Genomic DNA, 56,581 nt, shown 5'->3' with positions numbered 1-56,581 from the left:
CACCCGGAACGCCTCTGGGTGTACGTCGAGGTGGCCCGGGACCACCGCCGGGCCGGCATTGGCTCGACGCTGCTGGCCATGCTCCGGCACGAGGCCCAGCAGTCGCCCTCCGGCGTGACCCGGCTGCGGACCAAGGTTGAACCCGGCACCCCCGGCGCCGGCTTCGCCGAGGCCGCCGGCCTGACACCCATCCAGCGGTCCCGCCTGGTGGTGGTCGAACCCGGCGCCCTGAAGCTGCCCGTCTTCGGCGACGGCTCCGAGGCCGCGGCTTCCGAGCGGGTTGAGGACCTGGCCACCGGCTCGGTGGAACTGAGCGACGTCGTGGGCCGGTACTACACTGCCGTCCACCACTGGGACACCCCGGGGGAGCTCAGCGTCGCCACGGTTCAGCGGCTGTTCCTCGACGACCTGACGGGGGCCCGCGGGGCGATCGTGCTGCGCGCGCCCAAGGCCAGTGCCTTCGGTGCCGGCGTCCCGGCCAGCAGGAAGGGAAAGCTGCAGGCCTTCGCCGTCAGCTACGCCCAGGGCGCGCTGGAGACGGGTGCACTGGAGGCGGGCACCCCCGACGCCGGCGCGGCCGGGGCCGAGCCCTCGGACGTGTTCCTGGGCCACGACCCGGAGCTCTCCGCCGAGGACGCCCGGGCCGCGGTCCGGGATCTGCTGGCGCTGATCGCCTACCAGTACCCCGTGCTGTTGGAATTGGATGACTCCATGGAGGCGTTGACCGCCGTCGTCGAACCCCTGCTGGAGGCAGGCACCGCCCGGCTGGCCGAGGCGGACACGCTGGTCCTCTCCGACCCGGCCTAAGCCGCCTTAAAACACACTGACCCGCAGCTGTTGTCATGATGACAACGGCTGCGGGTCAGTTGGGTTAAGGGCTACTTACCCGCTACTTTCCCGAAGGAATTACCGGCGGGACGAAGTCGAAGGTCATGCCCAGCAGCCAGACCAGCAGGAGCACCACCGGGAGGTGGAAGAGGAACTGCAGGAAGGTGAAGCCCACCAGGTCCCGGGCCCGCAGCTTCAGCACCGCGAGCAACGGCAGCATGAAGAACGGGTTGACCAGGTTGGGCAGCGCCTCGGCGATGTTGTAGATCTGCACCGTCCAGCCCAGGTTCATTTGCACGTCCGTGGCGGACTGCATCACGTACGGGGCCTCCACCAGCCACTTGCCGCCGCCGGAAGGGACCAGCAGGCCCAGCACCGCGGTGTAGAGGGCAATGACGACGGCGAACCCGCCGCCGCTGCCGATCTGGGCGAAGAATTCGGCCAGATGTCCGGAGATGGTCATGCCGCCGGCACCGGTGGCCTTGGTCAGGATCGCGGCCATCGCGGCGTAGAGCGGGAACTGGACCAGGATGCCGGCGGTGGCCGGGACGGCCTTGGTGACTGCCTGCAGGAAGTTCCGCGGCGTGCCGTGCAGCACCAGGCCCAGGATGAGGAAGACCAGCAGGTAGCCGTTGAGGCTGCTGACCACGGACAGGAACGGCTTGGTCAGGAACTGGGAGACCAGCCAACCCAAAGTCAGGAGCCCGGCCAGGATCGGCAGGATCCGGCTGTATTCGAGCCATTCACCCGGCCGGGACCGGGGCGCCGGCTCGGTCGGGGCGTCGTCGAGGTCCACGCCCAGGTCCTGCGCGGTGCGGATCGAGCCGCCCTGCGGGGCGGAGAAGTGCGCGATCACGGTGGTCAGCAGCATCAGGATGGCCAGGGTCAGCAGCGACTGCCAGGTGAAGATGGTGGTGCCGAAGTCCAGGACGCCGGTGATCTTCAGCAGCGCCGGCGGCAGCGAGGCCGGGGTGGCCTGCAGCTGGGCGGCGGAGGAGGACAGTCCGAGGGCCCAGACGGCGCCGAGGCCCATGAACGCGGCCGCGCCGAGGGCCCGGTAGTCGACGGTGAGGTCCTTGCGGCGGGCGATGGCGCGGGCTAGCAGGCCGCCGAAGATCAGGCTCAGGCCCCAGTTGAGGAAGGACACGGACATGGACATCAGGGCCACGAAGCTGACGGCGGTGCGCGCGGTGGCCGGGACCATGGCCAGGCGGTTGATCAGGCGCGCCACCGGAGGGGACGTTGCCACGACGTAGCCGGTGAGGACCACCATGGCCATCTGCAGGGTGAAGGCGGTCAGGTCCCAGAAGCCGTTGCCGAAGGAGTCGGCGATCGACTGCGGGGAGGCGCCGATGGCGAGAGCGGCAAGGGCGATGATGATGACCCCGGCGAGGGCGAAGATGTAGGCGTCCGGGAACCACTTCTCCGTCCAGGCGGCCATCCGTTGGGCGATCCGGGCGAGACCGCGTTCCTCGCCGATAGTGCTTGTGGTCAGGGCTGTGTTTGCCACCGGGGGTATACCTCTCCATTGAGTGCGTTTTTCTACCCGATGGAGTTTAGCCAGCGCCCCGCCCCGGCCCGGGTTCATCGGCGCGTGTTGGCCCGGCCCAGGCTCTCAGGCGGGCGGCGGAGCGCCGAGCGGTCGGTCTGCGGCGGTCAGCGGCGGAGAAGCTCAGCGGCGGAGCCCAGTGGCGGAGCTCAGCGGCGGCGGGCGCGGGCGCGGCGGGGACCCTCGGCCTCGTCCAGCCGGCGCCGCTGTTCCTCCGTGGGAGCGCCGCCGCCGTGGTCGGCAGGCATCCACCAGGCCCCGGGCGCAGGGCGGAGCGGAAAGTCGGCCATGGCGACGTCGATCCCGTCCTGGAGTGTCGTCCGCAGCGCCTCGGTGGCGGCGGCGACGTCGACCCCCGGCCCGGGAGCGAGGGGTTCGCCCACATGGACCCGCACGGGGGCGCGCCAGGCCCGCAGCGGCGAGAAGCCGTGGTGCCGGGTCATGATCCGGTGCGCGCCCCAGACCGAGACCGGGATGATGGGGACACCCGCCTCGGCGGCCATCCGCACCGCGCCGGTCTTGCATTCGCGGACCTTGAAGCTGCGGCTGACGCCGGCCTCGGGCAGGATCGCCACGTACTCGCCGGCGCGGAGTTTCTGCACGGCGGCGTCGTAGGCGTGTGAGCCGGTCTCGTAGCCGACGATGACGTGCCCGGCGGCGCTCACGGCGGGGCCGGCGAACCAGTGGTCAGCCGCGCCCTGGGTGATGAGGAAGCGCATCTGCGCCCTGTTGCGGGCCCAGAGCAGCAGTTCGGCGGCGGCGAAGTCCAGGTACCCGAAGTGGGTGATCGCGACGACGGCCCCGGAGCCGGGAACCGGGGTGCGGGAGGCGGTGCCGCGGTGGTCCGGGGCCGGCAGGTGCTCCTGGCCCGTGACGATGATCCGGATCTGGAACAACCAGCGCAGGGCCTGCCCGGTGCGCACGATCGAGCGGTAGAAGCGGTCGTTAGGCGCCGGACGCCAGTGCGGGAACCGTCCCATTATTGCCCCCTACCCGTGCCCGTGCCCGTTGCGGCGCGGCGGGTCCGCGGCGGCCACGGCAGGAAGCCCGAGGTCGCCTCGAGGTATTCCTTGTAGCCCGGCCGGCCGGCCATGGCCTTCTCGGTCAGCGGTTTGCCGGTCTTGCCGGCCAGGGTCCAGATCATCAGGGCGGGGGAGAGGACGGTGAGGATGCCCGGCCAGGAGTCCGCCGCCACCAGGAACAGGCCGGCCCAGACGGCCGCGTCACCGAAGTAGTTCGGGTGCCGGGTGTAGCGCCAGAGGCCGGTGTCCAAAACGGTCCCGCGCCGGGCGGGATCGGCCTTGAACTGCGCCAGCTGCCGGTCGCCGACGGTTTCGAAGACGAAGCCGACGGCCCACAGCAGAGCCCCGGCCAGCGCCAGCCAGCCCAGCGGAGCGGTGGCGAACATCCCCACCTGCAGCGTTAGGGAGACGAAGAAGAGCACGATGCCCTGGGGCAGGTAGACGCGGCGCAGGGCGTAGACATCCCGGGAGCCTGGCGCGCCGTCGAGCATGGCGGTGTAGCGCGGGTCCTCGTGCCCGCCGCGCGCCCGGACGCCGATGTGCGCTCCCAGCCGCAGGCCCCAGACTGCCACGAGCACCAGCAGCAGGAGGCGCCGGCCGCCGTCGCCGTGCCCGGCCGAGAGCAGCCAGGACACCGCCGCCACGACCACGAAGCCGGGCCCCCACACCACGTCCATCACCGAGTGCCGGCGCTGCCGGACGGCGACGGCGAAGGTCACGGCCAGCAGTGCCGCCACGGCCAGCGCGGCCCAGGGAAGGCTGGCCAGGAAGGCCTCCAGCGGGAAGTCCAGCGGCGGGAAAGCCCGCATTAGAGAACCACCGGCAGCGCAGCCGCGGCCGGCAGCACCTGGCGGAGCGCATCGGTTCCGGCAGGCCTGGCGCCGGTGCTGGCGGCAAAGGAGTCCAGGATGAAGCCGTTGGCCAGGGAGTTCCAGAGCCCCACCCGGCGGAACATGAAGTGCCCGGCGCCGGTGAGCGAGACGTAGTCGATCGAGGCGGCGATCCCCTCCGCGCGGCGGGCGTAGGCCAGGGAATTCACCGGGCTGGTCCAGCGGTCCTCGTCCCCGTGGACGATCAGGATGCGGCGGCCCGCCACGCGCTCCACCGGCGTCGCGTCGGTCAGCCAGGGGGCGAGGGCGACGACGGCGGCAACCTGCGGATCGTCGGCGACGCAGAGGGCCGTGAGGCCGCCCATGGAGTGGCCCAGCAGGAAGACCGGGACACCCGGGTGTTCGCGCGCGATCTGCGACAGGGCCCAGCGGGCGTCCTGCACGGGGGACATGTCCGGGCCGTTCCAGCCGCGGTACCGGTTCCGCATGGTCCAGACCGCCAGGCCATGCGGTCCGCCCTGGCTGCGCAGGGCCTGGGCGAAGGGCAGCATCCGGGCCGGGCTGAGGTGCCGGGCACGGACCTGGTCGAAGCTGTCCGCCCGTCCACCGTGCAGCACCAGTGCGACGCCGCGGGTCTGCCCCTCGGCGTCGGCGACGCTCAGCTCCGCCCGGGCCTCCGGGCCCGGGCCCGTGTGTTCGCGCTCGTCTGCAATTCGCCTGGCCACGATAGTGTCCTCCACCCTGCTTGTCCTGCCCATACCAACACCGGGCCCGCGGGCGAAGTTCCCGCACGCCGAGTTTATGTCCCACGGTGATTCGGAACCCGCCACGACGGGGATGGGTGCGCCGTGCCACCGTGCCCGGGAGGCATCGTTCTCCCCGTAGGATTTTCGGCATGGAGATCACCTGCTGATGGGCGCCGGACACTCGCACGCCCCGCACCCGGCCGACCCGCCGTCGCCCCGTGCCCTCGCCGCGCGCCGGAAAGCCAACTGGATCCTGGCCGCGGTCCTGGCGCCACTGACCGTCCTGACCATCGTGGCGATGATCCTCCTCTGGCCCTCGGGCAGCAAGGAAGGCCTCACTCTCGCCAGCCCCTACGCCGCCGCCCCCGGCGTCACCTTCGACACCGGGAAGATTCAGCGCGTCGTCACGGGCAACTGCATGGACACCACACAGGGTCAAACGCCAGCGCAGGGGCAGCAGCCGGCCCAGCAGGGCCAGCCCGCCGACGGGCAGTCCGCCCAGCCCCAAGCTCCGGGAACGGGCTCGCAGTGCACCTTCGCCTGGACGGAACCGGACCAGGGCGGCAACCCGGTCAAGGTGGTGATCAACCCCGACGTCGCCAAGTCCCACGGCGTCAAGGTCGGCGACAACATTCGCTACCTCAACCTCTCCCGGGTCCAGGGCGCCGACGCCGGCGGCTCCCCGGCGTTCGTCTTCGTCGACTTCGTCCGGACCCTGCCGATCATCCTGCTCGCGGTGCTCTACGCCGTCGTCGTGATCGCCGTCGCCCGCTGGCGCGGACTGCGGGCGCTCATCGGCCTCGTGGGTGCCTATGCGGTGCTGGTCTCCTTCATGCTGCCCGGCCTCGTGGAGGGCAAACCGCCGCTGCTGCTGGCCCTGGTCGGATCCACCGTGATCATGATCGGGGTGCTCTACTTCGCGCACGGGTTCACCGCCCGGACCTCGACGGCGCTGCTGGGCACCATCTTCGGCCTGGCGATCACCGCCGCGCTCGCAGCCTGGGCCACGGACGCGGCGAACCTGGCCGGCGTCGGGAACCACGACGCCGCCACGCTCGCCAACGTCTCGGACCACATCTCGATCTCCGGAATCATCCTCTGCGGGCTGATCATCTCCGGCCTCGGCGTCCTCAACGACGTCACCATCACCCAGTCCTCCGCCGTCTGGGAGCTCTGGGAACTGGCACCGGAGACCTCGGCACGGAAGCTCTTCGCCTCGGCCATGCGGATCGGCCGCGACCACATCGCCTCCACCGTCTACACCATCGCGTTCGCCTATGCGGGCGCGGCGCTGCCCATCCTGATCATCGTGATGCTCTACGAGCGCCCGCTGGGGGACGCACTGACCAGCGCCGAACTCTCCGAAGAGGTGGTCCGCACCCTGGTCGGGTCGATCGGGCTCGTCCTGGCGATCCCCGTGACCACCCTGATCGCCGTGCTGGTGGTCAAGGCCACCGGGCTCCGTTCGGGCGGGCCCGCGGCGCCGGTTGCAGGCAGTCCGGGACCCGCCGACAACCGGGACCCGCGCCCCGCCGCCGGCCGGGAACCGGCCCCGGCCGTCGACGCCGGTCCGGATGCCCCGCCGGAGAAGCGCCGGGGCCGGCGCGCGGCCCCGGTTTCCACATAGCGGGCACGGCGCGGCCTCGATTTGTCCGGCTTTGAGACAATGGAGGGGTGACTGTTGTAGCAACCCCTCCCGCCCCCAAGCTGGAACTGCCGCCCCTGAAGCTGGGCCCGATCACGGTGGACACGCCCGTGATCCTCGCCCCGATGGCAGGCATCACCAACTCCGCCTTCCGCAGGCTCTGCCGTGAATACGGCGGCGGCCTCTACGTCGCGGAGATGGTCACCTCCCGTGCCCTCGTCGAGCGCACCCCCGAATCGCTGCGCATCATCTCCCACGACGACGACGAAAAGGTCCGCTCCGTCCAGCTCTACGGCGTGGACCCGGTCACCGTCGGCGCGGCCGTGCGGATGCTCGTCGAGGAGGACCGCGCGGACCACATCGACCTCAACTTCGGCTGCCCGGTGCCCAAGGTGACCCGGCGCGGCGGCGGCTCCGCCCTGCCCTGGAAGATCGACCTGTTCACCTCGATCGTCCAGACCGCCGTCAAGGAAGCCTCCAAGGGCAACATCCCGCTGACCATCAAGATGCGCAAGGGCATCGACGATGACCACCTGACCTACCTCGACGCCGGCCGGATCGCCCGCGATTCGGGCGTCGCCGCCGTCGCCCTGCACGGGCGCACCGCCGCCCAGTTCTACTCCGGCCAGGCCGACTGGTCCGCCATCGCCCGGCTGCGCGAGGCCCTCCCGGACATCCCCGTCCTGGGCAACGGCGACATCTGGTCCGCGGAGGACGCCGTCCGCATGGTCCGGGAAACCGGCGTCGACGGCGTCGTCGTCGGCCGCGGGTGCCAGGGCCGGCCCTGGCTCTTCGGCGACCTGATGGCCGCCTTCGAGGGCAGCGACGTCCGGCACAAGCCGGGACTGCGGCAGGTCGCCGAGGGTATCTACCGGCACGCCGAACTGATGGTCGAGACCTTCGGTGACGAGGGGAAGGCCCTGCGCGAGATCCGCAAGCACATGGCCTGGTACCTCAAGGGCTACGTGGTGGGCAGCGACCTGCGCCACCGGCTGGCCCTCGTCACCAGCCTGGAGGTGCTCCGCGGCACCCTGGACGAGCTGGACCTCGACTCGCCCTACCCGGGCGTCGACGCCGAGGGGCCCCGCGGCCGCGCCGGCTCGCCGAAGAAACCCGCACTGCCCAAGGACTGGCTGCTGGACCGCCGCCTGAACGCGGAGCAGTCCCAGGAGATCGCCGCCGCCGAACTGGACGTCTCCGGTGGCTGAGACCCGGACCGCCGCCCCGGTGCTGGACGGCTACGTGGAGAGCGACACCGCCCGCTGGGTCGAGGAGCCGCCCAAGAGCACCTACCGGTCCGACTTCGAACGGGACCGCGCCCGGGTGCTGCACTCCTCGGCGCTGCGCCGGCTCGGCGCCAAGACCCAGGTGGTCGCCCCGGATACCGACGACTTCGTCCGAACCCGGCTCACGCACAGCCTCGAGGTCGCCCAAGTGGGCCGCGAACTGGGCCGCGCCCTGGGCTGCGATCCCGACGTCGTGGACACCGCATGCCTCAGCCACGACCTGGGACACCCGCCCTTCGGGCACAACGGCGAGTCCGCCCTGAACGAGGTGGCGCACGCGATCGGCGGCTTCGAGGGCAACGCCCAGACCCTGCGCCTGCTGACCCGGCTGGAACCGAAGGTCCTCGCCGCGGACGGCCGCCCGGCCGGGCTCAACCTCACCCGGGCCAGCCTCGACGCCGCCGCCAAGTACCCCTGGTCGGCGGAAAACGCGCCGGTCATCCACGGCCAGCGCACCAGCAAGTTCGGCGCCTACGAGGACGACCTGCCCATCTTCGACTGGATCCGCGAGGGCGCCCCGGAGCGGCGCTCCTGCCTCGAGGCCCAGGTCATGGACCTGGCCGACGACATCTCGTACTCGGTGCACGACGTCGAGGACGCGATCGTCGCGGGGCACTTCCAGCTGCGCTGGATGGACAATCCGGACCACCGCGCCCGCGTCGTCGGCTACGCCAAGCAGTGGTACCTGCCGCACAACGACCCGGCCGCGATCGACGCCGCCCTGGCCCGCCTCGAGGCCACCAGCGTGTGGGTCCGCGAGGCCGACGGCAGCCGCAAGTCCATGGCGGCCCTGAAGGACATGACCAGCCAGCTCATCGGCAGGTTCTGCCAGAGCGCCCTGGAGACCACCCGCGCCGTGTACGGGCCGGAGAACCTCACCCGCTACAACGCCGAACTGATTGTCCCGGACGAGACCGTGATGGAGATCGCGGTGATGAAGGGCCTGGCCACCACCTTCGTGATGACCACCGAACACCGGCAGCCGATCTACGAACGCCAGCGCGAGGTCCTGCACGCCCTGGTGACCGCGTTGAACGCCACCGGCGACCGGCACCTCGAGCCGATGTTCGCCGCGGACTGGCGCGCCGCCGGCGACGATGGCGCGCGGCTGCGGGTCGTCATCGACCAGGTGGCCTCGCTGACCGACGGCTCCGCGCTGGCTATGTATGAACGGCTGGTCGGCAGCCTACCGTCACTGTGGTGACAGGGGGAGTGACTAGGATGGCTCCGTGGCCGGCCTGATCAAACGCGAAGACATCGACGAGGTGCGCCAGCGCACCGACATCAAGGAAGTCGTCGACGGCTACGTCACGCTCAAGGGCGCCGGCCTCGGCTCCTATAAGGGCCTCTGCCCATTCCACGACGAGCGTTCCCCCTCCTTCACCGTCCGCCCCCAGGTGGGCCGGTACCACTGCTTCGGCTGCGGCGAGGACGGGGACGTGATCTCCTTCGTGCAGAAGCTGGACCACACCACCTTCCATGAGGCGGTCGAGAAGCTCGCCGCCCGGATCGGCTACGAGCTCCGCTACGAGGACGGCGGCTCCGGCCCTAACCGCGAGGAGATCGGCCGCCGCCAGCGGCTCCTTGACGCGCACAAGATCGCCGACGAATTCTTCCGCGCCCAGCTCCTGACCCCCGGCGCAGCCGAGGGCCGGAACTTCCTCTACGGCCGCGGCTTCGACCGGGCCGCCTCCGAGCAGTTCGGCGTGGGATATGCCCCGCAGGGCTGGGACTCGCTGCTCAAGCACCTCCGCGGCCGCGGCTTCACGGACGCGGAACTCAAACTCACCGGCATGTTCTCCGAGGGCAACCGGGGGATTTATGACCGGTTCCGCGGCCGGCTGATCTGGCCCATCCGCGACATCGCGGGGGACACCATCGGCTTCGGCGCCCGGAAGCTCTACGAGGACGACCAGGGCCCCAAGTACCTCAACACCCCGGAGACGGCGCTCTACAAGAAGTCTCATGTCCTCTACGGCATCGACCTGGCCAAGCGCACCATCGCCAAGGACCGGCAACTGGTGGTGGTGGAGGGGTACACCGACGTCATGGCCTGCCACTTGGCCGGTGTGACGACGGCGGTGGCCACCTGCGGCACCGCCTTCGGCACGGACCACATCAAGATCGCCCGCCGGCTGCTCTCCGACGACGGCAGCGGCGGCGAGGTCATCTTCACCTTCGACGGCGACGCCGCCGGCCAGAAGGCCGCCCTGCGCGCCTTCGAGGAGGACCAGCGGTTCGTCGCACAGACGTACGTGGCGGTCGAACCCACCGGGGCCGACCCCTGCGACCTGCGCCAGGCCAAAGGCGACGCCGCCGTGCGCGACCTGATCGGCACCCGCCGCCCGCTCTTCGAATTCGCCATCCGGGCCACCCTGCGCCGGCACAACCTGGACACCGTGGAGGGCCGGATCTCGGCGCTGCGCGAGTCCGCCCCCGTCGTGGCGCAGATCCGCGACGCCGGCATGCGCCCGGCCTACGCCCGCGAGCTCGCCGGCTGGCTCGGCATGCCCGTGGAGGACGTCAGCCGGGCCGTGGGCGCGGCCATGAAGCGCGGCACCCAGGGCGGTCCCGGTCAGCAGGGCGGCCGCGGGGGAGCGGGCCAGGGCAACGGCTTCGGTTCCATCGGTCAGCAGGGTGGGTACCAGCAGAACCAGCAGGGCTACCAGAATCAGGGTGGCTACCCTCAGCAGGGCCAGAACCCGGGTGCACCGGGGGTGGCGCCGCTGCCGCCGTCGGCCGCGCTGCCCGCGTTCAACCGTCCCGATCCCCGCGACCCCGTCGCGGCGATGGAACGGCAGGCGCTGGAAGTGGTGCTGCAGCAACCCTCGATGCTGGAGGGGACCACCTGGGAGCGCTTCTCCGAGGCGCGGTTCTCCACCCCGGCCTACCTCGCGATCCACGAGGCCATCCGCGCCACGGGCCTGGCCTCGGCCGCGGATCCGGCCCGCTGGGTCGCCGAGCTGCTGCAGGAGGTGCCGGAACCGCTCCGTCCGCTCGTCTCCGAGCTCTCGGTGGTGCCGTTGCCGGCCAGCACCGAGGACGCCGTGCAGCGCTACTGCCGGGACATCCTGGCCCGGCTGTTCGAACTGCAGATCACGCGGGTCAAGGCGGACAAAATGGGCCAGTTGCAGCGCCTCGACGCCGCCGCGAACCCGGAAGAGTTCCAGCGACTCAACCGCGAGCTGATGGAACTGGAGATGCAGCGGCGGTCCTTGCGCGCCGATTCCTGAGGCCTCGCCCCGCAACCGGGGCCCGGCGGCCGTCGATTTCGCTTCCGGGCCGCGGGTTTGCTAGGCTAGTACCCGCTTCATTCCTCCTTAGCTCAATTGGCAGAGCATTCGACTGTTAATCGAAGGGTTGCTGGTTCAAGTCCAGCAGGAGGAGCGCACAGTCCCCGTTCCGGTCCGCCGGAGCGGGGACTTTTTTATACCCGGCGGGGGTATCTGCCGAGGCGCCGGGGGCCGATTTCCTTAGCGGTAAAACCTTTGCTAATGTCATACCTGCTTCATTCCTCCTTAGCTCAATTGGCAGAGCATTCGACTGTTAATCGAAGGGTTGCTGGTTCAAGTCCAGCAGGAGGAGCGGACAGGCCCCGCGGCCGGCGAAAAGCCGCCGCGGGGCCTTTTTTGTGCGTTCAGACGAAGAACATCTCCACCTGCAGGAAGCGTTCCGCCTCGCCGACGGCGGCCCGGAAGGCCTCTTCCTCGGTGGGGGACTGCCGGGGTTCGCGGGGGTGCCATTCGTGGGCGCCGGAGTGGACCCGGGTGAACCCGCCGCGCGGCGGGGCGTAGAAGATGCCGAAGCGCTGCACCGGCCATTCCGGGGACGTCTCGGGAGCCACCAGCAGGGCGGCGTCGAAATCGGGGTTGTACCACTGCGCGATCGGCCGACGGCGGTCCTCGGTAAAGAGCCCTGCCGCGTAGAGCGCCGCCGATTGGGGGCTTGTCTGCGAACACAACCGCTCCCACCACAGAGGCAGGATGCCGTCATCGCACCGCTGCCACGTGGCCGGGAGGGGAGGGAGATCCTGCCGTTCGGGCACACCACAACCTTATCGCCCGCCGCCGGGCGGGAACAGGGCCGCGACCGGCCCCGAGGGGCAACCGGAGCGTCCTTCGAGGAGCGCCGGGTCAGTGGATCGAAGGTACCGTCCGCGGCCGGACCACGAGCCAGAGCGCGGCCGCCGCCAGCAGAATGCAGCCGGCCTGCACGGCGCCCATCGGCGTCGCCGACTCGACGCCCAGCCAGCCCACGACGGGGGAGATGATCCCGGCCATGAGGAAGGTCGCGGCACCCAGCAGGGACGCCGCCGTGCCGGCCTGGGCGCCGTGGTTGGCCAGCGCCAGGACCTGGACGCACGGGAAGGTAAAGCCGGCCCCCAGGATGTAGAACCACAGCGGCACCATCACGCCCCACAGCCCCAGGCCGGCCCGGTCGAAGACGACGATCAGCAGGGACATCAGGAACATCCAGGCCGTGGAGCAGGCCACGATCCACTGGGGCGGGACGCGCTTGATCAGCCGGGCGCTGGTCTGCACCCCGGCCACGATCCCCAAGGAGTTGATGCCGAAGAGCAGGCCGTACTGCTGGGCCGAGAAGCCGAAGACGTCCTGGAAGAGGAAGGGCGAGGCCGAGAGGTAGGTGAACAGGCCGCCGAAGTTCATGCCGCCCAGCAAAAGGGTGCCTACGAAGATGCGGTCCGCGAACAACACCCGGTAGCGCTGGCGCATCGTCATGCCCGAGGCGCCGCGCAGGTGCGCCGGCAGCGTCTCGCGGACCAGGAACAGCGCCGCGATGATCACGCAGCTGCCGTAACCGGCCAGGAACAGGAAGATGCCCGGCCACGCCGTCAGCAGGAGAAGCTGCGAGCCGATCACCGGCGCCAGGATCGGGGCCAGGCCGTTGACCAGTGCCATCCGGGAGAACATCCGCACCATGGCGTAGCCGCTGAACAGGTCGCGCACCATGGCCATGGCGACGACGCCGCCGCCCGCCGCGCCGATGCCCATGAGCACCCGGAACAGGCCGAGGGTCCCGATGTCCGTGGCCGACGCCGCCCCCAGGGACGCGCCGATGTGCAGGGCGGTGGCGAGGATCAGCGGCATCCGGCGGCCGAACCGGTCGCTGAGCGGTCCCACCACCAGCTGGCCGAGCGCGAAGCCCACGGTGGTACCGGTCAGGGTCAGCTGGACCGCCGCCTCGCTGACGCCGAGGCTGGCCTCCAGGGCCGGGAAGGCCGGCAGGTACAGGTCCACCGTGAAGGGTCCCAGTGCCGTCAGGGCGCCCAGCATGAGGATATAGAGAAGCTTGCGGCGGCGGGTCAGGGAATCGCCCGGATTGCTGGGTGTCTGCACAGAGGTCAATCCTAGGGCCGGGGCGGCGGCACGGACAGCGCCGCCGGCCGCCGCCGCCGGCACGACGCGCGGCACGACGCCGGGCACGACGCCGCGCAGGACGCGGCGCGCGTCGCCTAAACCCGACGCGCAGGCGCCCGCGCCTTCCGCTGGCCGCCGTCGGCGCCCCGAATGATAGTTTTGACACCTGGGCGTGCAATCAGCCGCGCAGGCCCGGGCATTTCAGCGGAAGCAGAACGACAGATGGCACCAGTTAGGCGGAACCGATGAGCGGACGGCACACCGGCAGGACCGGCGGGGGGCTGCGCCTTTCCGCGTTGCCCAAGACCTTGAAACTGATCTTTAAGCTGGCACCGCGGCAACTTAACGATGAGATTGCCTTCGCCAAGGCCGAACTCAAGCGCAAGGGCATCCAGCTCGGCATCGCGGCGGCCTTCGCCGTCGTCGCCCTGATTTTCGTCCTGCTGCTGGTCATCGGACTCGTCGTGGCGGCCATCATGGGCCTGGCCACGATCATGCCGGCCTGGCTCGCGGCCCTGCTGGTCTGCGCCCTGTTCCTGGTCATCGCCCTGATCGTGGGACTGATCGGCGTCAGCCGCTTCAAGAAGGCCATGCCGCTGGTCCCCGAGGAGACCATCCGCGGGCTGAAGTACGACCTCGGCATCGCCAAGGAGGGCTCCTCCTTCGACCCGGCCGTGCTGGACCCGAACACGCCGCAAGCCAAGGCCGCGAAGGCCGCCAAGGAAGCGGCCGCAGCCCGGGCGAAGGCGGAAAAGGAAGCGAAGAAGGCGGCCGAACAGCCCGACCTCGGCCCCGCCCCCTCCGAAGATGAGCTGCGCCGCCGGCTGGACCAGCGCCGCCGCCACCTCACCGGCGTCCGCGACGAACTCGGCGAGGAACTGGACCTCAAGGCCCAGGCGCAGATCCTCCTCGCCGCCGGCCAGCAGCGCGTCGAAGAGGGCAAGGAACTGGTCGACGACCGGATCGCCGCCCTCCGCGGCCCCTCCGCCACCACTCCCGGCGCCCGGCCCTCCACCGGCAGCTCCGGCTCGGCTCCGGCCGCGGACCTGGCCAAGCGCTGGAAGCCGCTGGCAGCCTTCGCGGCGGCCGCCACCACCTTCGTCGTCCTGCTGCGCCGCCTGCTCAAGGGCTGACAGGACTGTAAACCTCGACAACGAATGGACACCGGCAGCGGAAAGGGAGGCCGAATGAGGTTCATCGGCGCTGGCGCGCGTCCCGGCCAACCCCAAATCCATTCGGATGTGGTCTTCACGGTCCCCAATCTCCTCACCGTGGTGCGGTTCCTCGGCGTTCCGCTGTTCATCTGGCTGGTCCTCGCGAAACAGGAGTACGGTGCCGCCGCCCTGGTCCTGGCCCTCATGGGCAGCACCGACTGGGTGGACGGCTACATCGCCCGCCGCTTCAACCAGATGTCCAACCTCGGCCGAATCATGGACCCGATCGCGGACCGGCTGGCCCTGATCGCCGTCGCGGTCACCCTCGTGATCGCCGGCGTCGTCGAGTGGTGGTACCTGACCGCCCTCCTCGTGCCCGACCTCATCCTGATGACCATCTCGCTCTACTACTTCCACAGCCACCCCGACCTCCCGGTCAGCCGTGTCGGCAAGATCCGGACCGCGCTGCTGCTCCTCGGCACGCCCCTGCTGGTGCTCTCGAAGCTGCAGCTGCCCGGCGCCGAGGGCTACTTCGTGGCGGCCTGGGCCTGCCTGGGCCTCGGCCTGATCGGGCACTGGATCGCCGCCTATAACTACTTCTGGGCCATCATCCGCAAGGGCCGCGGACAGCGGCCCGCCGCAGAAAGCAGCACCGCCGTGAACCCGCAGGAACGTTCCAACGACGACGGCGGGCCCCGCTGATGGTCTGGCTGGCAGTCGTGCTGGCCGTCGCCGGTGCCTTCTTCCTCGCCTTCGGCGCGCAACGGCAGGGCAGCGCGGTCAAGGCAGACACCGGCGGACTGGCCCTGAGCTCCAACGGCCTGCTGCGGCTGATCCGCAACCGGCGCTGGATCCTGGGGCTCCTGCTGCTGTGCGTCGGCACGGCCATGAACGCCATCGCCCTCGTGTCCGCCCCGCTGACGGTCGTGCAGCCTATCGGCGCCATCGCGCTGGTCATCACCACGGTCATCAACGCCAAGGACCAGGGCCTGAGCATGAACCGGGCCACCGTGGTGGCGATCAGCTGCTGCGTCACCGGCTCCGCCCTGTTCGTGGTCCTGGCCGTCACGGTCACCCAGGAGAACCACCATGTCAGCGCCGCGGACGAACTCACGGTGGTGCTGCTGCTGGCCCTCGTCGTGGCCCTGTTCGGCACCCTGGCGCTGCTGTTCAAGCACCGGATGAGCGCCTTCGTCTATATCATCGGCGCCGGCATGCTGTTTGGCTTCGTTGCCGTCCTGACCCGCATCATCGGCCGGCACCTGCTGGACCCCAACGGGCTGTTCCTGCTCAACGTGCAGTGGTACACCCTGCTGGCGATCCTCGCCGCCGGCGGCTTGGGTTCGTGGTTCGTGCAGAGCGCCTACTCGGGCGGTCCACCGGATCTGGTCATCGCCGGCCTGACCGTGATCGATCCCATGATCGGCATCGCGATCGGTGTCGTGATCCTCGGCGAACTGCGCCCCGATGTCCACGCCGTGACCGCGATCGCCATGGGAGCCGCGGCTCTCCTTGCTATCGTGGGAGTGATCGCCCTGTCCAGGCACCACCCCGAGGTCACCAAGCGCAAGAAAGACGCGCGGAAGGCCGCGGCGCGGAGGCCCTAAGGCGACGCCACAGACTTCAGGCGCCGGCTGGCCGGGCCTGCGCCGGCGGCCGGCCGGCCGCCGCTACCCACCGTGACCACCAGGAGCCATCCCCGTGACCATGCCCCAGACCGACAACCCCGGCAGGAAACTGACGATCCTGATCGCCGCCGAAACCTACCCGCCGGACGTCAACGGAGCCGCCCAGTTCGGCTACCGTCTCGCCAAGGGCATGACCGGACGCGGCCACGACGTCCACGTCCTGGCCACCCGCCCCAGCAAGGGCAAGAGCTACAGCGAGTTCCGCGACGAGGCCACCGTGCACCGCGTGCGCTCCCACTCCGTGCCCACGCACGAGAGCTTCCGGATCACCTTCCCCTGGGAGATCAAGAAGGAGATCGCGCTGCTCTTCGACCGGGTCAAGCCCGACGTCGTGCACATCCAGAGCCACTACATGATCGGTGAGCACGTCCTCTACGAGGCGGTGCGCCGTGGCGTGCGGATCGTGGCGACCAACCACTTCATGCCGGAGAACCTCAACCCCTTCCTGCCGTTTCCGCAGTGGTTCAAGGACATCGTTGGCCGCGTCTCCTGGCGCGACATGGGCAAGGTCATGGGCCAGGCCGACGTCGTGACCACCCCCACCCCGCTCGCGGCCAAGGCGATGCACGACCACGCTTTCCTTCGCAAGGTGCTGCCGCTCTCCAACGGCATCGACGCCGCCGCCTACGAGCTGAAGCCCGGGGAGGAGGTTCCCGTCAACGCCAGCCCCACCGTGCTCTTCGTGGGCCGCCTCGCCGAGGAAAAGCACATCGACGTCCTGATCGACGCAATCTCCAAGACCCCGGCCAACCTCGACGTCCACCTGCAGGTGGTTGGCGGCGGCGAGGTCCGACCGGCCCTGGAAACGCAGGTCAAGCGCCTGGGCCTGGGGGACCGGGTGCGCTTCCTGGGCCTGGCCAGCGACGAGGAACTGCGCCGCGCGTACCTCGGCGCCGACCTGTTCTGCATGCCGGGCACCGCGGAGCTGCAGTCCCTGGTGACCCTTGAGGCCATGTCCGCCTCCACGCCCGTGGTCCTGGCCGACGCGATGGCCCTGCCGCACCTGGTGCGCGACGGCGAGAACGGCTACCTCTTCACCCCGAACGACAGCGACGACCTGGCGGCCAAGATCACCGCGGTGCTGTCGCTGCCGGCCGACGAGCGCGCCGCCATGGGCAAGGTCAGCCGCAGCATGGTGGAGAACCACAGCATCGAGCGGACCCTCCAGACCTTCGAGGACATCTACCGCGGCGCCAGCTACGACGACCTGGTGGTCTAGCACTCCCGCACGGGCCGTAGCGCCCGGCCGGTGCGACTACTATTGCTAGAGTGTTTTGCCCCGGGGCCCGCCGTGACACGGCCGGTGCCCCGGGTCCCACGGGGCTATAGCTCAGCTGGTTAGAGCGCGGGACTCATAATCCTAAGGTCCTCGGTTCAAGTCCGAGTAGCCCTACCATCGACCGGTCTCCTGGCCGGTCCGCATCACCTCCCCACATCAGACGCCGCATTCCCAAGCCGCGTCCGGAAGCCCGCCTCCCGGACGCGGCTCTTTTTGTATGCCGTGGCCCCCGCGGGTGGGCCAGGTCACTTGCGGCACCTCTCCGCGCACGGTAAGTTACTGCCCAGTAACATATCGGTGCGGATCTCCCCGCGCCGTTCTGGTCGCCGCTGATCACAAGTGAGGGAACACCATGTCCAAGGCTGCAATCGACGTCAACAACCTCCCGTACGCCGACGGCGACTTCTTTGCCTTCGAGCAGCTGCTCAGCGCCAAGGAGCGCGACCGGCTAGCCGAGGTCCGCGAGTTCCTGGCCCGCGAGGTCAAGCCGATCGCCGTCGACTGCTGGAACCGTGCCGAGTTCCCGATGGATCTGATCCCCAAGCTGGCCGACATCGACCTGGTCAGCCCGGTCAAGCGCCAGGGTTACTCCAACCTCTTCGCCGGCATCCTGCACGCCGAGACGACCCGCGCCGATACCTCGATCGCCACCTTCATGGGCGTCCACGACGGACTGTTCACCGGCTCCATCGAGGCGCTGGCCTCCGAGGAGCAGCAGGAGGCCTGGCTGCCGGAGATCTACTCGATGAAGAAGATCGGCGCCTTCGGCCTGACCGAACCGCTGGGCGGCTCCGACGTCGCCGGCGGCACGCGCACCACCGCCCGGCGCGAGGGTGACCACTGGGTCCTCAACGGCGCCAAGCGCTGGATCGGCAACGCCACCTTCTCCGACTGGGTGGTCATCTACGCCCGCGACGTCGAGGACAACCAGGTCAAGGGCTTCCTGGTGGACACGAAGACCGAGGGCTACGGCGCCACCAAGATCGAGAACAAGATCTCGCTGCGCACGGTCCAGAACGCGGACATCACGTTGGAAAACGTCGTGGTTCCCGACTTCTTCAAGCTCGCGAACGCCAACAGCTTCCGCGACACCAACAAGGTCCTGAAGGTCACCCGCCTCTCCGTGGCCTGGCAGGCCGTCGGCCAGCAGCTGGCCGCGTTCGACGTCGCCCGCCGCTATGCCGTCGAACGCAGCCAGTTCGGCCGGCCGATCGCCTTCTTCCAGCTGGTGCAGAACCAGCTGGTCCAGATGCTCGGCAATACCGTCAGCTCCATGGGCATGATGGTCCGGCTCTCCCAGCTCGAGGACGCGGGTCAGGCCAAGGACGAACAGTCCGCCCTGGCCAAGGCCTTCACCACGGCCCGGATGCGGGAGACCGTGGCGATTGGCCGCAGCCTCCTGGGCGGCAATGGCATTGTCTCCGACTACGAGATGGCGAAGGTCTTCTCCGACGCCGAGGCCATCTACTCCTACGAGGGCACCCACGAGATCAACACCCTGGTCACGGGCCGGGCCATCACCGGAATCTCTGCGATCGTCTAAACCCGACGCCGGCGCCCGGACCGGCGGCAGCAGCACCGAGGGCCGCAGGTCCAGGACGAACCCGAGGGGGTCCAGATACTCCTCACCGCGGCGGACGCCCCAGTGCAGGCAGGGCGTGCCGCCGCAGTGGCCGGGCGGTCCGGACTGCGCGGCTGCCACCGCACCCACCGGGGATCCGGCCGCCACCGGGTCCCCGGCCCGCAGGCTCGTCTCCACGGGTTCGAAGCTGCTCCGGAGACCGTCCCCGTGATCGATGGTCAGCACCGGGCGGTCCACCACCACGCCGGCGAAACTGACCCGTCCCGGAGCCGGTGCGCTGACCGCAGCCCCGGCCTCGGCCCGCAGGTCCACCCCGCGGTGGCCGCTGAGCCACGGCCGGTCCGGCGGATCGAAGCCGCGCACCACCGCGGGCCTGGGGGAGAGCGGCCAGGCCCAGCCCCGCGCCGTCGCGGCTCCGATGGCCGCGGCACGGACGGCCGCCGGGCCGGAAAACGCTGCCGAGGGGCGCGGTGGCGCCGGCGCAAGGGACTGGGCCAGCGCAACGGCGAGCAGCAGCGGGAGCACAGGGAACAGGGTCATGGTTTCAGCATGGGGACTCAGGCTGTGCCGGAACAGGCGCTCGGCACGCCATGTGGACAACTCCATTGAGGCCCCCGGATTCGCCCTTCAAGACACCGCCGTCGGCGCCCCGTCAGCACCCCGAAGCACCCCCGCCGGGCACCCCGAAGCACCCCGCCGGGCGCCCCGACCGCGTCCGTCGGGCGGGGACCGCTGTAGTACACTAGGTGGAGCAGTTTGCTGTTCCCTCATGCCCCGATTCGTTGCGCTGTCCTTCCCGGACGTGCCGCGGAAGGCAGCACATCTCATTCAGGAGTGCGGGAATGCTTGCTGACTACGCGTATCCAGCCCTCTGCAGCCGAAGCCCCGCTCTGGACGAGGAGGACTGCGCCCCTTGCGGTCCGGACCCCATGGTCCGGATGAGGAGCGCGGTGGATACCAGGAGGAGCTCCCGGAACCGGGTGCTGCTAATCAACCGTCAACTATTGGCAGGGTAAGAGGGCCTCACGGCTCTCTCATGAATGACCTGCCGGAAGGAGCGTCGGCATGCCCGTCGTAACCATGCGCCAGCTGCTTGACAGCGGCGTCCACTTTGGACACCAGACCCGTCGTTGGAACCCGAAGATGAAGCGCTTCATCTTCACGGAGCGCAACGGCATCTACATCATCGACCTGCAGCAGTCGCTGTCCTACATCGACCGTGCCTACGAGTTCGTGAAGGCCACCGTTGCACACGGCGGCACCGTCCTCTTCGTTGGTACCAAGAAGCAGGCACAGGAAGCCATCGCCGAGCAGGCCACCCGCGTCGGCCAGCCGTACGTCAACCAGCGTTGGCTCGGCGGTATGCTGACCAACTTCCAGACGGTTTCCAAGCGCATCCAGCGCATGAAGGAACTCGAAGAGATCGACTTCGACGACGTCGCCGGTTCCGCTTACACCAAGAAGGAACTGCTGCTCCTGCGTCGCGAGCTGACCAAGCTGGAGACCAACCTCGGCGGTATCCGCAACCTCACCAAGGCGCCGTCGCTCCTGTGGGTTGTCGACACCAAGAAGGAACACCTCGCCGTCGACGAAGCCAAGAAGCTGAACATCCCGGTTGTGGCCATCCTGGACACCAACTGCGATCCGGACGAAGTTGACTTCCCGATCCCGGGTAACGACGACGCCATCCGCTCCGTGAACCTGCTGACCCGCGTCGTTGCCGACGCCGTTGCCGAGGGCCTGATCGCCCGCAACCAGCGCGCCACGGGCACCACGGAAGCCCCGGAAGAGCCGCTGGCCGAGTGGGAGCGCGAGCTCCTCGAAGGCAACAAGGCCGAAGAGGCTGCCCCGGCCGCCGAAGCTGCACCGGAAGCCGAAGCTGCTCCGGAAGCCGCCGAGGCCCCGGCCGCGGACGACGCCAAGTAGTCACCCCGGCATAGCCGCACTTCCCCGCGCGCTGCCCGCAGCGCGCGGGGGTACCGACAGGATGGCCGCTCACCGTGCGTGAGCAGCCGTCCTGTCGGTCCGTACACCAGACAAAATTTTCTAGACAGAGGGGTTCACATGGCGAACTACACTGCTGCTGACATCAAGGCCCTGCGCGAGCGCACCGGCGCCGGCATGATGGACGTCAAGAAGGCTCTCGACGAGGCCAACGGCGACGCCGAGAAGGCCATCGAGATCATCCGCATCAAGGGCCTCAAGGGTGCCACCAAGCGCGAAGGCCGCTCCACGGCCGAGGGCCTGGTTGCCGCCAAGGTCGCCAACGGCGTCGGCGTGATGGTCGAAGTCAACTGCGAGACCGACTTCGTTGCCAAGGCTGACAAGTTCATCCAGCTGGCCGACAAGGTCCTGACCGTCGCCGTCGAGTCCGGCGCCGCCGACCTCGAGGCCCTCCTGGCCACCGACGTTGACGGCAAGCCGCTCTCCGAGGTGGTCGTCGAAGAAGGCGCCATCCTGGGCGAGAAGGTCGTCGTCCGCCGCATCGCCCGCATCGAGGCCCCGACCGTCGACGCGTACCTGCACAAGACCTCCAAGGACCTCCCGGCCCAGGTCGGCGTCCTGTTCGCCGTCGACGGTGAAGGCGAAGCCGCCACCGCCGCCGCCCACGACGTCGCCGTCCACATCGCCGCCATGGCCCCGAACTACCTGACCCGCGAGGACGTCCCGTCCGAGCTGGTCGAGTCCGAGCGCCGCATCGCCGAGGAAACCGCAAAGGCCGAGGGCAAGCCCGAAGCCGCGATGACCAAGATCGTCGAAGGCCGCGTCACCGGCTTCTACAAGGGCGAGGTCCTGGTTGACCAGGCATTCGCCAAGGACGCCAAGAAGTCCGTCGCCGCCGTCCTCGAAGAGGCCGGCGTGAAGGCTACCGGCTTCGCACGCTTCCGCGTCGGTTCCTAACCGGCAACGCCAGGGGGGTGGTCACTTCGGTGGCCACCCCTTTTGCATGCGCAGGAGACCCCCGGGCGCCTGCGCCGGGACCGGCGGCGGCAGGGAATGCCGCCTCCGGGCCCCGGCACGATAACCTTTTGAGAGCTCACCAACGGGAAGGCACCATGGATACCGTCAACAATTCCGCCCAGCCAACGAAGACGCGGCGCCGCGTCCTCCTCAAGCTCTCCGGCGAGGTCTTCGGCGGCGGCAAGCTGGGCGTCGACCCGGACACCGTCCGCGGGGTCGCCAAGCAGATCGCCGCGGCCGTCCCGGACGTCGAGGTCGCGATCGTCGTCGGCGGCGGAAACTTCTTCCGCGGCGCCGAGCTCTCGCAGAGCGGCATGGACCGCTCCCGCGCCGACTACATGGGCATGCTCGGCACAGTCATGAACTGCCTGGCGCTGCAGGACTTCCTGGAGCAGGCCGGCGTCGAGACCCGCGTGCAGAGCGCCATCACCATGGGCCAGGTCGCCGAGGCGTACATCCCGCGCCGCGCCATCCGCCACATGGAGAAGGGCCGCGTCGTGATCTTCGGCGCCGGCGCAGGCCTGCCCTACTTCTCCACCGACACCGTCGCCGCGCAGCGCGCGATGGAGGTGCACGCCGACGTCGTCCTGATGGCCAAGAGCGGCGTCGACGGCGTCTACACCGCCGACCCGAAGAAGGACCCCACCGCGGAAAAGCTGCACAAGCTCAGCTACGACGAGGCCCTGCGCCGCGACATCCGCGTCATGGACCAGACCGCCATGACCATGTGCAAGGACAACAACCTCACCATGGTCGTCTTCGGCATGGAGGGCGAGGGCAACGTCACCCGTGCCATCCGCGGCGAGGACCTGGGCACCGTAGTCACCCCCTAGCTCCGGCTAGGATGGTTTGAGGACAGTTCAGCTCCCCGGGCTCTGGGGCGCGCACCAAATTTCTGAGGAGAGAACGTGATCGAAGAGACCTTGCTCGAAGCCGGCGACAAGATGGACAAGGCGGTCGAGGTTGCCAAGGAAGACTTCGCCTCGATCCGCACCGGCCGCGCCACCCCGGGCCTGTACAACAAGGTCATGGTGGAGTACTACGGCTCGCCGACCCCGCTGCAGCAGCTGGCGTCCTTCGCCGTGCCGGACGCCCGCACCATCCTCATCACCCCGTTCGACAAGACCGCCCTGCGGGACATCGAACGCGCCCTGAGCGACTCCGAGGTGGGCGCCAACCCCTCCAACGACGGCAACGTCATCCGGGTCACCATCCCGGAACTGACCAAGGAACGCCGCAAGGAATACGTCAAGATCGTCAAGTCCAAGGGCGAGGACGCCAAGGTGTCCATCCGCAACATCCGCCGCAAGGCCAAGGAAACCCTGGACAAGCTGGTCAAGGACGGCGAGGCCGGCGAGGACGAGGGAACCCGTGCCGAGAAGGAACTGGACGCCCTGACCAAGTCCCACGTCGACGGCATCGACGAGCTGCTCAAGCGCAAGGAAGCCGAGCTGCTCGAGGTCTGATGACAGGCGAACAGCAGGCACCCGGGCCGCGCGTCCGGGTGAGGGGGAAAGAGCGGAAGAACCCGACGCCCAAGGCGGGCAGGAATCTTCCCGCCGCGACGGCCGTCGGCCTCGCCATGCTCTTTGCGGTGCTCGGCGGCCTGCTGTTCCTGCCCCTGGCCTTCGTCCTGATCGTCACCGCCTTCGCCGTCTTCGGCGTCTGGGAGGTCTACCGGGCCCTGGAGGCCTCCGGCACCCGGCTGCCGATCATCCCCGCGATGACCGGCACCGTGGCGATGCCGGTCTCCGCCTACTTCGGCGGCCCGGAAAGCCTCATGTTCGCGTTCCTGCTCAGCAGCGTCGCGGTGCTGCTGTGGCGGTCGCTGGAGGGCGCCGCGGGCTCGGCCCGCAGCATCTTCGCCGGCGTCTTCACGATGGCGTGGGTCCCGTTCCTGATCAGCTTCGCGGTCCTGCCGCTGCATGCCGCCGGCGGGGTCACGCCGGTCGGCTTCTGGCCAAACGGCGTGGTGCCCGTCGGGGCCTGGCAGATCGGCACCCTGCTGCTGCTGGTGGTCTCCAACGACACCTTCGGCTACCTCGTCGGCGCGTCCCTCGGCAAACACCCGATGGCTCCCAAGATCAGCCCGAAGAAGTCCTGGGAGGGCTTCGCCGGGTCCGTGGGCGGGGCCGTCGTCGTCGGCGTCCTGGCCTCGATCTTTGTCCTCGGCGAGCCGTGGTGGTTTGGTGCCGCCCTCGCCGTGGGCATGGTGGGAGCGGCGACCGCCGGTGACCTTGCCGAGTCCATGGTCAAGCGTGAGCTTGGCATCAAGGACATGGGCAACAGCCTGCCGGGCCACGGGGGAGTGATGGACCGGCTGGACTCCATCGTCTTCGCCTCGCCGGTGGCCTTCATGATTTTCTCTGCCGCCGCGGGCGGCTGAGCGGGCGGACAACCCCGCCCCGGCGCCTACAATGGTGCCCGTAAAAAGCGCCGTACCGGATCGGCCAGAGCCGGACAACCAGCGCCGAACAACAAGAGCCGCACGGCCTCGAAGGATAAGAAGTAAACAGTGGACAGCAACCGAGTGGACCTCAACCGGCAGATCCCTGCCTCCTTTGACCGCGTCCAGCGCAACCAGTACGGCTACAACGCCAAGCAGGTGGACCAGTTCCTGCGGCAGGCCCGGGTCTCCTTCGAGACCCCGCAGGCCGCCGAGCGCGTGGTCAAGAGCGCCGATGTCCGCGCCGTCACCTTCGACCCGGTCAAGGGCGGCTACGCGGCCGCCGCCGTGGACGCGGCCCTGGACCGGCTCGAGGACGCCCTGGCCCGCCGGGAACGCGACGAACTGGTCGGCGAACGCGGTGAGGACGCCTGGCTGCGTGAGATCGGCCGGCTGGCCGGGCTGCTCCGCGGCCGGCTGCACCGCCCGGACGGGCAGCGCTTCCGGCGGCCGGCGAAGGCCAAAGTCCGCAGCTACAACATCGCCGACGTCGACGGCCTCTGCCACGAGCTGATCGGCTACCTGGACGAGGACCAGCCGCTCAGCGTGGACAACGTCCGCCGCGCCACCTTCCGGCCTGCCGTCGGCCGCGACGGCTACGAGGAAACCCAGGTGGATGCGTTCCTGGACAAAGTCGTCGAACTCATGGCCGCCATCGACTGACGCGGCCCTAGCGACCGGCCGCCCCGTGACCGGCCGCTAGCGCTCCGTCACGAGCGGCCGTTCGGGGGTGTGCAGCCGTGTCATCAGCCGGGTGATGCTGCGCGGCACCCGGTCCCGGGTGGCCCGGGACACCAGGACCATGACGGCGAACGCCGCCGGCACCGTCCACGCCGCCGGCTGCGCCAGCCACGACGGCGTCCCCGCCGCACCCAGCACCGCGCCGGCCAGCATCGAACCGCCGCACGCCAGCGCCCCGGTCAGCATCCCCGCGATCGCCCCGGCATCGGTCAAACCGCGCCACCAGATCCCCAGCAGCAGCACCGGGCAGATGGTCGAGGCGGTGAAGGCGAACACCAGCCCCACGCTCCCTGCCAGCGCCGTCGAATCCGTCGTCGCGGCGATCCCCAACGGCACCACCGCCGAGAACAGCGCCGCGAGCCGGAAGCCGCGGACGCTGCCGCCCAGGATGTCCTGGCTGATCACGCCGGCCAGCGAGACCACCAGCCCGGAGGTGGTGGACAGGAACGCCGCAAACGCCCCGGCCACCACCAGCGCGGAGAGCAGATCCCCGGCGAGGCCGCCGATCATCCGGCCCGGCAGCAGCAGCACCAGCGCGTCGGCCTGCCCCGCCCCCGCGGCGCCGGGGGCGAAGACCCGCCCGATCAGCCCGTACGCGGTGGGGAAGAGGTAGAACACGGACAGCAGGCCCAGCACGATCAGGGTGGTCCGCCGCGCCGACTGGCCGTCCGGGTTGGTGTAGAAGCGCACCAGCACGTGCGGCAGGCCCAGCGTCCCGAAGAGCAGCGCCACCAGCAGCGAGATGTTCTGGTACGGGCCGGCCGGCGGCAGCCCGGTGGGGTTCACCGGCGCCTCGGCCACGGCCGGGGTACCGGTGCCGGCGAGCACCAGCAGCAGGAACAGCAGCGGCACGGCCAGGGCCGTGAGCTTCAGCCAGTACTGGAAGGCCTGAACGAAGGTGATGGAGCGCATCCCGCCGGCCATCACGGTGACGCAGACGACGGCGATCACGGCCACCTGGCCCACCCAGGCCGGCAGCCCGGTGGTGATCCGGATGGCCAGCGCCGCGCCGTGCAGCTGCGGGACGATGTACAGCCAGCCCACCATCACCACCACCAGGCTGGTGACCCGGCGGACGGCCCGGGACTCCAGCCGCGCCTCGGTGAAGTCCGGGATGGTGTACGCGCCGGAGCGGCGCAGCGGGGCCGCCACGAACAGCAGCAGCATCAGGTAACCGGCGGTGTAGCCCACCGGATACCAGAGGGCGTCGGTACCCGAGAGCAGGATCAGCCCTGCCACGCCCAGGAAGCTGGCCGCGGAGAGGTACTCGCCGCCGATGGCCGAGGCGTTCCACCACGGCCGGACGGTGCGGGACGCGACGTAGAAGTCCCCGGTGGTGCGGGAGATCCGCAGGCCGTAGAAACCGATCACGGCGGTGGCGAGGGTGACGGCGGCGAAGGCGGCGACGCCGACCACCGGGTTCATGGCCGCCTCACCGCTCGCCGGCGAGGTCGCGGTAGCGGGCCTCGTTCCGGGCGGCGGTCCGGACGTAGAGCCAGGCGCTCAGCCCGATCACCGGATAGATCCCGGCGCCGAGCAGCACCCAGTCGAAGGGCAGGCCGGCGATCCGCAGCTCGGCGAGTCCCGGCACCAGGCCCAGCAGCAGCGCGAAGCCCAACATGATCAGCAGGAACCCGGCGGCCACCACGATCCCGAGCCGGAGCTGGGACCGGATCAGCGCGCGGACGAACACCTGACCGGCGTCGGTCTCTTCCGCCGCCTTCCGTGCCTCAGCCGCGGCTCTGCCACGCCCGGAACCGGCGCCCGTGGCGACGCGGCGCGGGGCGGTGACCCTGACCCGGGTCATGCCTGCGGCCGGATCCGGGTGGCCTCCAGCTTTTCCCGGACCGGGGGCAGGTGCCGGCGGCTGATCGGCAGTTCGGCGCCGGCCACCGCAACGCTGGGCCGTCCGGCCGCCAGCTTCAGGTGCCCCACGTGGGCCAGCGACACCAGGTAGGAGCGGTGGATGCGCAGGAACCCGGCCTCGGCCCACTGCTGCTCCAGGTCCGCCAGCGGCACCCGGATCAGGTAGCTGGCGTCCGCGGTGTGCAGCCGGGCATAGTCGCCCTGCGCCTGGACGTAGGTGACGTCGTCGCGGCGGATCATCTTGGTGGTGCCACCGAGGTCCACGGTAATCATTTCCGGGGCCGGGCCGCCGTCGCGCAGCAGCTCACTGATCCGGCCCACGGAGCGGGCCAGCCGCTCGGCGCGGACGGGCTTGAGCAGGTAGTCCACGGCGGCGAGCTCGAAGGCCTCGAGGGCGCAGTCCTCGTCCGCGGTGACGAAGACGACGGCGGGCGGCCGGGCGCTGCGGGCGATCACCCGGGCGATGTCCAGACCGGAGAGGGCGGGCATGTGGATGTCGAGGAAGACGGCGTCGACGTCGGCGCTCTCCAGGGTGCGCAGCGCCTCGGCGCCGGAGGAGGCGCGGTGGATGGTGCCGATCCGGTCGTCCCGGCCCAGCAGGAACGCCAGCTCCTCCACGGCGGGCAGCTCGTCGTCGGCGACGAGGACGTTAATCATGGTCCTAGGGTACCGCCGCACCGGCGCCCCGACGGGCGCCATGGCGGCGAGGGCCGGGCGCCGTTTCAGGCGTCGTGGCGGGGCTGGGACTTCGGGACGCGCAGGGTGATCAGCGTGCCCTCGCCGGGCGCCGTCTCGATCACCAGGCCGTTGTCCTCCCCGTAGACCTGCCGCAGCCGCGCGTCCACGTTGTGCAGGCCCACGTGGTCGCCGCCGCTGTGCCCCGCCAGGACCGAACGCAGCTGCTCCGGGTCCATGCCCACGCCGTCGTCCTCGATCGTCACCTCGGCGAACGCGCCCGAATCGTTGGCCGTGATGCTGATGTGCCCGGGCCCCTCCTTGGCCTCCAGGCCATGCCGGACGGCGTTCTCCACCAGCGGCTGCAGGCTCAGGAACGGGATCACCGTGCTCAGCACCTCCGGCGCGATCCGCAGGCTGACCTGCACCCGCTCGCCGAACCGGGCGCGCTCCAGCAGCAGGTACCGGTCGATGCAGCGCAGCTCCTCGGCCAGGGTGGTGAAGTCCCCGTGCCGGCGGAACGAATAGCGGGTGAAGTCGGCGAACTCCACCACCAGCTCCCGGGCCCGGACCGGGTCCGTGTTGATGAAGGACGCGATCGCGTTCAGTGAGTTGTAGATGAAGTGCGGGCTGATCTGGGCCCGCAGCGCCCGGACCTCCGCCTCCATCAGCAGCGTCCGGGAGGCATCGAGTTCGGCCAGTTCCACCTGGGTGGCCACCCAGTCCGCCACCTCGCCGGTTGCCCGGACCAGGCCGGACCCCGCCTCGGGGGCGAATGCGGCCACCACGCCCGCCACCCCGGACCCCACCCGGATGGGCGCGATGACGGCCGCGTAGCCGGCTCCGGGAGAGCCGGCGGGGGAGCGGCCGCCCGGGGCCCGCAGCTCCCCGGCGGGGATCACGGCGGTGTGGCCGCCCGCCAGCACTGCCGCGGCCACCTCCATCAGGACCGGGCGGAGTTCCTCGGCCGCGCCGTCCCAGGCCAGGACGCCCGTGGTGTCCGTGATGGCGAACCCGTCGCAGCCGAGCAGCCCGCGCAGCTGCCGGCTGGCCTTGCCCGCGCCGGCGGGGTTCAGGCCGGTCCGCAGGTGCTGGCCGGCCCGGGACGCGGCGTGCAGGGTCTTATAGGTCGCGCGCTCGGCGTCGGTGCCAAGGTCACGGAAAGAGCGCAGGACCTTGAGCCCGACGGCGATGACGACGGCGATCGCCAGCGCGATCACGGCGACGGCCGCGGCGCTGACCAGGGGGGAGTCCGGCATGCTGCCAGCGTAGCGCCAGGCCGGGCGGTCCGCCGTTTGTCGCAGCGCGGCGACCGCTGGGCGACGCCGCCCGCGCCGGTGCTGGAATGTAGCGCACGTCACGTTGCACAGTGATTCCAGTCACACAATCCCGGGGGAGTGTTGTCCGGAAGCCGGAGTGCCCGGCGGTGACTCGCCAGTCTCAATGAGGAGGAATGATGGGTCACGACGCCCAGCATACGGACGCAGCGGCGTCCGTGGACTTCAAGCAAGTCCAGTCGACGGAGCAGTTCCAGGAACTGCGCAAACGTCACCGCAGCTTCGTCTTTCCGATGGCCATCGCGTTCCTGCTGTGGTACTTCGCCTACGTCCTGCTGGCCGACTATGCGGTGGGCTTCATGTCCACCAAGGTCTGGGGCAACATCAACGTCGGCCTGATCCTGGGCCTGCTGCAGTTCGTGTCCACCTTCGCGATCACGGGCTGGTACGTCAGCTACTCGAACCGGAAGCTGGACCCCATCGCCTCCGAGATCCGCCAGGAGATCGAAGGCCACGAGTTCGACAAGCACGGCAACCGAGTGAGCGGAACGGCCCAATGACACTGCACGCATCCCTGACGGTCCCCGCGGTCAACGTCGCCGCACTCAAGGACACCACCCTCCTGAACATGGGCATCTTCGCCCTCTTCGTCGCTGTCACCATGGTGATCGTGTTCCGCGCCAGCCGGAACAACAAGACCGCCGCCGACTACTACGCCGCCGGCCGGTCCTTCACCGGTTCGCAGAACGGCACCGCCATCGCCGGCGACTACCTCTCCGCCGCGTCCTTCCTGGGCATCACCGGCGCGATCGCGGTCAACGGCTACGACGGCTTCATGTACTCCATCGGCTTTCTCGTCGCCTGGCTGGTGGCGCTGCTGCTGGTGGCCGAACTGCTCCGCAACACGGGCAAGTTCACCATGGCCGACGTGCTCTCCTTCCGGCTCCGGCAGCGTCCGGTCCGGATCGCCGCGGCCATCTCCACCCTGGCCGTCTGCTTCTTCTACCTGCTCGCCCAGATGGCCGGCGCCGGCAGCCTGATTTCCCTGCTGCTGGGCATCAGCGACTGGGGCGGACAGGCGCTGGTGATCATCGTCGTCGGCGCCCTGATGATCATGTACGTCCTGATCGGCGGCATGAAGGGCACCACCTGGGTGCAGATCATCAAGGCCATGCTGCTGATCGCCGGTGCCGCCGTGATGACCTTCTGGGTCCTCGCGATCTACGGCTTCAACCTCTCGGACCTGCTCGGCGGCGCCGCGGAGACGGCCAAGAACCCGGCCGTCCTGAACCCGGGGCTGCAGTACGGCAAGTCGGACACGTCCAAGCTGGACTTCATGTCCCTGGGCCTGGCCCTGGTGCTCGGCACCGCTGCCCTGCCGCACGTGCTGATGCGCTTCTACACGGTTCCCACCGCCAAGGAAGCCCGCAAGTCCGTGGTCTGGTCCATTTGGCTGATCGGCATCTTCTACCTGTTCACCCTGGTCCTGGGCTACGGTGCCGCGGCCCTCGTGGGCGCCGACACCATCAAGGGCGCCCCCGGCGGCGTGAACTCCGCCGCCCCGCTGCTGGCCTTCCACCTCGGCGGCCCGCTGCTGCTGGGCTTCATCTCGGCGGTGGCGTTCGCCACCATCCTCGCCGTCGTCGCCGGCCTCACCATCACCGCGGCGGCCTCTTTCGCCCACGACATCTACGCCAACGTGATCGCCAAGGGCAAGGCCGACGCCGAGACCGAGGTCAAGGTGGCGCGCCGCACGGTGATCGTCATCGGCATCCTCGCCATCGCCGGCGGCATCTTCGCCAACGGCCAGAACGTCGCCTTCCTGGTGGCCTTGGCCTTCGCCGTCGCCGCCTCCGCGAACCTGCCCACCATCGTGTACTCGCTGTTCTGGCGCCGGTTCACCACCCAGGGCGCGATCTGGAGCATGTACGGCGGCCTCGCCGCCGCCATCATCCTGATCGCCCTCTCCCCGGTGGTCTCCGGCACCAAGACCTCGATGATCGCCGGCGCGAACTTCGCGATCTTCCCGCTCAGCAACCCCGGCATCGTCTCCATCCCGCTCGCGTTCTTCTTGGGCTGGCTGGGCACCGTGCTGGACAAGCGGCGCGAGGACACCACCAAGCAGGCCGAGATGGAGGTCCGCTCCCTGACCGGGGTGGGCGCCGAGAAGGCCACCAACCACTAACGCATCACCACATAGCTGCATCACCGAACGCACAGGACCCCCGCGCCGCCCGGCGCGGGGGTCCTGTGCGTTCCGGGTCAGCCCTCGGCCGGGCCGCGTTCGAGCAGCGGTTGGATCCGGAACGGGATCATCTCGCTCATCGCCAGAGCCGTGTCCGTCCGGTCCACCCCGTCGCAGGAGAGGATCTTGCCGTTGATCCGGAACAGGTCCTCGGCGTCGCGCGCCACCACGCGCAGCAGCAGGTCGGCCGAGCCGGTCAGGCCATAGCCCTCCAGGATCTCCGGGACCGCGGCGAGCTCCACCGCCAGCCTGCCCAGCTTCTGCTGCTGGACGTGGACCGAGATGAAGGCCATCAGCGGGTAGCCCAGCGTGGCCGGATTGATCCGGCGCTCGAAGGAGAGGAATACGTGTTTCTTCTCCAGCTGGGCCATCCGGGCCTGCACCGTGTTGCGGGAGAGTCCCAGCTTCTGTGCGAGGGCCACGACGGTGCCGCGCGGGTCCCGCGCCATGGCCGAAAGCAAGCGGGTGTCCGTGCCATCCAAGGGTTGCATAGTGCGCAAGGTTAGCACGGTCCGGAACGTCTGAACCGGGCAGGATGCTCAAAATATCAGTGGGTGGTTGTACCCAATGGCACTTGTGAGTAGGGTCACAATTATCCGGGGCAACGGCGCCCGGGTGGCCGCCGCACGCAGGGATCACGAGTCCCGCGGGCAGGGGTCAGACGACGTCAGAAGGTTGCGGACAAACTGTGTTTACCGACGACGCGGGCCAGGGCGGCGCAGCCCCCGGCGGCCCCGGAAACAGTGCAGGATCGAACAGGCGCACGGGCGGGGATCTCGTCCAGCTCATCACTCCGGGGGGTGAACGCGTCAGCCATCCCGAGTTCGACCCCTGGGTCCAGGACATCGGCGACGACGTGCTGACCTCCCTCTACGAGGACATGGTGGCCATCCGGAGGATCGACGCCGAGGCCACCGCCCTCCAGCGCCAGGGCGAACTCGCCCTCTGGCCGCCGCTGCTGGGCCAGGAGGCCTCCCAGATCGGCTCGGCGAGGGCCCTGCGCGAGGACGACTTTGTCTTCCCCAGCTACCGGGACAATGGCGTTGCCTACGTCCGCGGGGTCAAGCCGGCGGACATCGTCAAGGCCTGGCGCGGCAACGCCCTCGCCGGCTGGGACCCGTACACCGTGAACGTTGCCACCCAGCAGATCATCATCGGTGCGCAGAGCTTGCACGCCACGGGCTACGCCATGGGTATCCAGAACGACGGCGCCGACTCCGCGGCCGTGGCCTACTTCGGCGACGGCGCCACCAGCGAGGGTGACGTCAACGAGGCGATGGTCTTCGCCGCGAGCTTCCAGGCCCCCGTCATCTTCTTCTGCCAGAACAACCACTGGGCCATCTCCGAGCCCGTGATGCTGCAGTCCCACATCCAGATCGCTGACCGGGCCTCCGGCTTTGGCATTCCCAGCATGCGGGTGGACGGCAACGATGTCCTCGCCGTGCTGGCGGCCACCCGGATCGCCCTGGACCGGGCCCGCCGCGGCGGCGGCCCCACCTTCATCGAGGCCGTCACGTACCGCATGGGCCCGCACACGACGGCGGACGATCCCACCCGGTACCGGGACGCCAACGAGCTTGAGGACTGGGCCGCCAAGGACCCGATCCACCGCCTCAAGGCGCTTTTGGAGCGCAAGGGCCTGCTGACCGCGGATGTGGAAGCCGCCGTCGCCGCCACGGCCGACGCCGTGGCCAAGGAACTGCGCTCCGGCACCATCACCATGCCCGAACCGCAGCCGCTGCAGATCTTTGAGCACGTCTACAGCACCCCGCACTCCTGGCTGGACCGTCAGCAGGACCACTACACCCGTTACCTGGCCTCCTTCGGCGATCCCGCAGGTGCCCCCTCCGAAGAAGGTGCTCGCTGATGACGCAGATGACCTTTGCCCGGGCGATTAACTCCGGCCTGCGCAAATCCCTCGACAACGATCCCAAGGTGATCCTCATGGGCGAGGACATCGGCACCCTCGGCGGCGTCTTCCGCGTCACCGACGGGCTGCAGAAGGACTTCGGCAAGCACCGCGTGGTGGACACTCCGCTCGCCGAATCCGGCATCCTCGGCACCGCCGTCGGCCTCGCCTACCGCGGGTACCGCCCGGTGGTGGAGATCCAGTTCGACGGCTTCATCTACCCGGCCTTCGACCAGATCGTCAGCCAGGTCGCCAAGATGCACTACCGGACCATGGGTGCCGTGAAGATGCCCATCACCATCCGGGTGCCCTTCGGCGGCGGCATCGGTTCACCCGAACACCACTCCGAGTCGCCCGAGGCGTACTTCACCCACACCTCCGGCCTGCGCGTGGTCAGCGTCTCCAACCCGCAGGACGCGTACACGATGATCCAGCAGGCCATTGCCTGCGACGATCCGGTTCTCTACTTCGAGCCCAAGCGCCGCTACCACGACAAGGGCGAGGTGGATGAGTCCCTGGACCTCTCCGCCGCCCCGTCGATGGAAAAGGCCCGGGTGGTCACCGAGGGCACCGACGTGACCCTCGTGGCCTACGGTCCGCTGGTCAAGACCGCCCGCGATGCCGCGCTCGCCGCCGCCGACGAGGGCGTCTCCGTCGAGGTCATCGACCTGCGCTCCCTCGCCCCGGTGGACTTCGCCACGCTGGAGGCCTCGGTCCGCAAGACCGGCCGCCTGGTCATCACGCACGAGGCCAGCCAGTCCGGCGGCCTGGGCGCCGAGGTCGCGGCGAGCATCACCGAACGCTGCTTCTACCACCTCGAGGCCGCGCCCGTCCGGGTGACCGGCTTCGACGTCCCGTACCCCTACTCCAAGCTGGAGATGCACCACCTGCCCGGGCTGGACCGGATCCTCGACGGCGTGGACCGGGCCTTGGGCCGCCCCAACTCTTTGAGCGGGCTGGAAGGATGAGCGCCACCATGATCAAGGAATTCCGCCTCCCGGACCTCGGCGAAGGCCTGACGGAATCGGAAATCGTCGCCTGGAAGGTCGGCGTGGGGGACACCGTCACCCTGAACCAGATCATCGCCGAGGTGGAGACCGCCAAGGCTGTCGTCGAGCTGCCCTCGCCGTTCGCCGGCGTCGTCACCGCGCTGCACGAACAGCCCGGCACCGTGGTGGAGGTCGGCAAGCCGATTGTCTCCTTCGAGATCGAGGGCGACGACGACGGCGGTTCCGGCGCGGGTTCGGGCGAGGCGCCCGCAAAGCGGGAACCGACGCTGGTGGGCTACGGTGCCATGCCGGAGGGCTCCGGCCGGCCGGCCCGCCGGGCACGCACCTTTGCGGCCGCCGCCGCAGCGGCTCCGCCTGCTGCTGCCGCGCCTGCCCCGGCTCCCGCACCCGCGCCCGCCCCGGCAGCCGCACCCGCACCCGCCGTCGCCGTCGCCGTTCCGCAGAGTGGCGCGCCTGCTGCCGAGCGGCCCCGCTCCACCCCGCCGGTCCGCAAGCTGGCCAAGGACCTCGGCGTCGACCTCGCCGCCGTCACGGCTACGGGCGAGCACGGCCTGATCACCCGGGAGGACGTGCGGAACTTCGTCGGCGGCGGGGACCTCCCGGTCGCCCCGCAGGAACTGGCCGGCGCGCAGCCGGTTACTGCCCCGGCGGCCGGCGAACGGGAAACCCGGACCCCGATCAAGGGCGTCCGGAAGTTCACCGCGGCGGCCATGGTCTCCAGCGCCTTCACCGCGCCGCACGTGACCGAGTTCCTGACCCTGGACGTCACGCCCACCATGGAACTGCTCGCCAGGCTCAAGGACAGCCGGGCCTTTGCCGGGTACAAGCTCACCCCGCTGACCCTGGTGTCCAAGGCCGTGCTGATCGCCCTGCGCAACCACCCCACGCTCAACGCCCGGTGGGACGAGGCCAACCAGGAGATCGTCCAGTTCAACTATGTCAACCTCGGCATCGCGGCCGCCACGCCGCGCGGGCTGACCGTGCCGAACATCAAGGACGCGGACCGGATGTCGCTGACCCAGCTCTCCACGGCGCTCACCGAGCTGACCGAGACCGCCCGCGCCGGTAAGACCGCCCCCGCGGACCTCTCCGGCGGGACCATCTCGATCACCAATATCGGCGTTTTCGGCATCGACGCCGGGACCCCCATCCTCAACCCGGGCGAGGCCGCCATCCTGGCCGTCGGCGCGGTGCGGAAGATGCCGTGGGAGTACCGGGATGAGGTGGCCCTGCGCCAGGTCATGACCCTCAGCCTCTCCTTCGACCACCGGTTGGTCGACGGCGAACAGGGCTCCCGCTTCCTGCAGGACGTCGGCGCGCTGCTGTCCGACCCCGGCATGGCACTCGCCATGGCCTAGGTTCCCAGCCCACGGGGCCGGGCATCCCTTCCTTGCCGGAGGGGTGCCCGGCCCTTTGTCGTTCAAGGGCAGGGACGCCCGGGGGAAGTGCCGCCCAGGGGAGCGGGGCTTAGCGCGTGCCGTTGCCCGGGGCCGTCAGGGCGGCCAGGGCCATGCCCTCCAGCAGCGGTCGGGCACGCTTGAGCGCCATCCGGCGGCCTTGGGTGCGGACCGAGTGCGGGGTGGAGTTGATCAGGCCGAAGGTGGCGTGGGCGCGCATCCGCAGTTCGGCCGGGTCCGTGTCCGGGTGCAGTCCGGAGAGCACGTCCACCCACAGCTCCACGTAGTTCCGCTGCAGGGTCCGGACCTCGGCCTGATCCTCCTCGGCGAGGTTGCTGAAGTCCTGGTCCTGGACCCGGATCACGTCCGGGTGGCTGAGGGCGAAGTCCACGTGGAACTCGACCAGGCCGGCAAGGGCGGTCTCCGCGGTCCCTGCGCCGGCCACCACGGCGCGGCCGCCGTCGAGCAGGTCCTGGCTGACGCTGAGCAGCATGGCCCCCAGCACCGCCTGCTTGCCGGCGAAGTGCCGGTAGACGGCGGGGCCGCTGACGCCGGCCGCGGCGCCGAGATCCTCCAGGGAGACCCGGTTGAAGCCCTCGGCGGCGAAGAGGGCGGCCGCGGCCTGCAGGAGCGCCTGCCGGCGGCTCTCCTTGGCCCGGCTGCGCTGGGTTGGCTGGCTGGACTCGGTCACCGGCTCACCCTCCTTCTCGGCTGGTCTGGGTATTCAGTGCGCTGTCCGGGGGCTCGGCACATGGTTTCAACCCGCCGCACCGGCGATCCTGTGTTGGACATCACAGTTAGTAGAGACTAACCTAAAACTCAGTTATGCATTACTAACCGAAATGGCCGGACCGGCAGCCCCAGGGCCCCGGTCCGGCCGGGGATGGAAGCAGTCAATGGAGACAATCGCCAGCCGGGTGGATCCGGGCAGCGCAGGCTTCGCCGCCAACCGGGAGGCCCAGCTGGGCCTGGCCCGGGAACTGAAGGAGCGCCTGGCCGCCGCCGCGCTCGGCGGGCCGGAAAAGTCCCGCGAACGCCACGTCGCCCGCGGCAAGCTGCTGCCGCGCGAGCGCATCGACCGGCTGTTGGACGACGGCAGCCCCTTCCTGGAAATCGCACCGCTCGCCGCGGACGGCATGTACGACGGCGATTCGCCCGGCGCCGGTGTGATCGCCGGCATCGGCCTGGTCCACGGCCGCCAGGTGCTGGTCATCTCCAACGACGCCACCGTCAAGGGCGGCACCTATTACCCGATGACGGTCAAGAAGCACCTCCGCGCCCAGGAGATCGCGCTGGAGAACCGCCTGCCCTGCATCTACCTGGTGGACTCCGGCGGGGCGTTCCTGCCCCGCCAGGACGAGGTCTTTCCGGACAAGGAGCACTTCGGCCGGATCTTCTACAACCAGGCGCAGATGTCCGCGGCGAAAATTCCGCAGATCGCCTCCGTCATGGGCTCCTGCACCGCCGGCGGCGCCTACGTCCCCGCGATGAGCGACGAGACCGTGATTGTCCGCAACCAGGGCACCATCTTCCTCGGTGGCCCGCCGCTGGTGAAGGCTGCGATCGGCGAGATCGTCACGGCCGAGGAACTCGGCGGCGGCGACGTGCACTCGAAGATCTCCGGCGTCACCGACCACCTGGCCGAGAACGACGAGCACGCCCTGCAGATCGTCCGCGACATCGTCTCCACCCTGCCGCGGCCGGCCGCCCCCGCCTGGGAGATCGACCCGGTCGTCGAACCCGAAGCGGACCCGGCCGAGCTCTACGGCGCCGTCCCCACCGACGTCAACGCCCAGTACGACGTCCGCGAGGTCATCGCCCGGCTGGTGGACGGCAGCCGCTTCCACGAGTTCAAGAAGAACTACGGCACCACACTGGTCACCGGCTTCGCCAAGCTGCACGGCCACCCCGTGGGCATCGTGGCCAACAACGGTGTCCTGTTCAGCGAATCCTCGCTCAAGGGCGCACATTTCATCGAACTCTGCGACCAGCGCGGCATCCCGCTGATCTTCCTGCAGAACCTCTCCGGCTTCATGGTCGGCAAGGATTACGAGCAGGGCGGCATCGCCAAGAACGGCGCCAAGATGGTCACCGCCGTCGCCACCGCCCGGGTGCCCAAGCTCACCGTGGTGATCGGCGGCTCGTTCGGCGCCGGCAATTACTCCATGTGCGGCCGGGCCTACTCGCCGCGCTTCCTTTGGATGTGGCCGGCCTCCCGGATCTCGGTCATGGGCGGCAACCAGGCCTCCAGCGTCCTCGCCACGGTCAAGCGCGACCAGTACGAGGCCCGCGGCGAGGAATGGTCCGCCGCGGACGAGGAGGCCTTCAAGGCCCCGATCAAGCAGCAGTACGAGGACCAGGGCAGCCCCTACTACTCGACCGCCCGCCTGTGGGACGACGGCATCATCGACCCCGCGGACACCCGCACCGTCCTGGGACTGGCGCTCGACGTCGTCTCCCGCACCCCGCTGCCGGAGACCTCCTTCGGCCTCTTCCGGATGTGAGCCCCGCCGTGACAGCAACCACCAGCACCCCCACCACTTCGACCCCGGCGCGGCTCTTCGGCACCGTCCTGGTCGCCAACCGCGGCGAGATCGCCTGCCGCGTGATCCGCACCCTGCGCGCCCTCGGCATCCGCTCGGTCGCCGTCTACTCCGACGCCGACGCCGGCGCCCGCCACGTGCGGGAGGCCGACGCCGCCGTCCGGATCGGGCCTGCGGCCGCCACCGAGAGCTACCTCAAGATCGAGGCCATCATCGATGCCTGCCGCCGCAGCGGCGCCGAGGCCGTGCACCCCGGCTACGGCTTCCTCAGCGAGAACGCCGACTTCGCCCGCGCCCTGGAGCGGGCCGGCATCACCTTCATCGGCCCCGGCGTCGAATCCCTGAACATCATGGGCGACAAGATCCGCTCCAAGAACCACGTCACCGGCTACGGCGTCCCCGTGGTCCCCGGCGTCGCCGAACCCGGCATGAGCGACGCCCAGCTGATCGAGGCCGCTGCCGGCGTCGGGTACCCGCTGCTGATCAAGCCCTCCGCCGGTGGCGGCGGGAAGGGCATGCACGTGGTCGAACGCCCCGAGGACCTGGCGGCCACGCTCGCGACGGCCCGCCGGGTCGCGGCCAGTGCCTTCGGCGACGACACCCTGTTCCTGGAGCGGCTGGTCACCACCCCGCGGCACATCGAGGTCCAGGTCCTCGCCGACAACCACGGCAACGTCATCCACCTCGGAGAGCGCGAATGCTCCCTGCAGCGCCGGCACCAGAAGGTGATCGAAGAGGCCCCGTCCCCGCTGCTGGAAAGCCTTCCCGACGGCGCCGCCATCCGCGCACGGCTCGGCGAGGCCGCATGCCAGGCCGCCCGCAGCGTCAACTACTCCGGCGCCGGCACCGTGGAGTTCCTGGTCTCCGACGACGCCCCGGACGAATTCTTCTTCATGGAGATGAACACCCGCCTGCAGGTCGAGCACCCGGTCACCGAGATGGTCACCGGCATCGACCTGGTCGAATGGCAGGTCCGCATCGCCGCCGGGGAGGAACTCACCGTGGCCCAGGACGACGTCGTCCTCACCGGCCACTCCGTGGAGGCGCGGGTGTACGCGGAGGTCCCGGAGAAGAACTTCCTGCCGTCCATCGGACAGGTCGTGATGCTGGACGAACTGCCCGGCCCTGTCCAGCGCCCCGGCGCGCCGGCCCGCAACGAAGTCGAAACGGGCCACGGCCGCGTGCGCGTGGACTCGGCGCTCGTCCATGGACTGGAGATCTCCTCGAACTACGACCCGATGATCTCCAAGGTCATTGCGTGGGGCGAGGACCGCAACGCCGCACTGGACACCTTGGACGAAGCGCTTGCCGGCTACACGGCGCTGGGCATCGACACCAACGTCGAGTACCTGCGCCTGCTGATCAACGACGCCGACGTCCGCGCCGGCCGTCTGGACACCGGCCTGATCGAACGCAAGATGCCGGACTTCAGCTTCCGGCGGGTGGGCGACGCTGAACTAGTGATCGCGGCTCTGTACGCCCTGGCCATGGCGGAGGAGGCCAATCCGGCCGACCGGGATGGCAGCCCGTGGCGGCGCCGCGACGGCTGGCGGCTCGGTACGCCGGCGCCGCTCAGGATCAGCCTGGGAACCGCCGACGGCGGTGTCGCCACCGTGGACGTGAAGGGGTTGTCTGCGGGGGAGCAGGCCAGTGTGAGCGTGAACGGAGGCCCGCAGCTCAAGGCCCTCCTCCAATACAACGCGCGGGATCGCCCGATGCTCACGCTCGAGGGCGAGACCAGCAGTTACGTACTTGCACCCGTTCGCACAGGTCCTCCCGCCCAGAGCTGGATGGCTCCCGATCCCCGCGTTCTGTCGGAATTCTTCCTCGGCAACGAGGGCTGGTCCTGCCGCCTCGAACTGCTCACCCGTGAGGCCCGGCTTGCCCGGGTGCTGGCCGCCGTCGAACGCGAAGAGGGCGCCGCCGACCCGGCGGTGCGCTCGCCGATGCCCGGCACCGTGGTTTCCGTCTCGGTCGGCAACGGCGACGCCGTGACCGCCGGCCAGGTCCTGCTGTCGGTGGAGGCCATGAAGATGGAGCACCAGCTCGTGGCACCCCTCGACGGCACCGTCCACATCAGCGCCGGCACCGGGGACCTCGTCAAGACCGACCAGGTTCTCGCCACCATCCACCCCGTCGATTCGCCGGAGGACTCGAAAGCCGAGGACACCGTCGAGGAATCCGTCATCGCCATGGGCGAGGCGGACTAGCAACCACCAGCTTCAGCACCACACCAGAACAGCCAACAGACACAGGAGTCACCCCATGCCCGATTTTGAACTCAGCGAGGACTATCAGGACCTCTCCGACACCGTCCGCGACTTCGCCGACCAGGTGGTTGCCCCGGTCTCCGCCAAGCACGACGAGGAGCACAGCTTCCCCTACGAGGTCGTCTCCCAGATGGCCGACATGGGCCTCTTCGGCCTGCCGTTCCCGGAGGAATCCGGCGGCATGGGCGGGGACTACTTCGCCCTGGCACTGGCCCTGGAGCAGCTGGGCCGCGTGGACCAGTCCGTCGCCATCACCCTGGAGGCCGGCGTCTCGCTCGGCGCCATGCCGATCCACCGCTTCGGCTCCGACGCGCAGAAGGAGGAGTGGCTGCCGCTGCTGGCCTCCGGCAAGGCGCTCGCCGGCTTCGGCCTGACCGAACCCGAGGCGGGTTCGGACGCCGGCGGCACCAAGACCACCGCCCGGCTGGAAGGCGTCGGAGACGCAAAAGAATGGGTCATCAACGGCAACAAGGCGTTCATCACCAACTCCGGCACCGACATCACCAGGCTTGTTACCGTCACCGCGGTCACCGGCCAGCAGGAACGCCCGGACGGCAGCATCAAGAAGGAAATCTCCACCATCCTGGTGCCCACCAGCACGCCCGGGTTCACGGCGGAGAAGGCCTACAACAAGGTCGGCTGGAACGCCTCGGACACCCACCCGTTGACGCTCGACAACGTCCGGGTCCCGGAGGAGAACCTCCTCGGCACCCGCGGCCGCGGCTACGCCAACTTCCTCTCCATCCTCGACGAGGGCCGCATCGCCATCGCCGCGCTCGCCGTCGGCGCCGCCCAGGGCTGTGTGGATCAGTCGGTGAAGTACGCCAAGGAACGCAGCGCCTTCGGCCAGAACATCGGCAAGTACCAGGCCGTCGCGTTCAAGATCGCCCGGATGGAGGCCCGGGCCCACACCGCCCGCCTGGCCTACTACGACGCCGCCGCCCGGATGCTCGCCGGCAAGCCGTTCAAGACCCAGGCGGCCATCGCTAAGATGATCGCAGGCGAGGCAGCCATGGACAACGCGCGGGACGCCACCCAGGTGTTCGGCGGCTATGGCTTCATCAACGAGTTCACCGTGGCGCGCCACTACCGCGACTCCAAGATCCTGGAAGTCGGCGAGGGCACCACGGAGGTCCAGCTGATGCTGATCGCCCGCGAACTGGGCCTGTAGCCGCACGGAAGGACCTTTCGATGATCGACAAAGTTGTTGCCAGCGCCGCCGAGGCCGTGGCGGACATTCCGGACGGCGCCTCGCTGGCCGTCGGCGGCTTCGGCCTCTGCGGCATCCCGGTGGCGCTGATCGAGGCCCTGCACGAGCGCGGCGCGACGGACCTGGAGACCGTCAGCAACAACTGCGGCGTGGACGATTGGGGCCTGGGCATCCTGCTCAAGGACGGCCGGATCCGGCGCACCATCAGCTCCTACGTGGGGGAGAATAAGGAGTTTGCCCGGCAATACCTGTCCGGCGAACTCGAGGTGGTCCTCACCCCGCAGGGCACCCTGGCCGAAAAGCTGCGCGCCGGCGGGGCCGGGATCCCCGCGTTCTACACGCCCGCCGGCGTCGGCACCCAGGTCGCCGAGGGCGGCCTGCCGCAGAAGTACGACGCCGACGGCAACGTCGCGGTGGCTTCCGCGGCCAAGGAGGTCCGGAGCTTCCACGGCGCCGACTACGTGCTGGAGGAGGCGTTGACGCCGGACTTCGGCCTGGTCCACGCCTGGAAGGGGGACCGGCACGGCAACCTGGTGTTCCATGCCGCCGCAATGAACTTCAACCCGCTCTGCGCCATGGCCGGAAAGATCACCATCGCCGAGGTGGAGGAACTCGTGGAACCGGGGGAGCTGGATCCCGGACAGATCCATGTCCCGGGCATCTTCGTCCAGCGCGTGGTCCTGGCCCCGGAGGCGGAGAAACGCATCGAGAAACGGACCGTGGCCGCCGCGCCCGCCGCGCCCGCCGTAACGACAGGAGCCTGACCGTGGAGAGCACCCAGACCCCGGACGGCCCGGCCCGGCCCGAAACCGTCCGGCACGAATACCGCCCGCCCGCCGTCGAACACGGCGCCGTTACCGGTGGCGCCGACTCCGCCGCGCCGGCCAGGGGCTGGACCCGGAACGAGCTCGCCGCCCGCGTGGCGCGGGAGCTGCACAACGGCCAGTACGTCAACCTCGGCATCGGCATGCCCACGCTGATCCCGAACTACATTCCGGACGGCGTCGAGGTGGTGCTGCACTCGGAGAACGGGATCCTCGGCGTCGGGCCCTACCCGGCCGAGGACAGAGTCGACCCCGACCTGATCAACGCCGGCAAGGAGACCGTCACGGTCAACAAGGGCGCCGCCTTCTTCGACTCCGCCGCATCCTTCGGGATGATCCGCGGCGGCCACGTCGACGTCGCCGTCCTCGGCGCCATGGAGGTGGCGCAGAACGGGGACCTCGCCAACTGGATGATCCCGGGCAAGATGGTCAAGGGAATGGGCGGAGCAATGGACCTGGTCTTCGGTGCCAAGAAGGTGATCGTGATGATGGAGCACGTTGACCGCAACGGCAACCCGAAGATCGTGGAGCGCTGCTCCCTGCCGCTGACGGGCAAGGGCTGCGTGGACCGGATCATCACCGACCTTGCCGTCATCGACGTCGTGACCGAGGGTGGGACCTCGCGGCTGGTGCTGCGGGAACTGGCTCCGGACGTGACCGCGGAAGAGGTGGCCGCGGCCACCGGCGCCGAACTTTTCGAGGAAGACCAGGAACTCTCCGTATGACCACCAGCCACTCCCACATGGACGCCGACGCCGGCGGCGCGGGCCGCCGCGTTATCGAACAGCGCGGCCTCTACTTCGACGAGCTTGAGGAAGGCGTCGCCTACGCGCACCGGCCCGGCCGGACCGTGACCGAGACGGATAACGTCCTGTTCACCACCATGACCATGAACACCCAGTCGCTGCACCTGGACGCCGCCTGGAGCGCCGGGCAGCCCTTCGGCCAGCGGCTGATGAACTCCATGTTCACCCTGGCCACCATGGTGGGCCAGTCCGTGCCGCAGCTGACCCAGGGGACCATCATCGCCCAGCTGGGCCTGACGGATGTGTCCTTCCCGCACCCGCTCTTCCACGGGGACACGCTCTACACGGAGACGGTGGTGACCGGGAAGCGGCTCTCCTCGTCCCGGCCGGGCCAGGGCATCGTGACCATGGAGCACACCGGCCGGAACCAGGACGGCACCGTGGTGGCCCGCGCCACCCGCAGCTGCCTGATGTGGACCCGCGACGCGCACGCGGCGCAGGACACGGCGTCCCGGGACGCCGCCGGAAAGGGGACAATCGGAGTATGACCTTCCTGATGGGCCCCGCCCTGCTCTTCTGCCCCGCCGACCGGCCCGAGCGCTACCAAAAGGCCGCCGACCGCGCGGACACCGTGATCGTGGACCTCGAGGACGCCGTCGCCCCCGCGGACAAGCAGCGCGCCCGCGGGGCGATCCTGGCGCAGCTGGGCTCCGCCGGGGACGTTCCCGAACTGGATCCCAGCCGGACCATCATCCGGATCAACCCGGCCGGGACCGAGGAGTTCGAGAAGGACCTGCACTGCCTCAGGCACACCCCCTACCGGCACGTGATGCTGGCCAAGGCCGAGAGCGCCGAGCAGCTCCGTGAGCTTGAGGGCTTCAGCGTGATCGCCCTGTGCGAGACGGCGGCCGGCATCGTCAACGCTCCGGCCATCGCCGCCGAACCGAACGTGTTGGGCCTGATGTGGGGCGCCGAGGACCTGATCGCCTCCCTCGGCGGCACCTCCAGCCGGACCGACGACGGCGGCTACCGGGCCGTCGCCCTGCACGCCCGCTCCACCGTGCTGCTGGCCGCCCGCGCCGCCGGCAAGGAAGCGGTTGACTCGGTCTACGTCAACATCCCGGACCTGGACGGACTGGCCGCCGAGTCTCGCGACGCCGTCGCCTCCGGTTTCGGCTCCAAGGCCTGCATCCACCCGAACCAGGTGGCCGTGGTCCGGGAGGCCTACGCCCCGTCCGAGGAGGAGGTGGCCACGGCGCGCGAGCTGCTCGAGGCCGCCGCGGCCGCCGGGACGGGCGTGTTCCAGTTCCAGGGCAAGATGATCGACGGGCCCATCCTCAAGCACGCTGAGGCCACGCTCCGCCGCGCCGGGCACTAGCCTCCGGGGCTTTCGGGCCGCTTCTCAGCGGCGCCAGAGGTAGCGGTTCTCCGGCCGGCCGGCGGCGCCGTACCGCGGGGTGAGCCGGGCGAAGCCGTTGACCACCAGATACTCGAGGTACCGCCGTGCGCTGACCCGGGAGAGGCCCAGCCTCAGCGCGAGCCCGGCCGCGGACACGTCCTCGGGACTGGCCCGCAGCGCCTCGATCACCGCTTCCAGGGTGGGCCGGGACAACCCCTTGGGCAGCCGCACCCCGTCCGCACCGGCACTGACCCCCGCGCCGGTCCCGCCGCCCTCGGCCTCTGCCGCGTGACCCCCGGCAGCCTGCCCAGCCCCGGCCGCCGCGGTAGCACGCCGGGAGGGTGCCACCAACCGGTCGATCCGGTCCTGGTCCAGCGGCCCGGCCGAGGACCCTGCGGCCAGCTCGTCGCGCAGCGCCACGTACTCGTCCAGGCGCTCGTTCAGGGCCTGCGAGGTGAACGGCTTGACCAGGTAGTGCAGCACCCCTCCGGCCATCGCCGCACGGACAGTCTCCAACTCCCGGGACGCGGTGATCACCAGGACGTCCGTGGGCTGGTGCGGCCGGTTCCGCAGCTGCCGCAGCACCTCCAGCCCGGACATGTCGGGCAGGTGGATGTCGAGCAGGACCAGGTCCGGCAGCAGCTCCGCGGCGAGGTCCAGCCCCTGCCGTCCCGAGTGGGCGGTGCCGACGACGTCGAAGCCGCCGCGGGCCAGCAGGAACCCGTGATGGATCCCCGCCACCGCCACGTCATCGTCGATGATGAGGGTGCGTATGCCGCTCATAGCCGTTCCAGTGCCGCCTTCCGTGGGGCGTCCGGTCCCGCCGCCGGGGGAGCCGCCGCGGCGCTCCCCGCCGTGTGTGAAGTAACCGTGTCTGAAATAACCGTGTGTGAAGTAAGCGTGCTGAACGTGACCGTAAACCGCGCCCCGCCCAGGTCCGAACGGGTCACCGCCGCCGTCCCGCCGCGCCGCCGGGCAACGCGCTGGACCAGGGCCAGCCCGAATCCGCGGGTGTTCACGCCGTCGGTATCCTTGCTCGTGACCCCGGGGTCGAAGACCGCCTGCCGGGCCGCCTCCGGCACGCCCGGGCCGTCGTCTTCGACGGTGAGCACCCGTCCGCCGGCCGGGGTTTCGGTGAGGGCGACGGCCACGGTGCTGTCGTAGCCGGCGGCGTCCACGGCGTTGTCGATCAGGTTTCCCAGCACGGTGATGACGTCGTCGGTCCCGTCCGGGGAGCAGACCGAGTCCTCCGCGACCTCGATGTCGATCCCGCGCTCGGCGCACACCGTGGACTTGGCGATCAGCAGGGCCCGGACGCCGTCGTCGGTGATGCCGGCCGCCAGCGGACGGTTCACGAAGCCGGCATCGGCGGCGCTGCGGCCCAGGAACTCTACCGCCTTCGACTGTTGGCCCAGTTCCAGCAGCCCGGAGACGACGTGCAGCTTGTTCGCGAACTCGTGCGCCTGGGCCCGGAGCGCCTGCGTCACGTCCAGGGCGCCGTCCCGGTCCCGCAACATGGCGTGCAGCTCGGTCCGGTCCCGCAGGATCAGCACCTTGCCCACCTCCCGGCCGTCCACCGTGGCGGCGTTCACCTTGCCCAGGAGGATCCGCTCGCCGGAGAGGACCAGTTCCTCGGTGCTGGACCCGGCCGCGAGGAGCCGGTGGATGCCCGGCTCCAGGGAGGCGGTGGCGGGGGAGCCGAGGATCTCCTCGCCCACGCCCAGCAGCCGCCGGGCCTCGTCGTTGACCAGCACCACGGTGCCGTCGGCGTCGACCGCCACCAGCCCCTCGCCCAGGCCGTGCAGCATGGCGTCCCGGGTCTCGAGCAGCGCCGCGATGTCCTCCGGTTCCAGCTTGTAGATCCGCCGCCAGACCAGCTTGGAGATGTACATCGCGCCGAGGGACCCCAGCAGTGCGGCGCCCACCAGCCAGCCGAAGAGCTGCGGCAGGTCCTCGTAGAGGTCGGCGGCGAGGGTGCTCTCCAGGACCCCCACGGAGGCCGACCCGATCACCGCCCCGTTCCGGTCGAAGATGGGCACCTTGACCCGCCAGGACTCGCCGAGGGTGCCGGTCTGGGTTCCCACGTAGATGTCCCCGGCGAGCGGGACGGACGGGTCCGTGGAGACGTGCTTGCCGATCTCCTCCGGGTTCGGGTGGGACTGCCGCACGCCGAACTTGTCCGTCACCACCACATAGGTGACGTTCGAGGCTTGCCGGATCACCTCGGCGATCGGCTGGATGGTTTCCGCGGGGGCGGGCGTGCCGAAGGCGTTGATGACCGACGGGAGCCGCGCCACGGACTCGGCCACGCCGATCAGCCGGCTCTTGTACGCATCGCGCAGCTGCGCCTCCTGCATGCGGATGGTCACGACGCCGACGGCGGTGAGCACGGCCAGGACGATGGCCAGCTGGAGGGCCACCAGCTGGAAGCGGAGCGGAACGCTGTGAAACACCTCACAAGTCTGCCACCCGGGACCGCCGCCCGGTGCCGGAAGCCGGCCACGATCCGTGACCAATATGACCACTACTACCTCTACGTCCTAATACTGTCCCGGCACGTTGGCCGCTCCTAGGGTCGGGGAAGTGATTCCAATGATGTGCATCACATGTGTCCAAGGAGAGATCATGACGTTCCACCACACCTTCACCCGCCGCGCCGCCCTCACCGCCGGAGCGGCCGGCCTGGCCCTCACACTCGCGGCCTGCGGCGGCAGCACCGGCACCGGCAGCGCCGCCGGCACCGGATCCGCCGCCGAACCGGTCAAGAAGCTCAGCATCATCGTCCCCGCCAACCCCGGCGGCGGCTGGGACCAGACCGGCCGGGCCATTCAGGCGGACCTGCAGTCCAACAAGCTCGTCAGCTCCGCCCAGGTCACCAACATCGGCGGCGGCGGCGGCACCAACGGCCTGGCCAAGCTGGCCACCGAAAAGGACGCCAACACCCTGATGGTGATGGGCTACGTCATGGTCGGGGCCGTCGAGACCAACGGCGCCAAGTCCCGCCTGGAGGACACCACCCCGATCGCCCGCCTCACCGAGGAGCCCCTGGTCCTGGTGGTCCCGGCGTCCTCGAAGTACCAGTCCGTCAAGGACCTGGTGGACGACATCAAGGCCAACGGCAAGGGTGTGGCCATCACCGGCGGCTCGGCCGGCGGCGCGGACCACATCCTGGCCGGGCAGATCCTCAAGTCCCAGGGCGTCGGCTCGGATAAGCTGAACTACATTGGCTACTCCGGCGGCGGCGAATCCATTGCCGCGCTGCTGGGCAACAAGGTCCAGGCCGGCATCTCCGGCATCGGCGAATACGCCGAACAGGTCAAGGCCGGCAAGGTCCGCGCGCTCGCCGTCTCCGGCAAGGGCGAGGTCCCGGCGCTGCCCGGCATTAAGCCACTCACCGAGCAGGGCATCGACGTCGTGCTGACCAACTGGCGCGGCGTGGTGGCCCCCGGCTCCATCGACGACGCCCAGAAGACCAAGCTGACCGAACTCGTCACCAAGCTGCACGAGACCGAGGCCTGGAAGTCCACCCTCAAGAAGAACAACTGGGACGACGCATTCCTGGCCGGCGACGGCTTCAAGACCTTCCTGGGCGAGGACATCACGAAGGTCAAGACCACGCTGACCGAGATCGGCCTGGTCAAGTAACAGTGTCCGCCCCAACAACAGAGTCCACCCACGTGGAGGCGCCCGCCAAGCGGCCTCTCGGGGAGATTCTCTTCGCCCTCCTGTTCGTCAGCATCGGCGCGGCGGGACTCCTGACGGCGGGATCCATCCCGATCCCGCCGTCGGAGACCGGCATCGGCCCCCGTGCCTTCCCCTACATCGTCTGCGGCACCCTCGTGGCCGTCGGCACCGGCATCGTCATCCAGGTCCTGCGCGGCAAGGTGGGCCAGGCCGAGGAGGGCGAGGACCTCGACGCAGACGCCTCCACAGACTGGGTGGCCCTGGCCAAGCTGGTGGGCTTCGTGGTGCTGCACATCGTCCTGATCGAACCCGCCGGCTGGCCCGTGGCCGCGGCGGTCCTGTTCAGCGGGGCGGCCTGGACCCTTGAGGCCAAGCCGCTCTGGAAGGCGATCGTCGTCGCCGTGATCATGGCACTGCTCCTGCAGTACGTCTTCGGCGGCCTGCTGGGCGTGTCCCTGCCCCCGGGCCCGCTGTTCGAGGGGGTGCCGTTCTTCCATGGATAGCATTACGTTCCTGCTTGACGGCTTCGCCAACGCCCTCCAGCCGGTCTACCTGCTCTACGCCCTGGGCGGCGTCTTCGTCGGCACCGCCGTCGGCGTCCTCCCGGGCATCGGCCCGGCCATGACCGTGGCACTGCTGATGCCCATCACCTATGCCCTGGATCCGGCCGCGGCGCTGATCGTCTTCGCCGGCATCTATTACGGCGGCATGTACGGCGGGTCAACCACGTCGATCCTGCTCAACACCCCCGGTGAATCCGCCTCGATCGTCACCGCCCTCGAGGGCAACAAGATGGCCAAGGCCGGCAGGGGAGCGGCCGCGCTGGCGACGGCGGCGATCGGTTCGTTCATCGCCGGCACCATCGCCACGGTGCTGCTGTCCTTCCTGGCCCCCGTCGTGGCGGAATTCGCCGTCGGCCTCGGCCCGGTGGACTACGTGGCACTCATGGTGGTGGCCTTCCTCACCGTCGGCGCGCTGCTGGGCGCCTCGGTGCTCCGCGGGCTCGCGTCCCTGGCCCTGGGCCTGTTCATCGGCCTGATCGGCATCGATGACAGCACTGCCCAGCAGCGCTTCACCTTCGACAACCCCAACCTGGTGGACGGCATCGACATGGTGCTGGTGGCCGTGGGCCTTTTCGCCCTGGGCGAGGCGCTCTACGTCGCCTCCAAGCTCCGGCACGGTCCGGTGGAGGTCATCCCGGTCAGCAAGGGCAAGAACGCCTGGCTGTCCAAGGAGGACTGGAAGCGGTCCTGGAAGCCGTGGCTGCGCGGAACGTTCATCGGCTTCCCGATCGGCACGGTCCCCGCCGGCGGTGCGGACGTCTCCACGTTCCTGTCCTACGCGGCGGAACGGCGGCTGGCCAAGGGCGAGAACCGGCGCCAGTTCGGCAAGGGCGCGATTGAGGGCGTCGCCGGTCCCGAGGCGGCCAACAACGCCGCCGCAGCCGGTGTCCTGGTGCCGCTGCTGACCCTAGGTATCCCCACCACCGCCACCGCGGCGATGATGCTGACCGCGTTCCAGCGCTACCAGATCCAGCCCGGGCCGCTCCTGTTCGAAAACCAGGGCGCCCTGGTGTGGACCCTCATCGCCTCCCTGTACGTGGGCAACCTGATGCTGCTGGTGCTGAACCTGCCGCTGGTGGGCCTCTGGGTGAAGATCCTGCAGATCCCGAGGCCGTTCCTCTACGCCGGCATCCTGGTCTTCGCGGCCCTCGGGGCGTTCTCGGTGAACTTCTCGCCGATCGACGTCGGGGTGCTGCTGGTGGTGGGCATCCTGGGCTACTTCATGCGCCGCTACGGCTACCCCGTGGCGCCCATGGTGGTGGCGATGATCCTGGGGCCGATGTTCGAGGTGCAGCTGCGGCGCTCGCTGCAGCTCTCCCAGAACGACCCCACCGCGCTGTTCTCCACCCCGTTCGCAGTCGTGGTCTACGCGACCATGGCGCTGATCTTCCTGGGTTCCTGGTGGCTGCGCCGCCGGCAGGCCGCCCTGGAGGCGGTCACCGAGAAGGAATCCGTGTCCGTCTAAGGCGGGAGCATTAGCCAGGCCACCGCGCCTGTTTGCCACGAATGGCCGGAATGGTACCCACCATTCCGGCCATTCGTGTCAGATCGCTGCGTTCCCGGCGGGCACTCAGTCCTCCGGCGGCAGGGACAGCGGCGGGATGGACTCCTCGAGCAGGATCCGGACCCAGCGCTGGCCGGTGGCGCGGAACTCCGCCCGGGTGGCGAAGCGGTAGTGGAAACTCCGGGCCCGCACCCAGCGCGGCCGGGCGCCGTCGAACGGGTCCTCCCGCAGCAGCCGCAGCGTGGGCCGGTCTGCCTCCAGCAGCTTCGCCAGGAACGCGTAGAACCATTGCTCGTGCACGCTGCGCAGCGGCAGGAACCACATCAGCCAGTCCAGCCGCAGGTGGTACGGCGCCCACTGCCGCGGCAGCCGGCGGACATCTCCGGGCTTGCCGCGGAACCCGTACTCCCGCCAGTCCGCCGTCTCGTCCGGCTCGGCGTCCAGGGTCCCCTCCACCACGATCTCGATCCGCTGCTTGGTCACCGAGCCGAACGCCCCGTAGGCATTGACCAGCTGCCAGCGGTTGAACGCGGCATTCATCAGCTGGTACGACGAGACCAGGTTCGCCGCCGGGCGGTAGCTGAGCACCAGCAGCAACACGGTGGCCAGGCTTACCAGCACCAGCCAGGGCAGCGGCGCTGGCGAGCCCTCCGTTGACACGACACCTCCCGCCGGCACTGCTCCCTCCGCCGCACCCGGGGGCCGCCAGCCGGACGGCAGGCCGGGGAACAGGGCGTGCAGCACCGGATCGCTCACCGCCGCGAAAGCCAGCAGAATCGCCATCCAGTTCAGCCACGCGAAGTTGCCGCTGGCCACCAGCCACAGCTGGGTGAACACCACGATCCCCGCGGCCACGGACGCCAGCGGCTGCGGGGCGAACAGGAAGAACGGCACGACCAGCTGGGCGCCATGGTTGCCCAGGACCTCCAGCCGGTGCCAGGCCTTCGGCATCAGGTGGGCCTGGCGGCTCAGGGGCCCGGGCATCGGCTGGGTTTCGTGGTGGTAGTACAGCGCGGTGAGGTCCCGCCACTCCCGGCCGCCGCGGATCTTGATCATCCCCGCCCCGAATTCCAGCCGGAACAGCAGCCACACCAGCAGGAGCAGGACGGTCCGCGGCGGGGGAGTCTGCTCCGAGCCGAGGAACCCCACGGTGAACCCAGCCTCCAGCAGCAGCATCTCCCAGCCGAACCCGTAGAACGTCTGGCCCACGTTCACGATCGACATATACAGCAACCAGAGCGCCAGGAACGCCAGCAGCGGCAGCCACGGCGGCCCCTGCTGCGGCAGGCCCAGCACCAGGGCGGCGCCGACCACCATCCCAACGGCGCAGACCGCGCGCAGCAAACGGTCCGAATAGTGCCAGGCGAACAGGGTGGGCCGGAGCGGGCGCCGGGCCCGGGCCAGGAACGAGGGCGCCGGGAGCAGTCCGCGCTCGCCGAGGAGCGCCGGAAACTGGTTCAGCGAGGAGAGGAAGGCCACCACAAAAACGGCCGCCACGCCGCGCTGCAGCACCTGCCGGGCGAATCCGTAGTCCGGCGCGTCAAACCAGGCCGTCCACTCCACGATTCCCACGGTACGCCGCCGCCGGAGGGCGTCAAGGCGCGGCCGGGGCAGTGCCGGTGCGGGATACTGGAGGCATGAAGCCGCGCAGCATTGTCCTCCTCGGATCCACCGGGTCCATCGGTACCCAGGCCCTCGACGTCGTCGACGGGGCGCCCGACCGGTTCGAGATCGTGGCGCTCAGCGCGGGCGGCGGCAACCTTGAACTCCTGGCCCGGCAGGCGGTCCACACCCGGGCCCGCGCCGTCGGCATCGCCGCCGGCGACCCGGCCGGGCTGCAGCGCCTGATTGACGACGCCGCGCGCGCTGCCGGGGTGACCGGCTACCGTCCGGAGATCCTCGCCGGCCCGGACGCCGCCACCCGGATCGCGGAGATCCCCGCCGACGTCGTCCTCAACGGCATCACCGGCTCGATCGGCCTGGCCCCCACCCTCGCCGCCCTGAAGTCCGGCGCCACGCTCGCCCTGGCGAACAAGGAATCCCTGATCGTCGGCGGCGCCCTGGTCAAGGCAGCCGCCCGCGAGGGCCAAATCGTCCCGGTGGACTCCGAACACTCCGCCATCGCCCAGTGCCTGCGCTCCGGCACCGCCGCCGAGGTGGACCGCCTGGTCCTGACGGCCTCCGGCGGTCCGTTCCGCGGCCGGACCCGGGCCGAGCTGCTGGACGTAACCCCGCAGGACGCCCTGGCCCACCCCACCTGGGACATGGGCCTGATGGTCACTACCAACTCCGCCACCCTGGTCAACAAGGGCCTGGAAGTGATCGAGGCGCACCTGCTCTTCGACATCCCGCTGGAGAAGATCGACGTCGTGGTCCACCCGCAGTCCGTGGTGCACTCGATGGTGCAGTTCACCGACGGATCCACCATCGCCCAGGCCTCCCCGCCGGACATGCGCCTGCCGATCGCCCTGGGCCTCGGCTGGCCGGACCGGGTTCCCGGCGCCGCGTCCCCGTGCGACTGGAGCCGGGCCACCAGCTGGACGTTCGAACCGCTGGACGCCGGCGCGTTCCCCGCCGTCGGTCTGGCCAAGGACGCCGCCCGCCGCGGCAGCACCTACCCGGCGGTCTTCAACGCCGCCAACGAGGAAGCCGTGATGGCCTTCCACGCCGGCCGGATCCGCTTCCCCGACATCGTGGACACCGTCGAGGCCGTCCTCAGCGAGCACACAGGATCCTCCGGGCTGACGGTCGAGGCCGTGCTGGATGCTGAAACGTGGGCACGCGCGCGGACCCTCGAGCGTTTGGCCGTAGGAACCCCCGCCACCCCCAGCCAGTCCGTGCCCAGGAAGTAGCCAGACCCAGCATGAGCCCCGTTCTCCTCTTCATCCTCGGCGTCGTCTTTGTCGTGATCGGCATCGCCGTGTCCATCGCCCTGCACGAGGTGGGCCACCTGGTGCCGGCCAAGCTGTTCAAGGTCCGCGTCACCAAATACATGATCGGCTTCGGCCCGACCCTCTGGTCGCGGCGCCGCGGCGAGACCGAGTACGGCGTCAAGGCCATCCCGCTCGGCGGCTTCGTCTCGATGATCGGCATGTACCCGCCCAACCCGGAGGACGGCACCGTCCGGGCCTCCAGCACCGGCATGTTCCAGTCCCTGGCCGCCGACGCGCGGTCGCTGGCGCACGAGGAGATCGGCCCCGAAGACCGGGACCGGGTGTTCTACCGGCTGCCGGTCTGGAAGAAGATCATCATCATGCTCGGCGGCCCGGCCATGAACCTGCTGATCGGCCTCGTGCTGACGGCCGTGCTGCTGATGGGCTTCGGCGTGGCGGGCTCCACCACCACCATCGCCGACGTCTCCAAGTGCCAGGTCAAGGCCGGGGAGACCGTGGACCCGAACTCGCAGGACTGCAAGCTCACCCCCGCGGCCGCTGCCGGGCTGAAACCGGGCGACACAATCACCTCCTTCGACGGCAGGCAGGTCACCAACTGGGACGAGCTCACCGGCTGGATCCGGGCCTCGGCCGGCAAGACCGTGAGCGTCACGGTCCAGCGCGACGGCGCCCCCGTCACCACCACGGTGACCCCGGTGCTCTCCTCCCGCCCGGTGGTCGGCGCCGACGGACGCCAGGCCAAGGACGCGGACGGCAAGCTCCGCTACCAGGACGTCGGCTTCCTCGGCATCGGCCCGCAGTCGGCGCTGGTGCAGCAGCCGGCCTCGGCGGTGCTCCCGATGGCGGGGGAGAACATCAAGCAGATCGCCGGCGTCGTCCTGAACCTCCCGGCCCGCGTCGTGGGCGTGGCGCAGGCGGCCTTCAGTTCGGAGCCGCGGGACCCCAACGGCCCGATCAGCGTGGTGGGCGTCGGCCGGGTGGCCGGCGAGGTCGCCGCCATGGAACAGGTGCCGCTGCAGAGCCGGCTCGCCACCCTGGTGGGCCTGCTCGCCGGGCTGAACTTCGCCCTGGCCGTCTTCAACCTCGTCCCGCTGCTGCCGCTCGACGGCGGCCACGTGGCGGGCGCGCTGTACGAGGGTTTCCGGCGCCGGATCGCCAAGCTCTTCGGCCGGCCGGATCCGGGGGCGTTCGACATCGCCAAGATGTTGCCGGTGACCTACGTGGTGGCGGCGCTGCTGATGGGCATGTCCGCGCTGCTGATCTACGCCGACATTGTCAAACCGGTGAATCTTTTCGGCTGATTCCCGCTGCTAAGCCAGTTTGAGCTGATTTTTGATAATCAGCTTTAGATGGTTGATCTTTCTGAATCAGCCGCCTAGGGTTGCGGTATGTACGTCCTGACGATTGACCAGCGCGGCAGCAGCACCGATGTGGACCGGGTTCCCGGGCTGCTGGCGGCGCTGGCCCGGCTGGTTCCCGGAGCCACCTTCGAACGCTCCGTCGGCGACGAGCTGCAGGGGGTGCTGCAGTCGCCGGCCGAGGTGGTGGACACCGCCCTGCACGTCCTTCGCGACGGCCACTGGTATGTCGGAATCGGCGTCGGGGCCGTGGACCAGCCGCTGCCTGCCAGCCCCCGTGAGGGCTCCGGGCCGGCGTTCGTGGCGGCCCGGCTCGCGGTGGAGCGGGCCAAGGCCGCCGGGCATGTCCCCCTCGCCGTCGAAGCCGGCACCGCGGGGACCCCGCGCCGCGGGGCGGCCTCCCGTCCGGCCGGCTCCGGAGACGGCGCCGCCGGGACACCGGCCGCGCCGCCGGGAGAGCGGGAGGCTGCCAATGCCGAGGCGGTCCTGCGGCTGATCGGCCGCCTGGTCCAGGACCGGACCGCGGCCCAATGGAAGGTGGTGGACGCGCTCCGTGACGTCCGCGACGGGCGCTCAGGCACCCACGGCAGCCAGAAGGCCGCCGCCGCCGCGCTGGGAATCACGGAGCAGTCGGTGAGCCGTGCCCTGCTTCGCTCCGGCTGGCAGGAAGAATGGGCGGCACGGCCCGCGGCAGAAATGCTGCTGGCCCTGGCCGACGGCCAGACCGCGGGCGCGGACGGCCACGCCGCGCGCACCCCGAGCGAAGGAGACCGGTGAACGCCCTCTGGATCACACTGGCGCTGCTGATTGCGGGCTTTGCCGGCTGGCCGGTTACCGCCCTGGTCTTCCGCCTGGCCCGCACCATCGACGACAGGGCCGACGCCGGGCAGTCGGCCGACGCGGTTGACGGCACCACGGGCAGCGACGCCGACGGCGGTCCCGGCTGGAGCGACGCCGACGCCGGTCCCGGCTGGAGCGACGATCCCACGGACGGGGCGGCAACCACGGCCGCCGGAACCCCGGCAGTCCCGGCCGCACCAAGCACTGAGACTCCAACCCCCGAGACCCCAGCCCCCGGCACCCCAACCCCCGCGCCCGTCCCGGCGGTCGCCGTCGGCACCCGCATCCTGCGCGGCGGGGCGATCATCGGCGTGCTGGAACGCCTCGCCGTCGCCCTCGCCATCCTGGCCGGGCAGCCCGTGGCCATCGCCTATGTGGTCGCCATCAAGGGCCTGGGCCGGTTCGCCGAACTGAAGGAAACCCCGGTCGCGGCCGAGAGGTTCATCATCGGCACCCTCACCTCGATGCTGTGGGCCGCCGGCGTGGCCGCGCTGGCGAGGGTTCTGCTGCAGGCCTGAAACCGGGCCGATGGATGGGAACCCGGCGGACTGGGGGATAGGGTAGCGGTATGACTGTTTTTGCTGTTGAGTACGTTTACGACGCCGAGTCCGCCGAATCCCGCGCCGCCGCCCGCCCCGCCCACCGGGAATGGACCGCCGGCCTGGCCGAGGACGGCACCCTGCTGGCCAGTGGCCCGTACTCCGACGGCGCCGGCGCGTTGCTGATCCTCAAGGCAGCCGACGAGCAGGCCCTGAGCGAGCTGCTCAAGCAGGACCCGTTCGCCGCCGCCAGCGCCATCTCCGGTATCCGCACCACGGCCTGGGCGCCGGTGACCGGCCTGCTGGCCGGCCACTCCGCCTAAGCGGCCCGCCCACCCTTCGCACTACGCTTCGATCCCAGAGGAGTCCCCGTGACCTCGGTCAGCCTCGGAATGCCGTCGGCACCGCCCCCCGTTCTTGCCCCGCGCCGGAAAACCCGCCAGATCAAGGTCGGCTCGGTCGGCGTCGGCTCCGACTTCCCGATCAGCGTGCAGTCCATGACGACCACGCCGACCACGGACATCAACGCCACCCTGCAGCAGATCGCCGAACTCACCGCCTCCGGCTGTGACATCGTCCGCGTGGCCTGCCCCTCCGCCGACGACGCGGAGGCGCTGCCCATCATCGCGAAGAAGTCGCAGATCCCGGTGATCGCGGACATCCACTTCCAGCCGAAGTACGTCTTCGCCGCGA

52 protein-coding genes, 3 tRNA genes and 1 pseudogene (2 of these 56 cut by a window edge) are annotated in these 56,581 nt (G+C 69.9%); 40 read left to right on the top strand and 16 right to left on the bottom strand.

What is annotated here, in order from left to right:
* A protein-coding gene (locus QWJ39_RS13775; RefSeq protein WP_290258419.1) for a GNAT family N-acetyltransferase crosses the window boundary here: on the top strand, window positions 1–807 show its 3' portion. It extends 210 nt beyond the left edge of the window; 807 of the gene's 1,017 nt are visible here — the last part of the coding sequence; its start codon lies beyond the left edge, outside the window; it ends in the stop codon at window positions 805–807.
* An 82-nt stretch (window positions 808–889) separates the two neighbouring features.
* On the opposite strand, the gene QWJ39_RS13770 is transcribed toward QWJ39_RS13775, so the two are convergent.
* The 4 genes from QWJ39_RS13770 to QWJ39_RS13755 form a co-directional block, all read right to left on the bottom strand.
* The gene (locus QWJ39_RS13770) at window positions 890–2,338 is read right to left on the bottom strand and encodes a TIGR00366 family protein (protein ID WP_290258418.1); all 1,449 of its coding nucleotides are present in this window, start codon (window positions 2,336–2,338) and stop codon (window positions 890–892) included.
* A gap of 188 nt (window positions 2,339–2,526) precedes the next feature.
* Window positions 2,527–3,357 (bottom strand): lysophospholipid acyltransferase family protein, encoded by an 831-nt coding sequence (locus tag QWJ39_RS13765; protein WP_290258417.1) that lies wholly within the window; start codon window positions 3,355–3,357, stop codon window positions 2,527–2,529.
* Window positions 3,357–4,208, bottom strand: a complete 852-nt coding sequence (locus QWJ39_RS13760; protein ID WP_290258416.1) for a DUF1295 domain-containing protein — start codon at window positions 4,206–4,208, stop codon at window positions 3,357–3,359. The genes QWJ39_RS13765 and QWJ39_RS13760 overlap by 1 nt, the downstream gene beginning before the upstream one ends.
* Entirely contained in the window at window positions 4,208–4,954 is a 747-nt protein-coding gene (locus QWJ39_RS13755) for an alpha/beta fold hydrolase (RefSeq protein WP_290258415.1), read from the bottom strand. The genes QWJ39_RS13760 and QWJ39_RS13755 overlap by 1 nt, the downstream gene beginning before the upstream one ends.
* A gap of 187 nt (window positions 4,955–5,141) precedes the next feature.
* On the opposite strand from QWJ39_RS13755, the gene QWJ39_RS13750 reads away from it, so the two are divergent.
* The 6 genes from QWJ39_RS13750 to QWJ39_RS13725 all read left to right on the top strand — a co-directional run bounded on the left by QWJ39_RS13750 (window position 5,142) and on the right by QWJ39_RS13725 (window position 11,491).
* Entirely contained in the window at window positions 5,142–6,602 is a 1,461-nt protein-coding gene (locus QWJ39_RS13750) for a YibE/F family protein (RefSeq protein WP_290258414.1), read from the top strand.
* 47 nt (window positions 6,603–6,649) lie between these two features.
* A complete protein-coding gene (gene dusB / locus QWJ39_RS13745) occupies window positions 6,650–7,828 on the top strand; it encodes a tRNA dihydrouridine synthase DusB (protein ID WP_290258413.1) in 1,179 nt (392 codons plus the stop codon).
* Window positions 7,821–9,110 (top strand): deoxyguanosinetriphosphate triphosphohydrolase, encoded by a 1,290-nt coding sequence (locus QWJ39_RS13740; RefSeq protein WP_290258412.1) that lies wholly within the window; start codon window positions 7,821–7,823, stop codon window positions 9,108–9,110. Before dusB ends, QWJ39_RS13740 begins: the two co-directional genes overlap by 8 nt.
* A gap of 25 nt (window positions 9,111–9,135) precedes the next feature.
* Complete coding sequence (gene dnaG / locus QWJ39_RS13735) at window positions 9,136–11,139, top strand: DNA primase (RefSeq protein WP_290258411.1); 2,004 nt, start codon at window positions 9,136–9,138, stop codon at window positions 11,137–11,139.
* Between the two features lie 81 nt (window positions 11,140–11,220).
* Window positions 11,221–11,293, top strand: a tRNA-Asn gene (locus tag QWJ39_RS13730).
* A gap of 125 nt (window positions 11,294–11,418) precedes the next feature.
* Window positions 11,419–11,491 (top strand) — tRNA-Asn (locus QWJ39_RS13725).
* A gap of 52 nt (window positions 11,492–11,543) precedes the next feature.
* Here QWJ39_RS13725 and QWJ39_RS13720 read toward each other — a convergent pair.
* Both QWJ39_RS13720 and QWJ39_RS13715 read right to left on the bottom strand, forming a co-directional pair.
* A complete protein-coding gene (locus QWJ39_RS13720; RefSeq protein ID WP_290258410.1) occupies window positions 11,544–11,951 on the bottom strand; it encodes a hypothetical protein in 408 nt (135 codons plus the stop codon).
* Window positions 11,952–12,039: 88 nt separating this feature from the next.
* Window positions 12,040–13,263, bottom strand: a complete 1,224-nt coding sequence (locus QWJ39_RS13715) for a multidrug effflux MFS transporter (RefSeq protein WP_290258409.1) — start codon at window positions 13,261–13,263, stop codon at window positions 12,040–12,042.
* A 266-nt stretch (window positions 13,264–13,529) separates the two neighbouring features.
* On the opposite strand from QWJ39_RS13715, the gene QWJ39_RS13710 reads away from it, so the two are divergent.
* From QWJ39_RS13710 to QWJ39_RS13685, 6 genes are all read left to right on the top strand, one after another.
* On the top strand, window positions 13,530–14,417 hold the full coding sequence (locus QWJ39_RS13710) for a phage holin family protein (RefSeq protein ID WP_290258408.1): 888 nt from the start codon (window positions 13,530–13,532) through the stop codon (window positions 14,415–14,417).
* A 54-nt stretch (window positions 14,418–14,471) separates the two neighbouring features.
* Entirely contained in the window at window positions 14,472–15,140 is a 669-nt protein-coding gene (locus QWJ39_RS13705) for a CDP-alcohol phosphatidyltransferase family protein (protein ID WP_290258407.1), read from the top strand.
* The gene (locus QWJ39_RS13700; RefSeq protein WP_290258406.1) at window positions 15,140–16,045 is read left to right on the top strand and encodes a DMT family transporter; all 906 of its coding nucleotides are present in this window, start codon (window positions 15,140–15,142) and stop codon (window positions 16,043–16,045) included. Before QWJ39_RS13705 ends, QWJ39_RS13700 begins: the two co-directional genes overlap by 1 nt.
* Before the next feature lie 100 nt (window positions 16,046–16,145).
* A complete protein-coding gene (locus QWJ39_RS13695; RefSeq protein ID WP_290258578.1) occupies window positions 16,146–17,345 on the top strand; it encodes a glycosyltransferase in 1,200 nt (399 codons plus the stop codon).
* A 100-nt stretch (window positions 17,346–17,445) separates the two neighbouring features.
* Window positions 17,446–17,522: transfer RNA gene (locus QWJ39_RS13690), tRNA-Ile, on the top strand.
* Window positions 17,523–17,757: 235 nt separating this feature from the next.
* On the top strand, window positions 17,758–18,948 hold the full coding sequence (locus QWJ39_RS13685) for an acyl-CoA dehydrogenase family protein (RefSeq protein WP_290258405.1): 1,191 nt from the start codon (window positions 17,758–17,760) through the stop codon (window positions 18,946–18,948).
* A 24-nt stretch (window positions 18,949–18,972) separates the two neighbouring features.
* On the opposite strand, the pseudogene QWJ39_RS13680 reads toward QWJ39_RS13685, so the two are convergent.
* Window positions 18,973–19,527, bottom strand: a pseudogene (locus tag QWJ39_RS13680) (M23 family metallopeptidase); the annotation flags it as partial.
* 525 nt (window positions 19,528–20,052) lie between these two features.
* On the opposite strand from QWJ39_RS13680, the gene rpsB reads away from it, so the two are divergent.
* From rpsB to QWJ39_RS13650, 6 genes are all read left to right on the top strand, one after another.
* Entirely contained in the window at window positions 20,053–20,913 is an 861-nt protein-coding gene (gene rpsB / locus QWJ39_RS13675; protein ID WP_290258404.1) for a 30S ribosomal protein S2, read from the top strand.
* Window positions 20,914–21,051: 138 nt separating this feature from the next.
* Window positions 21,052–21,888 (top strand): translation elongation factor Ts, encoded by an 837-nt coding sequence (gene tsf, locus QWJ39_RS13670; protein ID WP_290258403.1) that lies wholly within the window; start codon window positions 21,052–21,054, stop codon window positions 21,886–21,888.
* Window positions 21,889–22,043: 155 nt separating this feature from the next.
* Window positions 22,044–22,781 (top strand): UMP kinase, encoded by a 738-nt coding sequence (pyrH, locus tag QWJ39_RS13665; protein WP_290258402.1) that lies wholly within the window; start codon window positions 22,044–22,046, stop codon window positions 22,779–22,781.
* 75 nt (window positions 22,782–22,856) lie between these two features.
* A complete protein-coding gene (gene frr / locus QWJ39_RS13660) occupies window positions 22,857–23,414 on the top strand; it encodes a ribosome recycling factor (RefSeq protein WP_290258401.1) in 558 nt (185 codons plus the stop codon).
* Window positions 23,414–24,334 carry a phosphatidate cytidylyltransferase gene (locus QWJ39_RS13655; protein ID WP_290258400.1) on the top strand — a complete coding sequence of 307 codons (921 nt, stop codon included), beginning with the start codon at window positions 23,414–23,416 and terminating at the stop codon, window positions 24,332–24,334. The genes frr and QWJ39_RS13655 overlap by 1 nt, the downstream gene beginning before the upstream one ends.
* A gap of 144 nt (window positions 24,335–24,478) precedes the next feature.
* Window positions 24,479–25,057 carry a DivIVA domain-containing protein gene (locus QWJ39_RS13650; RefSeq protein WP_290258577.1) on the top strand — a complete coding sequence of 193 codons (579 nt, stop codon included), beginning with the start codon at window positions 24,479–24,481 and terminating at the stop codon, window positions 25,055–25,057.
* A gap of 36 nt (window positions 25,058–25,093) precedes the next feature.
* On the opposite strand, the gene QWJ39_RS13645 is transcribed toward QWJ39_RS13650, so the two are convergent.
* From QWJ39_RS13645 to QWJ39_RS13630, 4 genes are all read right to left on the bottom strand, one after another.
* Complete coding sequence (locus QWJ39_RS13645) at window positions 25,094–26,560, bottom strand: cation acetate symporter (RefSeq protein ID WP_290258399.1); 1,467 nt, start codon at window positions 26,558–26,560, stop codon at window positions 25,094–25,096.
* A 7-nt stretch (window positions 26,561–26,567) separates the two neighbouring features.
* Window positions 26,568–26,942 carry a hypothetical protein gene (locus QWJ39_RS13640; RefSeq protein WP_290258398.1) on the bottom strand — a complete coding sequence of 125 codons (375 nt, stop codon included), beginning with the start codon at window positions 26,940–26,942 and terminating at the stop codon, window positions 26,568–26,570.
* Window positions 26,939–27,658, bottom strand: a complete 720-nt coding sequence (locus QWJ39_RS13635; RefSeq protein WP_290258397.1) for a LytTR family DNA-binding domain-containing protein — start codon at window positions 27,656–27,658, stop codon at window positions 26,939–26,941. Before QWJ39_RS13635 ends, QWJ39_RS13640 begins: the two co-directional genes overlap by 4 nt.
* A 65-nt stretch (window positions 27,659–27,723) precedes the next feature.
* Window positions 27,724–28,935, bottom strand: coding sequence for a histidine kinase (locus tag QWJ39_RS13630; RefSeq protein WP_290258396.1), 1,212 nt, complete (start codon window positions 28,933–28,935; stop codon window positions 27,724–27,726).
* A 197-nt stretch (window positions 28,936–29,132) separates the two neighbouring features.
* On the opposite strand from QWJ39_RS13630, the gene QWJ39_RS13625 reads away from it, so the two are divergent.
* Together QWJ39_RS13625 and QWJ39_RS13620 are read left to right on the top strand one after the other, a co-directional pair.
* Window positions 29,133–29,513, top strand: a complete 381-nt coding sequence (locus tag QWJ39_RS13625) for a DUF485 domain-containing protein (RefSeq protein WP_290258576.1) — start codon at window positions 29,133–29,135, stop codon at window positions 29,511–29,513.
* A complete protein-coding gene (locus tag QWJ39_RS13620; RefSeq protein ID WP_290258395.1) occupies window positions 29,510–31,138 on the top strand; it encodes a cation acetate symporter in 1,629 nt (542 codons plus the stop codon). Before QWJ39_RS13625 ends, QWJ39_RS13620 begins: the two co-directional genes overlap by 4 nt.
* A gap of 77 nt (window positions 31,139–31,215) precedes the next feature.
* On the opposite strand, the gene QWJ39_RS13615 is transcribed toward QWJ39_RS13620, so the two are convergent.
* The gene (locus QWJ39_RS13615; RefSeq protein WP_290258394.1) at window positions 31,216–31,689 is read right to left on the bottom strand and encodes an Lrp/AsnC family transcriptional regulator; all 474 of its coding nucleotides are present in this window, start codon (window positions 31,687–31,689) and stop codon (window positions 31,216–31,218) included.
* A gap of 197 nt (window positions 31,690–31,886) precedes the next feature.
* Between QWJ39_RS13615 and pdhA the strand changes: the two genes are divergently transcribed.
* From pdhA to QWJ39_RS13600, 3 genes are read left to right on the top strand one after another with little or no spacing between them, the layout of a single operon-like run.
* Window positions 31,887–33,065: a pyruvate dehydrogenase (acetyl-transferring) E1 component subunit alpha gene (gene pdhA / locus QWJ39_RS13610; RefSeq protein WP_290258393.1), complete on the top strand. Its 1,179-nt coding sequence runs from the start codon at window positions 31,887–31,889 to the stop codon at window positions 33,063–33,065.
* Window positions 33,065–34,075, top strand: a complete 1,011-nt coding sequence (locus QWJ39_RS13605; protein WP_290258392.1) for an alpha-ketoacid dehydrogenase subunit beta — start codon at window positions 33,065–33,067, stop codon at window positions 34,073–34,075. Before pdhA ends, QWJ39_RS13605 begins: the two co-directional genes overlap by 1 nt.
* Window positions 34,072–35,475 (top strand): dihydrolipoamide acetyltransferase family protein, encoded by a 1,404-nt coding sequence (locus QWJ39_RS13600; RefSeq protein WP_290258391.1) that lies wholly within the window; start codon window positions 34,072–34,074, stop codon window positions 35,473–35,475. Before QWJ39_RS13605 ends, QWJ39_RS13600 begins: the two co-directional genes overlap by 4 nt.
* Before the next feature lie 109 nt (window positions 35,476–35,584).
* Here QWJ39_RS13600 and QWJ39_RS13595 read toward each other — a convergent pair whose 3' ends face one another.
* Window positions 35,585–36,205 (bottom strand): TetR/AcrR family transcriptional regulator, encoded by a 621-nt coding sequence (locus QWJ39_RS13595; protein WP_290258390.1) that lies wholly within the window; start codon window positions 36,203–36,205, stop codon window positions 35,585–35,587.
* Window positions 36,206–36,410: 205 nt separating this feature from the next.
* Here QWJ39_RS13595 and QWJ39_RS13590 point away from each other — a divergent pair, with 205 nt between their 5' ends.
* Genes QWJ39_RS13590 through QWJ39_RS13560 form a run of 7 tightly spaced genes read left to right on the top strand, consistent with a single transcriptional unit; the run spans window position 36,411 to window position 44,485 of the window.
* Window positions 36,411–38,018, top strand: a complete 1,608-nt coding sequence (locus tag QWJ39_RS13590; protein WP_290258388.1) for a carboxyl transferase domain-containing protein — start codon at window positions 36,411–36,413, stop codon at window positions 38,016–38,018.
* An 8-nt stretch (window positions 38,019–38,026) separates the two neighbouring features.
* Window positions 38,027–40,267 carry a biotin carboxylase N-terminal domain-containing protein gene (locus QWJ39_RS13585; RefSeq protein WP_290258387.1) on the top strand — a complete coding sequence of 747 codons (2,241 nt, stop codon included), beginning with the start codon at window positions 38,027–38,029 and terminating at the stop codon, window positions 40,265–40,267.
* A gap of 55 nt (window positions 40,268–40,322) precedes the next feature.
* Entirely contained in the window at window positions 40,323–41,498 is a 1,176-nt protein-coding gene (locus tag QWJ39_RS13580) for an acyl-CoA dehydrogenase family protein (RefSeq protein WP_290258386.1), read from the top strand.
* Between the two features lie 20 nt (window positions 41,499–41,518).
* A complete protein-coding gene (locus tag QWJ39_RS13575; RefSeq protein WP_290258385.1) occupies window positions 41,519–42,301 on the top strand; it encodes a CoA transferase subunit A in 783 nt (260 codons plus the stop codon).
* A gap of 2 nt (window positions 42,302–42,303) precedes the next feature.
* Entirely contained in the window at window positions 42,304–43,086 is a 783-nt protein-coding gene (locus tag QWJ39_RS13570; protein ID WP_290258384.1) for a CoA transferase subunit B, read from the top strand.
* Window positions 43,083–43,655 carry a MaoC family dehydratase gene (locus QWJ39_RS13565; RefSeq protein WP_290258383.1) on the top strand — a complete coding sequence of 191 codons (573 nt, stop codon included), beginning with the start codon at window positions 43,083–43,085 and terminating at the stop codon, window positions 43,653–43,655. The genes QWJ39_RS13570 and QWJ39_RS13565 overlap by 4 nt, the downstream gene beginning before the upstream one ends.
* Window positions 43,652–44,485 carry a CoA ester lyase gene (locus QWJ39_RS13560; RefSeq protein ID WP_290258382.1) on the top strand — a complete coding sequence of 278 codons (834 nt, stop codon included), beginning with the start codon at window positions 43,652–43,654 and terminating at the stop codon, window positions 44,483–44,485. Before QWJ39_RS13565 ends, QWJ39_RS13560 begins: the two co-directional genes overlap by 4 nt.
* A 24-nt stretch (window positions 44,486–44,509) precedes the next feature.
* Here QWJ39_RS13560 and QWJ39_RS13555 read toward each other — a convergent pair whose 3' ends face one another.
* Together QWJ39_RS13555 and QWJ39_RS13550 are read right to left on the bottom strand one after the other, a co-directional pair.
* Window positions 44,510–45,289, bottom strand: a complete 780-nt coding sequence (locus QWJ39_RS13555; RefSeq protein WP_290258381.1) for a response regulator — start codon at window positions 45,287–45,289, stop codon at window positions 44,510–44,512.
* Window positions 45,286–46,959 (bottom strand): sensor histidine kinase, encoded by a 1,674-nt coding sequence (locus QWJ39_RS13550; protein WP_290258380.1) that lies wholly within the window; start codon window positions 46,957–46,959, stop codon window positions 45,286–45,288. The genes QWJ39_RS13555 and QWJ39_RS13550 overlap by 4 nt, the downstream gene beginning before the upstream one ends.
* Before the next feature lie 172 nt (window positions 46,960–47,131).
* On the opposite strand from QWJ39_RS13550, the gene QWJ39_RS13545 reads away from it, so the two are divergent.
* Genes QWJ39_RS13545 through QWJ39_RS13535 form a run of 3 tightly spaced genes read left to right on the top strand, consistent with a single transcriptional unit; the run spans window position 47,132 to window position 50,218 of the window.
* Entirely contained in the window at window positions 47,132–48,151 is a 1,020-nt protein-coding gene (locus QWJ39_RS13545) for a tripartite tricarboxylate transporter substrate-binding protein (protein ID WP_290258379.1), read from the top strand.
* Window positions 48,152–48,153: 2 nt separating this feature from the next.
* A complete protein-coding gene (locus QWJ39_RS13540) occupies window positions 48,154–48,693 on the top strand; it encodes a tripartite tricarboxylate transporter TctB family protein (RefSeq protein WP_290258378.1) in 540 nt (179 codons plus the stop codon).
* Window positions 48,686–50,218, top strand: coding sequence for a tripartite tricarboxylate transporter permease (locus QWJ39_RS13535; RefSeq protein ID WP_290258377.1), 1,533 nt, complete (start codon window positions 48,686–48,688; stop codon window positions 50,216–50,218). Before QWJ39_RS13540 ends, QWJ39_RS13535 begins: the two co-directional genes overlap by 8 nt.
* A 105-nt stretch (window positions 50,219–50,323) precedes the next feature.
* Here QWJ39_RS13535 and QWJ39_RS13530 read toward each other — a convergent pair whose 3' ends face one another.
* Window positions 50,324–51,820, bottom strand: a complete 1,497-nt coding sequence (locus QWJ39_RS13530; RefSeq protein WP_290258376.1) for a lipase maturation factor family protein — start codon at window positions 51,818–51,820, stop codon at window positions 50,324–50,326.
* A 74-nt stretch (window positions 51,821–51,894) separates the two neighbouring features.
* On the opposite strand from QWJ39_RS13530, the gene dxr reads away from it, so the two are divergent.
* From dxr to ispG, 6 genes are all read left to right on the top strand, one after another.
* The gene (gene dxr / locus QWJ39_RS13525) at window positions 51,895–53,109 is read left to right on the top strand and encodes a 1-deoxy-D-xylulose-5-phosphate reductoisomerase (RefSeq protein WP_290258375.1); all 1,215 of its coding nucleotides are present in this window, start codon (window positions 51,895–51,897) and stop codon (window positions 53,107–53,109) included.
* An 11-nt stretch (window positions 53,110–53,120) separates the two neighbouring features.
* Window positions 53,121–54,452: a site-2 protease family protein gene (locus QWJ39_RS13520; RefSeq protein ID WP_290258374.1), complete on the top strand. Its 1,332-nt coding sequence runs from the start codon at window positions 53,121–53,123 to the stop codon at window positions 54,450–54,452.
* Between the two features lie 87 nt (window positions 54,453–54,539).
* Entirely contained in the window at window positions 54,540–55,286 is a 747-nt protein-coding gene (locus QWJ39_RS13515) for a MarR family transcriptional regulator (protein ID WP_290258373.1), read from the top strand.
* Complete coding sequence (locus QWJ39_RS13510; protein WP_290258371.1) at window positions 55,283–55,867, top strand: hypothetical protein; 585 nt, start codon at window positions 55,283–55,285, stop codon at window positions 55,865–55,867. The genes QWJ39_RS13515 and QWJ39_RS13510 overlap by 4 nt, the downstream gene beginning before the upstream one ends.
* A 50-nt stretch (window positions 55,868–55,917) precedes the next feature.
* Entirely contained in the window at window positions 55,918–56,211 is a 294-nt protein-coding gene (locus QWJ39_RS13505; RefSeq protein WP_290258370.1) for a YciI family protein, read from the top strand.
* Between the two features lie 48 nt (window positions 56,212–56,259).
* A protein-coding gene (gene ispG / locus QWJ39_RS13500; RefSeq protein WP_290258369.1) for a flavodoxin-dependent (E)-4-hydroxy-3-methylbut-2-enyl-diphosphate synthase crosses the window boundary here: on the top strand, window positions 56,260–56,581 show its beginning. 845 nt of this gene lie beyond the right edge of the window; 322 of the gene's 1,167 nt are visible here — the first part of the coding sequence; it begins with the start codon at window positions 56,260–56,262; its stop codon lies off the right edge, out of view.

Source organism: Arthrobacter sp. YD4, assembly GCF_030410515.1.
Lineage (GTDB): Bacteria > Actinomycetota > Actinomycetes > Actinomycetales > Micrococcaceae > Arthrobacter.
The sequence above is the reverse complement of the archived record's forward strand: the minus strand, read 5'-3'. Positions and strand labels throughout refer to the sequence as shown.

Bases quoted from the DNA above. Each gene is read 5' to 3' on its own strand.
- QWJ39_RS13765 (WP_290258417.1), bottom strand. From the start codon at position 3,357: ATGGGACGGTTCCCGCACTGGCGTCCGGCGCCTAACGACCGCTTCTAC.
- QWJ39_RS13760 (WP_290258416.1), bottom strand. From the start codon at position 4,208: ATGCGGGCTTTCCCGCCGCTGGACTTCCCGCTGGAGGCCTTCCTGGCC.
- QWJ39_RS13750 (WP_290258414.1), top strand. From the start codon at position 5,142: ATGGGCGCCGGACACTCGCACGCCCCGCACCCGGCCGACCCGCCGTCG.
- QWJ39_RS13710 (WP_290258408.1), top strand. From the start codon at position 13,530: ATGAGCGGACGGCACACCGGCAGGACCGGCGGGGGGCTGCGCCTTTCC.
- QWJ39_RS13705 (WP_290258407.1), top strand. From the start codon at position 14,472: ATGAGGTTCATCGGCGCTGGCGCGCGTCCCGGCCAACCCCAAATCCAT.
- QWJ39_RS13700 (WP_290258406.1), top strand. From the start codon at position 15,140: ATGGTCTGGCTGGCAGTCGTGCTGGCCGTCGCCGGTGCCTTCTTCCTC.
- QWJ39_RS13695 (WP_290258578.1), top strand. From the start codon at position 16,146: ATGCCCCAGACCGACAACCCCGGCAGGAAACTGACGATCCTGATCGCC.
- QWJ39_RS13685 (WP_290258405.1), top strand. From the start codon at position 17,758: ATGTCCAAGGCTGCAATCGACGTCAACAACCTCCCGTACGCCGACGGC.
- rpsB (WP_290258404.1), top strand. From the start codon at position 20,053: ATGCCCGTCGTAACCATGCGCCAGCTGCTTGACAGCGGCGTCCACTTT.
- tsf (WP_290258403.1), top strand. From the start codon at position 21,052: ATGGCGAACTACACTGCTGCTGACATCAAGGCCCTGCGCGAGCGCACC.
- pyrH (WP_290258402.1), top strand. From the start codon at position 22,044: ATGGATACCGTCAACAATTCCGCCCAGCCAACGAAGACGCGGCGCCGC.
- QWJ39_RS13655 (WP_290258400.1), top strand. From the start codon at position 23,414: ATGACAGGCGAACAGCAGGCACCCGGGCCGCGCGTCCGGGTGAGGGGG.
- QWJ39_RS13645 (WP_290258399.1), bottom strand. From the start codon at position 26,560: ATGAACCCGGTGGTCGGCGTCGCCGCCTTCGCCGCCGTCACCCTCGCC.
- QWJ39_RS13640 (WP_290258398.1), bottom strand. From the start codon at position 26,942: ATGACCCGGGTCAGGGTCACCGCCCCGCGCCGCGTCGCCACGGGCGCC.
- QWJ39_RS13635 (WP_290258397.1), bottom strand. From the start codon at position 27,658: ATGATTAACGTCCTCGTCGCCGACGACGAGCTGCCCGCCGTGGAGGAG.
- QWJ39_RS13630 (WP_290258396.1), bottom strand. From the start codon at position 28,935: ATGCCGGACTCCCCCCTGGTCAGCGCCGCGGCCGTCGCCGTGATCGCG.
- QWJ39_RS13625 (WP_290258576.1), top strand. From the start codon at position 29,133: ATGGGTCACGACGCCCAGCATACGGACGCAGCGGCGTCCGTGGACTTC.
- QWJ39_RS13620 (WP_290258395.1), top strand. From the start codon at position 29,510: ATGACACTGCACGCATCCCTGACGGTCCCCGCGGTCAACGTCGCCGCA.
- QWJ39_RS13615 (WP_290258394.1), bottom strand. From the start codon at position 31,689: ATGCAACCCTTGGATGGCACGGACACCCGCTTGCTTTCGGCCATGGCG.
- QWJ39_RS13605 (WP_290258392.1), top strand. From the start codon at position 33,065: ATGACGCAGATGACCTTTGCCCGGGCGATTAACTCCGGCCTGCGCAAA.
- QWJ39_RS13600 (WP_290258391.1), top strand. From the start codon at position 34,072: ATGAGCGCCACCATGATCAAGGAATTCCGCCTCCCGGACCTCGGCGAA.
- QWJ39_RS13590 (WP_290258388.1), top strand. From the start codon at position 36,411: ATGGAGACAATCGCCAGCCGGGTGGATCCGGGCAGCGCAGGCTTCGCC.
- QWJ39_RS13580 (WP_290258386.1), top strand. From the start codon at position 40,323: ATGCCCGATTTTGAACTCAGCGAGGACTATCAGGACCTCTCCGACACC.
- QWJ39_RS13575 (WP_290258385.1), top strand. From the start codon at position 41,519: ATGATCGACAAAGTTGTTGCCAGCGCCGCCGAGGCCGTGGCGGACATT.
- QWJ39_RS13565 (WP_290258383.1), top strand. From the start codon at position 43,083: ATGACCACCAGCCACTCCCACATGGACGCCGACGCCGGCGGCGCGGGC.
- QWJ39_RS13560 (WP_290258382.1), top strand. From the start codon at position 43,652: ATGACCTTCCTGATGGGCCCCGCCCTGCTCTTCTGCCCCGCCGACCGG.
- QWJ39_RS13555 (WP_290258381.1), bottom strand. From the start codon at position 45,289: ATGAGCGGCATACGCACCCTCATCATCGACGATGACGTGGCGGTGGCG.
- QWJ39_RS13545 (WP_290258379.1), top strand. From the start codon at position 47,132: ATGACGTTCCACCACACCTTCACCCGCCGCGCCGCCCTCACCGCCGGA.
- QWJ39_RS13535 (WP_290258377.1), top strand. From the start codon at position 48,686: ATGGATAGCATTACGTTCCTGCTTGACGGCTTCGCCAACGCCCTCCAG.
- dxr (WP_290258375.1), top strand. From the start codon at position 51,895: ATGAAGCCGCGCAGCATTGTCCTCCTCGGATCCACCGGGTCCATCGGT.
- QWJ39_RS13520 (WP_290258374.1), top strand. From the start codon at position 53,121: ATGAGCCCCGTTCTCCTCTTCATCCTCGGCGTCGTCTTTGTCGTGATC.
- QWJ39_RS13515 (WP_290258373.1), top strand. From the start codon at position 54,540: ATGTACGTCCTGACGATTGACCAGCGCGGCAGCAGCACCGATGTGGAC.
- QWJ39_RS13505 (WP_290258370.1), top strand. From the start codon at position 55,918: ATGACTGTTTTTGCTGTTGAGTACGTTTACGACGCCGAGTCCGCCGAA.